57 protein-coding genes, 1 pseudogene, 1 CRISPR repeat array and 1 riboswitch (2 of these 60 only partly in view) are annotated in these 56,945 nt (G+C 50.0%); of the genes and pseudogenes, 51 read left to right on the forward strand and 7 right to left on the reverse strand.

Annotated elements, in window-relative coordinates:
- From NE473_RS04955 to NE473_RS05035, 17 genes and pseudogenes are all read left to right on the forward strand, one after another.
- Window positions 1-554, forward strand: the 3' portion of a protein-coding gene (locus tag NE473_RS04955) for an ABC transporter permease (protein WP_006773504.1). 319 nt of this gene lie to the left of the window's left edge; the window shows 554 of its 873 coding nt (coding positions 320-873); its start codon lies beyond the left edge, outside the window; its stop codon occupies window positions 552-554.
- Window positions 554-1,560: pseudogene (locus tag NE473_RS04960) on the forward strand (ABC transporter ATP-binding protein). The gene NE473_RS04955 and the pseudogene NE473_RS04960 overlap by 1 nt, the downstream one beginning before the upstream one ends.
- A complete protein-coding gene (locus NE473_RS04965; RefSeq protein WP_006773506.1) occupies window positions 1,553-2,542 on the forward strand; it encodes an ABC transporter ATP-binding protein in 990 nt (329 codons plus the stop codon). The pseudogene NE473_RS04960 and the gene NE473_RS04965 overlap by 8 nt, the downstream one beginning before the upstream one ends.
- A 73-nt stretch (window positions 2,543-2,615) precedes the next feature.
- Complete coding sequence (locus NE473_RS04970; RefSeq protein WP_055649351.1) at window positions 2,616-3,794, forward strand: MFS transporter; 1,179 nt, start codon at window positions 2,616-2,618, stop codon at window positions 3,792-3,794.
- 46 nt (window positions 3,795-3,840) lie between these two features.
- Window positions 3,841-5,211, forward strand: coding sequence for an MATE family efflux transporter (locus tag NE473_RS04975; RefSeq protein WP_055649352.1), 1,371 nt, complete (start codon window positions 3,841-3,843; stop codon window positions 5,209-5,211).
- 259 nt (window positions 5,212-5,470) lie between these two features.
- Entirely contained in the window at window positions 5,471-6,319 is an 849-nt protein-coding gene (locus NE473_RS04980) for an EamA family transporter (protein ID WP_055649353.1), read from the forward strand.
- Between the two features lie 45 nt (window positions 6,320-6,364).
- Window positions 6,365-6,474, forward strand: a riboswitch (TPP riboswitch).
- Between the two features lie 138 nt (window positions 6,475-6,612).
- Window positions 6,613-7,434, forward strand: coding sequence for a hydroxyethylthiazole kinase (gene thiM / locus NE473_RS04985; RefSeq protein ID WP_055649354.1), 822 nt, complete (start codon window positions 6,613-6,615; stop codon window positions 7,432-7,434).
- Window positions 7,421-8,077: a thiamine phosphate synthase gene (thiE, locus tag NE473_RS04990; RefSeq protein ID WP_055649355.1), complete on the forward strand. Its 657-nt coding sequence runs from the start codon at window positions 7,421-7,423 to the stop codon at window positions 8,075-8,077. The genes thiM and thiE overlap by 14 nt, the downstream gene beginning before the upstream one ends.
- Before the next feature lie 62 nt (window positions 8,078-8,139).
- Window positions 8,140-8,805, forward strand: a complete 666-nt coding sequence (locus NE473_RS04995; RefSeq protein WP_055649356.1) for an HAD family hydrolase — start codon at window positions 8,140-8,142, stop codon at window positions 8,803-8,805.
- Window positions 8,806-8,979: 174 nt separating this feature from the next.
- A complete protein-coding gene (gene thiD / locus NE473_RS05000) occupies window positions 8,980-9,864 on the forward strand; it encodes a bifunctional hydroxymethylpyrimidine kinase/phosphomethylpyrimidine kinase (protein ID WP_022033574.1) in 885 nt (294 codons plus the stop codon).
- A complete protein-coding gene (cytX, locus tag NE473_RS05005; RefSeq protein ID WP_055649358.1) occupies window positions 9,854-11,158 on the forward strand; it encodes a putative hydroxymethylpyrimidine transporter CytX in 1,305 nt (434 codons plus the stop codon). The genes thiD and cytX overlap by 11 nt, the downstream gene beginning before the upstream one ends.
- A 226-nt stretch (window positions 11,159-11,384) precedes the next feature.
- Window positions 11,385-11,918, forward strand: coding sequence for an RNA polymerase sigma factor (locus NE473_RS05010; RefSeq protein ID WP_055649359.1), 534 nt, complete (start codon window positions 11,385-11,387; stop codon window positions 11,916-11,918).
- Window positions 11,915-12,694, forward strand: a complete 780-nt coding sequence (locus NE473_RS05015; RefSeq protein WP_055649360.1) for a hypothetical protein — start codon at window positions 11,915-11,917, stop codon at window positions 12,692-12,694. Before NE473_RS05010 ends, NE473_RS05015 begins: the two co-directional genes overlap by 4 nt.
- Entirely contained in the window at window positions 12,679-13,548 is an 870-nt protein-coding gene (locus NE473_RS05020) for an ABC transporter ATP-binding protein (protein ID WP_055649361.1), read from the forward strand. Before NE473_RS05015 ends, NE473_RS05020 begins: the two co-directional genes overlap by 16 nt.
- Window positions 13,548-14,627: an ABC transporter permease subunit gene (locus NE473_RS05025; RefSeq protein WP_055649362.1), complete on the forward strand. Its 1,080-nt coding sequence runs from the start codon at window positions 13,548-13,550 to the stop codon at window positions 14,625-14,627. The genes NE473_RS05020 and NE473_RS05025 overlap by 1 nt, the downstream gene beginning before the upstream one ends.
- A gap of 108 nt (window positions 14,628-14,735) precedes the next feature.
- Window positions 14,736-15,674 carry a M14 family metallopeptidase gene (locus tag NE473_RS05030; protein ID WP_055649363.1) on the forward strand — a complete coding sequence of 313 codons (939 nt, stop codon included), beginning with the start codon at window positions 14,736-14,738 and terminating at the stop codon, window positions 15,672-15,674.
- Window positions 15,671-16,606: a M14 family metallopeptidase gene (locus NE473_RS05035; protein WP_006773531.1), complete on the forward strand. Its 936-nt coding sequence runs from the start codon at window positions 15,671-15,673 to the stop codon at window positions 16,604-16,606. The genes NE473_RS05030 and NE473_RS05035 overlap by 4 nt, the downstream gene beginning before the upstream one ends.
- A 9-nt stretch (window positions 16,607-16,615) precedes the next feature.
- Here the strand turns inward: NE473_RS05035 and NE473_RS05040 are convergent, their stop codons facing one another.
- Window positions 16,616-16,993, reverse strand: coding sequence for an SdpI family protein (locus tag NE473_RS05040; protein ID WP_055649364.1), 378 nt, complete (start codon window positions 16,991-16,993; stop codon window positions 16,616-16,618).
- Window positions 16,994-17,282: 289 nt separating this feature from the next.
- Between NE473_RS05040 and NE473_RS05045 the strand changes: the two genes are divergently transcribed.
- The 5 genes from NE473_RS05045 to NE473_RS05065 all read left to right on the forward strand — a co-directional run bounded on the left by NE473_RS05045 (window position 17,283) and on the right by NE473_RS05065 (window position 21,127).
- The gene (locus NE473_RS05045) at window positions 17,283-18,278 is read left to right on the forward strand and encodes an ROK family transcriptional regulator (RefSeq protein ID WP_055649365.1); all 996 of its coding nucleotides are present in this window, start codon (window positions 17,283-17,285) and stop codon (window positions 18,276-18,278) included.
- A gap of 21 nt (window positions 18,279-18,299) precedes the next feature.
- Window positions 18,300-18,911, forward strand: coding sequence for a sugar O-acetyltransferase (locus tag NE473_RS05050; protein WP_022033565.1), 612 nt, complete (start codon window positions 18,300-18,302; stop codon window positions 18,909-18,911).
- 49 nt (window positions 18,912-18,960) lie between these two features.
- Window positions 18,961-19,281, forward strand: coding sequence for a hypothetical protein (locus NE473_RS05055; RefSeq protein WP_196411657.1), 321 nt, complete (start codon window positions 18,961-18,963; stop codon window positions 19,279-19,281).
- A 211-nt stretch (window positions 19,282-19,492) separates the two neighbouring features.
- Window positions 19,493-20,719: a phosphoenolpyruvate hydrolase family protein gene (locus NE473_RS05060; protein WP_256265170.1), complete on the forward strand. Its 1,227-nt coding sequence runs from the start codon at window positions 19,493-19,495 to the stop codon at window positions 20,717-20,719.
- Window positions 20,720-20,797: 78 nt separating this feature from the next.
- Complete coding sequence (locus NE473_RS05065; protein WP_055649367.1) at window positions 20,798-21,127, forward strand: YqfO family protein; 330 nt, start codon at window positions 20,798-20,800, stop codon at window positions 21,125-21,127.
- Window positions 21,128-21,253: 126 nt separating this feature from the next.
- Here the strand turns inward: NE473_RS05065 and NE473_RS05070 are convergent, their stop codons facing one another.
- Window positions 21,254-22,594 (reverse strand): MATE family efflux transporter, encoded by a 1,341-nt coding sequence (locus NE473_RS05070; RefSeq protein WP_039890933.1) that lies wholly within the window; start codon window positions 22,592-22,594, stop codon window positions 21,254-21,256.
- 376 nt (window positions 22,595-22,970) lie between these two features.
- Between NE473_RS05070 and NE473_RS05075 the strand changes: the two genes are divergently transcribed.
- From NE473_RS05075 to NE473_RS05100, 6 genes are all read left to right on the forward strand, one after another.
- On the forward strand, window positions 22,971-24,188 hold the full coding sequence (locus tag NE473_RS05075; protein ID WP_256265171.1) for a Tm-1-like ATP-binding domain-containing protein: 1,218 nt from the start codon (window positions 22,971-22,973) through the stop codon (window positions 24,186-24,188).
- 68 nt (window positions 24,189-24,256) lie between these two features.
- Window positions 24,257-25,087: a phosphoenolpyruvate hydrolase family protein gene (locus NE473_RS05080; RefSeq protein ID WP_022033559.1), complete on the forward strand. Its 831-nt coding sequence runs from the start codon at window positions 24,257-24,259 to the stop codon at window positions 25,085-25,087.
- A 69-nt stretch (window positions 25,088-25,156) separates the two neighbouring features.
- Window positions 25,157-26,569: an SLC13 family permease gene (locus NE473_RS05085; RefSeq protein ID WP_022033558.1), complete on the forward strand. Its 1,413-nt coding sequence runs from the start codon at window positions 25,157-25,159 to the stop codon at window positions 26,567-26,569.
- Window positions 26,570-26,578: 9 nt separating this feature from the next.
- A complete protein-coding gene (locus NE473_RS05090) occupies window positions 26,579-27,517 on the forward strand; it encodes an NAD(P)/FAD-dependent oxidoreductase (RefSeq protein WP_055649369.1) in 939 nt (312 codons plus the stop codon).
- Between the two features lie 21 nt (window positions 27,518-27,538).
- Entirely contained in the window at window positions 27,539-29,413 is a 1,875-nt protein-coding gene (locus NE473_RS05095) for an aryl-sulfate sulfotransferase (RefSeq protein WP_055649370.1), read from the forward strand.
- A gap of 362 nt (window positions 29,414-29,775) precedes the next feature.
- Window positions 29,776-30,282: a flavin reductase family protein gene (locus NE473_RS05100; RefSeq protein WP_055649371.1), complete on the forward strand. Its 507-nt coding sequence runs from the start codon at window positions 29,776-29,778 to the stop codon at window positions 30,280-30,282.
- A gap of 205 nt (window positions 30,283-30,487) precedes the next feature.
- Window positions 30,488-30,855: direct repeats of the CRISPR family, unit length 33 nt; unit sequence GAGTCATCTCCTGCGGGAGATGTGGATTGAAAT.
- A gap of 131 nt (window positions 30,856-30,986) precedes the next feature.
- Here NE473_RS05100 and NE473_RS05105 read toward each other — a convergent pair.
- The gene (locus tag NE473_RS05105; RefSeq protein ID WP_055649372.1) at window positions 30,987-32,492 is read right to left on the reverse strand and encodes a DUF4454 domain-containing protein; all 1,506 of its coding nucleotides are present in this window, start codon (window positions 32,490-32,492) and stop codon (window positions 30,987-30,989) included.
- Between the two features lie 172 nt (window positions 32,493-32,664).
- Here NE473_RS05105 and spoIIIAA point away from each other — a divergent pair, with 172 nt between their 5' ends.
- The 13 genes from spoIIIAA (at window position 32,665) to NE473_RS05170 (ending at window position 43,050) form a co-directional block, all read left to right on the forward strand.
- Window positions 32,665-33,669 (forward strand): stage III sporulation protein AA, encoded by a 1,005-nt coding sequence (gene spoIIIAA, locus NE473_RS05110; protein ID WP_155521563.1) that lies wholly within the window; start codon window positions 32,665-32,667, stop codon window positions 33,667-33,669.
- Window positions 33,662-34,192 (forward strand): stage III sporulation protein AB, encoded by a 531-nt coding sequence (locus tag NE473_RS05115; RefSeq protein WP_006771931.1) that lies wholly within the window; start codon window positions 33,662-33,664, stop codon window positions 34,190-34,192. The genes spoIIIAA and NE473_RS05115 overlap by 8 nt, the downstream gene beginning before the upstream one ends.
- 75 nt (window positions 34,193-34,267) lie before the next feature.
- Window positions 34,268-34,462, forward strand: coding sequence for a stage III sporulation protein AC (spoIIIAC, locus tag NE473_RS05120; protein WP_002601071.1), 195 nt, complete (start codon window positions 34,268-34,270; stop codon window positions 34,460-34,462).
- A gap of 13 nt (window positions 34,463-34,475) precedes the next feature.
- On the forward strand, window positions 34,476-34,862 hold the full coding sequence (locus tag NE473_RS05125) for a SpoIIIAC/SpoIIIAD family protein (RefSeq protein ID WP_006771933.1): 387 nt from the start codon (window positions 34,476-34,478) through the stop codon (window positions 34,860-34,862).
- Window positions 34,859-36,103, forward strand: coding sequence for a stage III sporulation protein AE (locus NE473_RS05130; protein WP_055649374.1), 1,245 nt, complete (start codon window positions 34,859-34,861; stop codon window positions 36,101-36,103). The genes NE473_RS05125 and NE473_RS05130 overlap by 4 nt, the downstream gene beginning before the upstream one ends.
- Before the next feature lie 5 nt (window positions 36,104-36,108).
- Entirely contained in the window at window positions 36,109-36,846 is a 738-nt protein-coding gene (locus NE473_RS05135; RefSeq protein WP_256265172.1) for a stage III sporulation protein AF, read from the forward strand.
- Entirely contained in the window at window positions 36,800-37,423 is a 624-nt protein-coding gene (locus NE473_RS05140) for a SpoIIIAG-related protein (protein ID WP_256265173.1), read from the forward strand. Before NE473_RS05135 ends, NE473_RS05140 begins: the two co-directional genes overlap by 47 nt.
- Before the next feature lie 16 nt (window positions 37,424-37,439).
- Window positions 37,440-38,306: a SpoIIIAH-like family protein gene (locus tag NE473_RS05145; protein WP_006771937.1), complete on the forward strand. Its 867-nt coding sequence runs from the start codon at window positions 37,440-37,442 to the stop codon at window positions 38,304-38,306.
- 361 nt (window positions 38,307-38,667) lie between these two features.
- The gene (locus NE473_RS05150; RefSeq protein WP_309296579.1) at window positions 38,668-39,663 is read left to right on the forward strand and encodes an ABC transporter permease; all 996 of its coding nucleotides are present in this window, start codon (window positions 38,668-38,670) and stop codon (window positions 39,661-39,663) included.
- Window positions 39,660-40,652: an iron chelate uptake ABC transporter family permease subunit gene (locus tag NE473_RS05155; protein WP_055649376.1), complete on the forward strand. Its 993-nt coding sequence runs from the start codon at window positions 39,660-39,662 to the stop codon at window positions 40,650-40,652. The genes NE473_RS05150 and NE473_RS05155 overlap by 4 nt, the downstream gene beginning before the upstream one ends.
- Before the next feature lie 32 nt (window positions 40,653-40,684).
- A complete protein-coding gene (locus NE473_RS05160) occupies window positions 40,685-41,437 on the forward strand; it encodes an iron ABC transporter ATP-binding protein (protein WP_022033547.1) in 753 nt (250 codons plus the stop codon).
- A gap of 86 nt (window positions 41,438-41,523) precedes the next feature.
- On the forward strand, window positions 41,524-42,576 hold the full coding sequence (locus NE473_RS05165; protein WP_055649377.1) for a siderophore ABC transporter substrate-binding protein: 1,053 nt from the start codon (window positions 41,524-41,526) through the stop codon (window positions 42,574-42,576).
- Window positions 42,577-42,663: 87 nt separating this feature from the next.
- Window positions 42,664-43,050 carry an Asp23/Gls24 family envelope stress response protein gene (locus tag NE473_RS05170; protein ID WP_002601061.1) on the forward strand — a complete coding sequence of 129 codons (387 nt, stop codon included), beginning with the start codon at window positions 42,664-42,666 and terminating at the stop codon, window positions 43,048-43,050.
- A gap of 69 nt (window positions 43,051-43,119) precedes the next feature.
- Here NE473_RS05170 and NE473_RS05175 read toward each other — a convergent pair whose 3' ends face one another.
- Window positions 43,120-43,989 (reverse strand): LysR family transcriptional regulator, encoded by an 870-nt coding sequence (locus NE473_RS05175; RefSeq protein ID WP_055649378.1) that lies wholly within the window; start codon window positions 43,987-43,989, stop codon window positions 43,120-43,122.
- A gap of 208 nt (window positions 43,990-44,197) precedes the next feature.
- On the opposite strand from NE473_RS05175, the gene NE473_RS05180 reads away from it, so the two are divergent.
- The 5 genes from NE473_RS05180 to NE473_RS05200 all read left to right on the forward strand — a co-directional run bounded on the left by NE473_RS05180 (window position 44,198) and on the right by NE473_RS05200 (window position 47,833).
- A complete protein-coding gene (locus NE473_RS05180; protein ID WP_055649379.1) occupies window positions 44,198-44,773 on the forward strand; it encodes a UbiX family flavin prenyltransferase in 576 nt (191 codons plus the stop codon).
- Complete coding sequence (lpdD, locus tag NE473_RS05185) at window positions 44,766-45,161, forward strand: prenylated flavin chaperone LpdD (protein WP_055649380.1); 396 nt, start codon at window positions 44,766-44,768, stop codon at window positions 45,159-45,161. The genes NE473_RS05180 and lpdD overlap by 8 nt, the downstream gene beginning before the upstream one ends.
- Entirely contained in the window at window positions 45,154-46,623 is a 1,470-nt protein-coding gene (locus NE473_RS05190; RefSeq protein WP_006771947.1) for a UbiD family decarboxylase, read from the forward strand. The genes lpdD and NE473_RS05190 overlap by 8 nt, the downstream gene beginning before the upstream one ends.
- A 114-nt stretch (window positions 46,624-46,737) precedes the next feature.
- Window positions 46,738-46,911: a hypothetical protein gene (locus NE473_RS05195; RefSeq protein ID WP_155560749.1), complete on the forward strand. Its 174-nt coding sequence runs from the start codon at window positions 46,738-46,740 to the stop codon at window positions 46,909-46,911.
- A gap of 82 nt (window positions 46,912-46,993) precedes the next feature.
- A complete protein-coding gene (locus tag NE473_RS05200) occupies window positions 46,994-47,833 on the forward strand; it encodes a hypothetical protein (protein WP_055651629.1) in 840 nt (279 codons plus the stop codon).
- A gap of 95 nt (window positions 47,834-47,928) precedes the next feature.
- Here NE473_RS05200 and NE473_RS05205 read toward each other — a convergent pair whose 3' ends face one another.
- A complete protein-coding gene (locus tag NE473_RS05205) occupies window positions 47,929-48,432 on the reverse strand; it encodes a GNAT family N-acetyltransferase (protein ID WP_006771950.1) in 504 nt (167 codons plus the stop codon).
- 10 nt (window positions 48,433-48,442) lie between these two features.
- Window positions 48,443-49,012 (reverse strand): hypothetical protein, encoded by a 570-nt coding sequence (locus NE473_RS05210; protein ID WP_055651630.1) that lies wholly within the window; start codon window positions 49,010-49,012, stop codon window positions 48,443-48,445.
- A 203-nt stretch (window positions 49,013-49,215) separates the two neighbouring features.
- Here NE473_RS05210 and NE473_RS05215 point away from each other — a divergent pair, with 203 nt between their 5' ends.
- The 4 genes from NE473_RS05215 to NE473_RS05230 are packed head-to-tail and all read left to right on the forward strand — an operon-like array spanning window position 49,216 to window position 54,798.
- Window positions 49,216-50,106: an FAD binding domain-containing protein gene (locus NE473_RS05215; RefSeq protein WP_055651631.1), complete on the forward strand. Its 891-nt coding sequence runs from the start codon at window positions 49,216-49,218 to the stop codon at window positions 50,104-50,106.
- Window positions 50,103-50,600 (forward strand): (2Fe-2S)-binding protein, encoded by a 498-nt coding sequence (locus NE473_RS05220; RefSeq protein ID WP_022033538.1) that lies wholly within the window; start codon window positions 50,103-50,105, stop codon window positions 50,598-50,600. Before NE473_RS05215 ends, NE473_RS05220 begins: the two co-directional genes overlap by 4 nt.
- Complete coding sequence (locus NE473_RS05225; protein WP_055651632.1) at window positions 50,584-52,851, forward strand: xanthine dehydrogenase family protein molybdopterin-binding subunit; 2,268 nt, start codon at window positions 50,584-50,586, stop codon at window positions 52,849-52,851. Before NE473_RS05220 ends, NE473_RS05225 begins: the two co-directional genes overlap by 17 nt.
- A 6-nt stretch (window positions 52,852-52,857) precedes the next feature.
- Window positions 52,858-54,798: an FAD-dependent oxidoreductase gene (locus NE473_RS05230; protein ID WP_022033536.1), complete on the forward strand. Its 1,941-nt coding sequence runs from the start codon at window positions 52,858-52,860 to the stop codon at window positions 54,796-54,798.
- 86 nt (window positions 54,799-54,884) lie between these two features.
- Here the strand turns inward: NE473_RS05230 and NE473_RS05235 are convergent, their stop codons facing one another.
- Window positions 54,885-55,811: a hypothetical protein gene (locus tag NE473_RS05235; protein WP_055651633.1), complete on the reverse strand. Its 927-nt coding sequence runs from the start codon at window positions 55,809-55,811 to the stop codon at window positions 54,885-54,887.
- A gap of 386 nt (window positions 55,812-56,197) precedes the next feature.
- On the opposite strand from NE473_RS05235, the gene NE473_RS05240 reads away from it, so the two are divergent.
- Window positions 56,198-56,945: the 5' portion of a PucR family transcriptional regulator gene (locus NE473_RS05240; protein ID WP_022033534.1), read on the forward strand. The gene runs 401 nt beyond the window's last position; 748 of the gene's 1,149 nt are visible here — the first part of the coding sequence; its start codon is at window positions 56,198-56,200; the stop codon falls past the right edge of the window.

A 56,945-nucleotide genomic window follows, 5' to 3' on the forward strand; every position in this document is an offset into this window, starting at 1 on the left:
TCGGTCTGATTGCCGGTTACGTAGGCGGATGGCTCAATACACTTGTGATGCGGATTACGGATGCAATGATTGCCATACCCCCTATTATATTTACGATGGTACTTTCAGCCATGGTAACAGGAAACCTGATAGGTATCAGCGTTGTCATTGGAGTTTCGATCATTCCCAGTTACATCCGTATGGTAAATGGTCTGGTAATCAGCCTGAGGGAAAATGATTACGTTACAGCTTCCAATCTGATCGGACAGAAGCCGCTTGTAATTATGTTCCGTCATCTGTTACCCAATTGTCTGGCTTCCCTGATTGTTACCTTTACCATGAACGTAGGAACGGCCATCATGCTGGAATCTACTCTCAGTTACTTAGGCGTGGGAATTATTCCTCCTACACCTGCCTGGGGGGTTATGGTTTCGGAAGGTTATAAGTATCTGTTTAATCAGCCGCTGGTAGCGATTCTTCCCGGTATCTGTATTATGCTGGTGGTGATTGCCTTTAACGTCGTAGGTGATGCACTCCGTGATGCCCTGGATCCAAGACTGAGGGGGAAAATATAATGGAAGAGAAAAAAGTATTATTAGATGTGAAAAATCTTCGTACCTCCTTTTTTACGGAGGCAGGGGAGGTAAAATCAGTTAATGATGTAAGCTTTCATGTAAATGAAAGAGAAGTTGTCGCGGTGGTTGGTGAGTCTGGAAGTGGAAAGTCTGTAACTCAGCTGTCTGTTCTGCAGCTTATACAGTCTCCTCCGGGAAAAATTCTTGGAGGCGAGGTCTGGTTTGAAGGTGAGAATCTGTTAACCTATTCCAAAAAGCAGATGTGCAATATCCGCGGAAATGGTATTTCCATGATATTTCAGGAGCCTATGACCAGCTTAAATCCGGTTTATACGATTGGAAACCAGCTGACAGAGGTCCTTCGGGCGCATCATAAGAATATGAGTAAACAGGAGGCATGGAAGAGAGGCGTTGAAGCTCTGGCTGCAGTAGGCATTCCAGACCCGGAAGCACGCATGAAAAACTATCCGTTTGAAATGAGTGGAGGGATGCGCCAGAGGGCCATGATTGCCATCTCTGTGGCATGTAATTCCAAGCTGATTATAGCGGATGAGCCGACCACAGCTTTGGATGTAACAACGCAGGCTCAGGTTATGGAGCTTCTCCTCTCTCTTGTGGAAGAGAAGGGGACTTCCATCATAGTAGTCACGCATAATCTGGGGCTGGTAACCCGTTACGCGGATCGTATTTATGTCATGTATGCCGGGCGCATTGTGGAGTCAGGTACTACAGAAGCTCTTTTGACCAATCCGAGACATCCCTATACTCTTGGACTCCTGGCTTCCGTACCCAAACTGGTTGACAATCGGAATGAGAAGTTAATTCCAATTGAGGGTGCTCCGCCTAACCTGGCAAACATCCGGAATACTGTTCCTTCTACCCAAGATGTCCATATGCGTGCGATAAGTGCAGAAATGCAGCAGCACCTGAACTTCGGCCCATTGACGGGAACGGCCATTTTATGGCCTGCCATCTGGATGTGAGAGGGGGGAAAACAAGTGCCTGAAAAAGAAACACTGTTAAAAGTAGAAAATTTAAAAATGTATTTCCCCGCTGCCAAATCTGTCTTTGGAAAGACAACTTCCTGCGTGAAGGCAGTAGATGATGTTTCTTTTGAAGTGGAAAAAGGGAAAACCTTCGGTCTGGTAGGGGAATCAGGATGTGGAAAGACAACTACAGGAAAATGTATTTTGAGGATCAATACACCGACAGAGGGTCATATTTACTATAAGGGAATGGATCTCAGCAGAGCATCAAAAGATGAGATTAAATCGATTCGCAGGGAGATTCAGCTGATTTTCCAGGATCCCTATGGTTCTCTGGATCCCCGTCAGTCTGCATACTCGATTATTAAAGAGGCCGTGGTTACCGGCAGGGAAAAATATACGGAGGCCGCCGTGGCCGCCAGAGTGAAGGAACTGTTGGAGACCGTGGAATTATTACCGGAAATGGGAGACCGGTATCCACATGAAATGAGCGGTGGTCAAAGGCAGCGACTTGGGATTGCAAGAGCTCTGGCCTGTAATCCGGAACTGATTGTTTGCGACGAACCGGTCTCTGCCCTGGATGTATCCATACAGGCCCAGGTCATCAATTTGTTTCAATCGCTTCAGGAGCGTCTTGGGCTTACCTATGTATTTATTGCTCACGATCTGGCAGTGGTGCGTCATATTGCCGATGTAATCGGAGTCATGTATCTGGGACATATTGTTGAGATTATGGATGCAGCGGAAATCTATACCAATCCGATCCATCCCTATACGAAGGCACTGCTTTCCGCGGTTCCAATAACGGATTATTATGAGGAGAAGAAAAGAAACCGCATTCTTCTGGAGGGAGAGGTTCCGAGCCCGATTCATGCACCTTCTGGCTGTCCGTTCCATCCCCGGTGTGCTTATGCAACGGATGCCTGCAGGACAGAGGTTCCTTCCCTTAAGGATGCAGGGGGAGGCCATCTCGTAGCATGCCATCTTTCTAAAAAGAACTGATAGTAGGGCCCGAATGCTGCATGTTCAGCGTTTCGGGCCATTTTTAAGGACTGGAATATACAGAGGAGATTCTATGATACAAAATAAAAAAGCAACGTCCTATACCCTTGTGGCACTCTCCTTTTTGACGCTGGCTTCCAGTGCGGTAAGTCCGGTACTGGCCAGTGTGGGAGAAGCTTATCCGGATATCCCTTCCACCATGATTTCACTTCTTACCACCATCCCCTCACTTTTGGCGATTCCCATGACTCTGTTCTGCGGGCAGATAGCCGGAAAAAAAGTGTCTTACCGTGTGTTGACAGTCTGTGGTCTGACTTGTAATCTGATCAGTGGCGTTGCTCCGTTTTTTACTCATAATTTTTATCTGATTCTTTTGTGGAGAGCTCTGTTTGGCTGTGGAACGGGTATTCTGACTCCATTAATCATGCCTGTCATGATGTCTGTTTTCCGCGGGGCTGAGGTGCATCAGCAAGCCAGCTTAAATGCTGTTTCTACTAATATTGGAGCTGTAATGTTCCAGATGATGGGCGGTGTAGCGTGTGCCAGATGGGGCTGGCAGGCAACCTTTTTGATCTATGTTGTGGTACTTCCTGCATTGTTGATAGTTATAAGATTCATGCCGGAGCCTCCTGCCCTTACCGATGAGGAAAAAAATAAAAAAATTCCGCTTTCCATGTTTCGCCCTATATTGAAATGGTGTAATCTTTACTTTGTTCATATGATATTGTTCTATGTCTGCGTTACAGAAACTTCTGATGTAGTGATGAAGAGTGGATTTGGAAGTTCCATGACAGCTGCAGTAATTTTATCTCTGGTTACCCTGTCAGGAGTAGCCGGCGGCTGGCTTTATAAATTTATTAACAAATGGGAGATACGTGCTTTGGGAGGGGCATACCTATTCCTGTCGGTCGGTTATCTGCTGATGGCTTTGAGCTCTAATGCTGTTATTATGGGGGTGGGAGCAATGCTGGTTGGAATTGGGTTTGGCGTGAATATGCCTGCTCTTCAGGTATTTGTCGGACTGGAGATACCAGGTTATGCCCGAAGCAATGCAGCCTCTTTTCTGAATGTTTTCGGAAGCCTGGGCAGCTTTCTTTCCAAGTTTATTATGACTGCCATTGCAGGTATGTTTGGCTATGAGAACGGCCGCTTTAATTTTGTTGTCTGCGTTAACGCATATCTCGTTATGGCACTGTTCTGTTTTTTGACGGGACAAAAAAAGAGGCACTCTGACGTTGTTTTATGTAAATAAGATCGAAACGATTACAGGCTGCCTGATATGGGAATGAGGGGATTTTATGAAACCAGCTTCTGGAAACAAAGAAAATAAAATGGGAACTATGAAAATACCATATTTGCTGTTCAATATGGCGTGTCCGCTTACCGTCTCATTAATGGTACAGGCTATGTACAATATTATTGACAGCCTTTTTATATCACGCTTGGGTGAAAATGCTCTGGCCGCTATTTCTCTGGCAGTTACCGCACAAAACCTGATGAGTTCTACTGCAGCGGGCCTGGGAGTAGGAATTAATGCGCTGGTAACTTCCTGTCTTGGAAAAAAGGACCGGGATCAGGCTTCTGCAGCAGCTTTAAACGGGATTTTGATTGAATTTTTCTGTATGCTTATTTTTCTGATTTTTGGCTTATTTTTTACCGAAGCGTATTTTCTGCTGCAGACGGATAATAGGGAAATCATTTTTTATGGAGTGCAGTATTTGCAGCTTTGTATGATAGGTTCCTTCGGAATCTTCGGGGAAGTTACGTTTGAATGTCTGTTACAGGCTACGGGTAAGAATACATGTACGATGGTAACTCAGGGAACTGGGGCTGCAATTAATATACTTCTGGATGCAGTGTTTATTTTCGGCATGTTTGGATTTCCTGCTATGGGGATCCGGGGGGCCGCGCTGGCTACGGTATGCGGCCAGTGGATTGCCATGGGTCTGGCTGTCTGGTTAAACTTAAGAAAAAATACAGAACTGTCCTTTTCTCTGAAACGGTTTCGTCCGGATCGCCATATGATGGCTGCTGTTTTTCGCGTAGGAATTCCTACGACAGTCATGGCCTCTGTCACTTCTCTTATGTCGTTCCTGATGAACCGTCTTGTGGCAGCGTATTCTACGACGGCGGTGGCGGTATTTGGGATTTACAACCGCCTTCAGCATTTTGTCCAGACCCCAATGATCGGTATAAACAGCAGTATGGTTTCTATTGCAGCCTATAATTATGGAGCAAAAAATAAAAAGAGGATAATGGCTTCTGTGAAATGGGGACTGATCTATGGCTGTTTTATTATGGCCTTGGCTTCATCCTGTTTTGTTTTCTTTCCGGAAGCCTTGATGTCACCTTTTCAGCCTACGCGGGAGATGCTGCGGGTAGGTATTCCGATTTTTCGCATTGTTGGATTTACTTTTCTGCTTTCCCCGGTTTCTGTGATTTGCAGTTCGTTGTTTCAGGGGCTTGGCAATGGCCATTACAGCCTGATCGTAACTACGTCCAGGCAGTTGGTGATCAGGATTCCGCTGGCTTATTTTCTGGCTCAGTTTGGAGATATGGCTCTTATCTGGTTTTGCTGGCCGATTTCGGAAGTATGCTCTATTCTAATCAGCATATTCCTTTTTTTAAGGATATATAAAAGAAGAATCCTATTGCTGGAAACTGATTAGCACTGGCAGAATAGTCAGGACTGCACGGATTAGAGTGTATGATCCCTTCTTTAACATGATATGGGGATATGTTTGAACCGGCTATAATTAGGAAACCAGCTTGACTTCACGATATAATTTAGTATGATAGAAGATATGTGACAGGATTTTGTTGAAATAACATAGATTTATGATTGTTTTATGGCCATGAAGTCGGTAAATTTAAAGCCGCTCAATTGCTGCATTTACAAAAGATCATACGAAAAGGGAGAACAGTAAAATGATAGAACTGATACTCGCCCTGCTCTGCAGTGCTTCCATGGCGATTGCGCTGCGTCTGTCGGGGCGGCCAAACAGCAGCCGATACGGGCTTCTTGTGGGAAATTATTTAACCTGTGTGCTGATGGCCTGGCTTTCCCTGTCAGAAAAAACGGTATTACCCGTAAGCGGAGCCATGTGGACAGCTATGGCTGCCGGGGTATTCAACGGATTTATTTTTCTGGCGGATTTGCTGTTGTTTCAGTTGAATATCCGGAAAAATGGCGCAGTGCTGGCAACCACATTTTCAAAACTGGGGCTTTTGATTCCTGTAGGAGCTTCGATTCTTTTTCTGGGAGAGCGGCCGACGGCGCTTCAGATGGTGGGGATGCTTTTAGTACTGGCTGCGATTTTACTGATCCACTTTGAGAAAGGAGAGGCAAAAGCCTCATTTAAAACAGGGCTTCTTTTGCTGCTCCTTTTTTACGGGATTGGAGATGGTATGGCAAAGGTATTTGAACATATTGGAGAACGGCGTTATGACGGCCTTTTTCTGTTTTATACGTTTATAACCGCTCTGTTCTTAAGTTCATCCCTTTTCGCCGCAGAACTTAAACGGGAAAAGAAGAAACTGCAGGCGGCGGAGCTTCTTAGCGGAATTACGGTGGGGGTGCCGAACTATCTTTCCAGCCTTCTGCTGTTAAAGGCAGTGACGAAGCTGCCTGCCTATGTGGTATATCCGTGCTACAGCGTTGGCGCCGTGCTGGTGGTCTGTGTTGTAAGCATACTGTTTTTAAAGGACCGGATGACGAAGCACCAGGCGTTTGGGTGCGGTGTGATTCTGGCTGCGCTTGTATTGCTGAATGTATGAAATAGATACTTGAATTTTTTCTCATCCGTAGTATAATAAATTTTGTAATCGAAAACGGGGTGCTCGTGCAAAGCGGGCTGAGAGTAGGCTGTACTGCCTTAACCCATTAACCTGATTTGGATAATGCCAACGTAGGGAACATAGAAAAGCATGTGTTTTTATGCTGCAATGATACCTGTGGGGCCTCATTGCAGCTTTTTTTGTTTCTTAAAATGCAAGTTTTGCGGAACAAAATTTATCCGGCCTGCCGGATTCTTATGCTTTTAAATCCTTACCACAAAAAGGAGGATATCATGTTAAAGGAATGTCTGGAAAATGTCAGAAAGAAAGCGCCGCTGGTACACAACATCACGAATTACGTCACGGTTAACGACGTGGCCAACATTCTGCTGGCCTGCGGAGCCAGCCCGATTATGGCCGATGACAGAAATGATGTGGAGGACATCACCACAATCTGCAGCGGTTTAAACATTAATATCGGAACACTGAATCAAAACACCGTTCCGTCCATGCTTCTGGCGGGGAAAAGAGCCAACGAGCTGGGACATCAAGTACTGCTTGATCCAGTCGGTGCCGGTGCGGGTACCTTTCGTACTGAGACTGCACTAAACCTGATGAAAGAAGTTCGGTTCGATGTAATTCGCGGAAATATTTCCGAAATTAAGACGCTGGCCCGGGGTTTTGGCAGAACAAAGGGCGTCGATGCCGATGCGGCTGACGCTGTCACGGAGGAAACGCTTTCCTCTGCCATTACGTTTGTGAAGGAGATGGCTGCGGGCCTTGGCTGCATCATTGCCGTTACCGGTGCGATTGACCTGGTATCGGATGGAAGCAGGACCTTTGTGATTCGCAACGGACGGCCGGAAATGGGGCAGATCACCGGAACCGGCTGTCAGCTGTCCGGGCTTATGACCGCTTATCTGGCAGCGAATCCGGACAACCTGCTGGAGGCCGCAGCCGCATCTGTCTGCGCCATGGGACTGGCGGGTGAGATTGGCTGGAGCCATTTGGAAAGCTTCGAGGGCAATGCTACGTACAGGAACCGTATCATCGACGCAGTTTGCCAAATGGATGGTGATACTCTGGAGAAGGGGGCACGCTATGAAATTAGATAAAAAAAGCCTGCTGTTATATGCAGTGACAGACAGGAGCTGGCTTGGGGAAGAGACTCTGTACAGCCAGGTGGAGCGGGCGCTGAAGGGAGGCGCCACGATGATTCAGCTGAGAGAGAAAGAAATGACGGAGGAGTCTTTTATCGCCGAGGCACAGTCCATAAAAGAATTGTGCGGGCGATACGGTGTGCCTTTTATCATCAACGACAGCACCGCGGTCGCGGCGGCCGTGGATGCGGATGGTGTCCATGTGGGCCAGAGTGACATGGAAGCAGGTGATGTCCGCAGGAGGCTTGGAAAAAACAAGATTATCGGCGTATCTGCGCAGACGGTGGAGCAGGCGCTTCTGGCAGAAAAGCAGGGAGCCGACTATCTGGGAGTAGGAGCCGTGTTTCACACAGGAACGAAAAAGGATGCCAGCGACGTGAGCCTCCAGACACTGAAAGCCATCTGTGGGGCGGTACAGATTCCGGTTGTGGCAATCGGAGGAATTACAGCAGATAATATGAAACAACTCGCCGGAAGCGGCATCTGCGGTGTGGCAGTCGTGAGCGCCATTTTTGCAGAGGCAGATATCGAGGCAGCAGCCAGAAAATTAAAACGCGCCGCTGCCGAAACAGCCGATGCGGGAAATGAAGCGGACTGAGAAGAGAAGCAGAATACGAAGAAAAGCAGGCTGATAAAAGTGCCGTCAGAAAGGAAAAAAACGTGGAAGGAGCCATCTTTGATATAGACGGAACGCTCCTGGATTCCATGTCTATGTGGGATCATGCGGGAGAGTGGTATCTGGAACACTCAGGCAGAAAAGCCGAACCGGGACTGGGGAGAATTTTACTGCCCATGAGTATGGAGCAGGCCGCAAATTACATGAGAGAACAGTATGGTCTGGATCAGACCGAAGCGGAGATTGTAAAGGGCGTGGAGGAAACCGTAAGCCGTTATTACCGGGAGGAGGTTCTTCCAAAACCGGGAGTAAAGGAGTTTCTAACCCGGTTGGAAACCCACGGCTTTCAGATGGCGGCCGCGACCTCCAGCAGCCGGACGGAGGTGGAGGCGGCGCTTTCCCGATGCGGTCTTAAACCGTTTTTTAAGCAGATATTTACCTGTACGGAGACCGGGGCGGGCAAGGACCGGCCGGATATCTATTACGCGGCGCTGTCCTGTCTCGGTACGGAGAAAATTCGTACATGGGTGTTTGAGGATGCCCTGTATGCGGCGGAAACCGCGAAAACGGCAGGTTTTCCGGTCGCAGGCGTCTATGATGAAGCCAGTGAAAGAGACCAGGAAGAGCTAAAACGGATTTCAGATTATTATTTAAAGGATTTCAATGATTTTCCCGCCTTTTTCCGGATTGCTTCCGGAGGCGGCAAATGAAAATGAAATAGAGCAAGGCGGCGGCCGCTGTTAACAGATCGGGACAGCACCGCCTGCAGACCAGCGGCAGATTGGGGGCACCACCTTCTGTCGCTTAACAAAAGTGTAACGATCCAGCTGTGCATGCTCTTGGTTATCGTTACAGAAAAATTAATGCGAACAGGAGAAAGAAAGATGAAAACAGCATTAACAATCGCCGGGACAGATCCCAGCGGAGGCGCCGGAATTCAGGCAGATTTAAAGACAATGACTGCCCACAGAGTCTACGGGATGAGCGCAATCACGGCCGTCGTAGCCCAGAATACTACCGGCGTAACAGGTATCATGGAGGTAACTCCGGAATTTTTGGCGGAGCAGCTTGACGATGTATTTACGGATATTTTCCCGGATGCGGTGAAGATCGGTATGGTGTCGTCCAGTGCTCTGATCAGGGTGATAGCAGAAAAACTGAAGCAGTACCATGCGAAAAACATTGTTCTCGACCCCGTCATGGTAGCGACGGCCGGCTCGAAGCTGATCAGCGATGAAGCCATATCTACACTGAAAGAGATGTTGATTCCGCTGGCAGATGTCATCACACCCAATATTCCGGAGATGGAAGTGTTATCCGGTATGGCGATTCAGTCGGCACAGGATATGGAACGGGCCGCGAAGGAAACAGGAGATGCGTATCACTGTGCCGTTCTCTGTAAAGGCGGCCATCAGTTGAACGATGCCAATGATCTTTTATACGCGGATGGTGAATATCTCTGGTTCTACGGGAAACGGATTGCAACGGCCAATACCCACGGCACCGGCTGTACGCTGTCCAGCGCTATTGCTTCAAATCTGGCAAAGGGGCGCAGTCTTGCGGAGTCGGTGGGCAGGGCGAAAGCGTATTTATCCGGCGCGCTCGGTGATATGCTGGATCTGGGTAAGGGAAGCGGACCCATGAATCATGCGTTCGCCATTGCAGGAGAGTACGGAGAGAGCGAAGAAATGTCAGGATGGGAATGTGCCGGAAAGTCAGGCGTAAATGACGTGAGAACAGCCTGTGGAGGTACCGGTGATGAAAAATAAAGGAACGAGTACCTTAAGCAACGGTCTGATCTGGTTTGGAGCCGGTGTTTCGATCGCAGAGATCCTGACCGGAACGTACCTGGCACCGCTGGGATTTGAAAAGGGGCTGGCGGCCATTTTACTGGGACACTTTATTGGCTGCGCCATGCTGTTTTTTGCAGGCCTTATCGGAGGAATGAAACGGCTGAGCGCGATGGAGACGGTAAAACTCAGCTTCGGCGGCAAGGGCTGTCTCCTGTTTGCCGTGTTAAATGTCCTGCAGCTTGTGGGCTGGACCGCAATCATGATCTATGACGGTGCACTGGCGGCGAACAGCATATACAATACCGGCGCCTGGGTGTGGTGTCTTGTGATTGGAGCACTGATTATCGTCTGGATTCTCATTGGACTTAAAAATCTGGGCAGACTCAACACGGTGGCGATGGCGCTTTTGTTTCTTCTGACTCTGATACTTGGCAGGGTAATATTCTCCAGCCACGGCGGAAGCAGCTTTGTATCTGATGAGAGTATGAGCTTTGGCGCCGCGGTGGAGCTGTCTGTGGCCATGCCGCTGTCCTGGCTTCCATTAATCAGCGACTATACGCGGGAGGCGGAAAAACCGTTCCAGGCAACGCTGGCGAGTACTCTGGTCTACGGTGTGGTCAGCTGCTTTATGTATGTGATCGGCATGGGAGCGGCACTGTTTACAGGGACATACGATATCGCGGTCATTATGGTTAAGGCGGGACTGGGAATCGCCGGTCTGTTTATCATTGTCCTATCCACCGTTACGACTACATTTCTGGACGCGTTTTCCGCCGGTGTATCCAGCACGGTCATTTCCCATACAGTGAAGGAGAAATGGGCGGCCATCGCGGTTACGGTGATTGGTACGATCGCAGCCGTTGTCTATCCCATGGACAACATTACCGGTTTCCTTTATCTTATCGGTTCTGTGTTTGCACCGATGATTGCGATTCAGATTGCTGATACGTTTATATTTGCGGACAGCGGGGCAGACGGATACGCTGGGACGTTCGCCTGGAGGTTGCCGCGAAAGTCAAAAATAACGCCGCCAGCAAAAGGCGGTTTGACTTTAAATAATGATTTCAAAGCCGTGCAGTTTCATGTCCCGAATCTTTTGATCTGGGCATGCGGCTTTGTCCTCTACCGCATTCTGATGCGTGTGGATACTCCGGTGGGAAATACACTGCCGGATATGGCCGCTACGATTGGAATCTGTATCGTGTATCGTATGGTCAGCGGTGCTGTGGACAGTAAAAAAGAGAACAGGATTGAGCCGGAGAACGTGTAAGGAGTTTCTTTGGGGCAGATAAAGTGCAGGATGCCTGGCGGCCTGCTTAAAACCAGGCGGTGTTTCATTGCTGATAAAAAGTTTAAGGTGAAAATGTTATGGCGTTTTCACCTTAAACTTTTTATTTTTATAAATCTTTTCTTAAGTTTTCCCCGTTATATTATATGTAATTAAAACACTGCCGGAAGCGGCCGGACAGAGAACAGAAGGAAGGCGGTGACAGGGAGTGAATGAAAAAGAGATGGTCAGGAGGATTAAGCAGGGAGAAAAGGAACTGTTTGAACCACTGGCGAAGAAGTACTATCAGGAGATTTACCATTTCTGCTTTTATAAAACAGGAGATGCGGAGAGCGCCTTTGACTGCACCCAGGATACATTCCTCCATGTGATCCGGTTTCTGGACGGTTATGCGGAACGCGATCACTTTCGTGCCTGGATATTTGGAATTGCACGAAATGTGTGCAATGACTACTTTCGCAGCAGGAAGCACGTAACCATGGAAACGGGAGCTCTGGAAGGGGAACAGAGGGAAGAGGAAGGATACCGCCGTGCGGAGATGAAAAACAGTATACAGGCCGCTTTAGACCGGCTGCCCGAGATGCAGAAGGATGTGATCATCCTGAGATTCTACTACGACATGAAGTTTAAAGAGATCGCTGCAGTCGTAGGAGCGGGGATCCCCACAGTGAAATCCCGATTAAGGCAGGGAATGGAAAAGATGAAGCAGTTCCTGGGAAAGGAAGGTGATCTGCGGATATGAAAGAGAAATTTGAAGCTTCCGAAGAGGAGAAACGGTTGAGAAGTATGATGAAACAGTATGAAGCGCCGGATATGACGGCACTCCAGGAACAGAAGCTGTGGGTTCTCTTAAGGGAAGAGGCGGATAAAAAACGTTTGGCGCCGGATCGGAGCATGTGGCGCCATATGTGGCGGCTGGCGCAGTTTATCGCGCCGTCGGTATGGATGTTACAGGCGGTTTTTCTGCTTCTGGCTATTGGAATCTCGAACGGGCAGAACGAGGAGTGGTATCTCTGGAATGTATCGGCCATGATTCCATTTCTGGGAGTGATCTGTGTGCCGGAACTGACAAAGAGCTTCAGCCTTGGAATGTGGGAGCTGGAACAGAGCTGCTGCTTTCATTTAAGAAAGCTGATGGCTGCAAAAATGGCGGTCATGGGAATCGTGGACGGAGTGTTTCTGATTTTTCTGATGGCGGCTGTGGGGAACAGGGGAAGCGGCCTTTCGGGGGCTGTTCTGGCTGTTCTGGCGCCGTTCTTACTTTCCAATGCGGTTTATCTGTGGCTGTTTCGCGTGCTGAAGCGTCACTGCAGCGGGTATGTTCTGACAGCGGCGGGGATCTGTATGGCGGGAGGAATGCTTATGCTTAAGCAGTATCTTCCGGATCTGCCGTCTGCAGTATCTTCGGGGGCGGCAGCGGCAATCGGAACCGCGGGATTCGTTCTTCTGCTGGTGAGCGGATACGGGGTTTTAAAACAGATGGACAGAGAGGAGACAGTCGTATGGAACTGCGTGTAGACAGACTGACAAAACAGTACGGATCAAAAATTGCAGTGGATCGTATGGATTTTACCATGAAAGCGGGGGTGTACGGGCTTCTGGGAGCCAACGGGGCGGGGAAGACCACGCTGATGCGCATGATCTGTGATATCTTAAGACCGACTTCCGGGGAAGTCTTCTATGACGGACGGCCAATCTCGGAACAGGGGGATGCCTACCGGATGGTGCTGGGGTATCTGCCGCAGCAGTTTGGCTATTATCCGGAATTTACGGCGGATAAATTTATGATGTATATGGCGGCTTTAAAGGGGCTGGGAAAGAGTGCTTCCGCGGCAAGGACGGGGGAACTTTTAGAACTGGTGGGTCTGTCTGAGGTGAAAAACAAGAAGATCAAGACTTTTTCCGGCGGTATGAAGCAGAGGCTGGGGATCGCACAGGCCATGTTAAACGATCCGGAGGTTCTGGTTCTCGATGAGCCGACCGCAGGGCTGGACCCCAAGGAGCGGGTGCGGTTCCGGAATCTGATCAGTTCGTTTTCCAAGGATAAGATTGTACTGCTGTCCACCCACATTGTATCTGATATCGAATACATTGCCAATGAGATTCTTGTCATGAAATCGGGAAAACTGATCCATCAGGGAAAACCGGAGGCGGTGACGAAGGAAATCACGGGATACGTCTGGGAGTGCAGGGTTCCGGCCGGTGAGGCGGAACACTGGAATGAGAAATACACCATTGGAAATCTGAGAAATGACGGTGAGTATTCGGTTCTGCGGGTCATCTCAGAGAAACGTCCGGCCGGAAATGCCGTTCCGGTGAAACCGGTTCTGGAGGACTTATACCTGTACTACTTTGAGGAGGAGAATGACTGATGAAACAATTAATAAAATTCGAATTTTCAAAATTAATTAAAAAGAAGCTCGTATTGATTGCAATAGGAATCTTTGCGATCCTGTATGCCACCATGCTCTGGTCCTGGATCTTCGGAAATGAGTGGGCGGTGACACAGGATGGGGAACAGCTTTTCGGCGCGGAGGCCGAAGCGTACAATACAGAGATTACAAACCGGTTTGCCGGGCCTCTGACCGATGAGAAGGTGCAGGAGATTCTGGCTGCATTTCCGAGGACAGACGGGATGACGACGGGGGACGTATCCAACAACACGTACTATCCGGTTGCGAATCTGTTTGCGGAGCGGGATGGAACGTGGAACGGCAAAACGGTTCAGGAGGTATTTCCGGAATTTGATGAACCGCCGGTGCTCGGCATGTCCAGCCGGTGGGAATCGTTTCTTTACAGTATGATGTATCTTGTCCTGATGTCCGGAATCCTGGTGGTAATTATCGTCTCGCCTGTATTTTCAGATGAATATACCAGCGGGATGGATGCGTTGATTCTGACCTCCCGGTATGGTAAAAGGCGGTGTGTGCTGGCAAAGGTTTTCTCCGCATTCTGTTTCAGTATCACGATGGAAGCTGTGATTCTGCTCATCGGATTTATGATGTTCTGTGCCGGGCGGGGGCTGGCGGGCTGGGATACGGATATTCAGCTGAGTGAGATGATGGTATTTTCAAGAATCCGGCAGCCGCTTAAATGCTGTGAGGCAGCGCTTATGACAGCGTTTCTGGCTATGATGTCGACCATTACAGTGACCGGGCTTACCCTGCTGTTCTCGGTTCTCTGCCCGACCTCCTTTGTATCCATTATCCTGGCGGCTGTCACCTATCTGGCGCCCATGTTTATGAGTCCCGGGAGCGAGGCGGCAAGGCGCATACTGATACTGTTCCCGGCCAACAGCATCAGTATTTCCGGGGTCATGACGGCGGGCGGCATTCCGGCGGCGGGGCTTATGATTCCTCTTACGGTCATGGTCGGAGTCATTGCGGCAGTGGCGGCTGCAGCGGGGATCTGGGGCTCTAAATCCATCTTTTCAAGGCATCAGGTCTGCTGAAGCCGGTTGCCGTTTCTCCTCCTTTTGCTTGACCTTTTTCGGGTACTGCGGTATTCTTAACAGGAATTCGAATGAGACAAGCGGCTTCCGAAAAGGGTGATAGGACAAATGATAGAGACTGTGGCATCCGTAGGGCTCGCCATTGATGAGCGGCTTACGATCTATAAAAACAGAATACAGCCGGAGCAGATGACAGGTAATGAAAAAAGAATCTGTATCGTGACCGGCATACACGGGGATGAACTGGAAGGGCAGTATGTCTGCTATGAGCTGAACCGGGTTCTTAAGGAGCAGAAGGAGCATGTGAAGGGAATCGTGGATATCTATCCGGCCATGAATCCGCTGGGGGTGGATTCCATCACCAGAGGCGTCCCCGGATTTGACATCGATATGAACCGGATCTTTCCGGGGAGTGACGAGGGCGCGGTGACGGAGCATATGGCCGGACAGATTATGGGGGATATTGCGGGGGCGGATTTCTGTGTGGACATTCATGCCAGCAACATCTTTCTTCGTGAAATCCTGCAGGTGCGCATGAGTGAGGGGACAGCGGAACACCTTCTTCCCTATGCAAAGCTGCTGAATACGGACTTTATCTGGGTTCACGGGGCGGCTACCGTACTGGAATCCACACTGGCTCACGGCTTAAATGCCGGCGGTGTGCCAACGGTGGTGGTGGAAATGGGCGTGGGAATGAGGATTACCAGAAGTTACGGACTTCGGCTGACAGAGGGAATCCTGTGCCTGATGAAACAGCTGGGAATCTGGGACGGCAGGACAATTGTACCGAAGGAACCGCTGACATCGGACCACAGGACAATCGGTCTTGTCCATGCCAACACACCGGGAATTTTCATTCCATCGGCAGAGCATCAGGGGACGGTGAGGGCAGGAGAACGGATCGGAGAGATTTTAAATCCTCTTGATGGAACGGTGCTTGAGACGGTAACGTCTCCGGTATCAGGTATGGTCTTTACGCTCCGGGAATACCCCGTGGTTTCCGGCGGCTCTCTGATCGCCCGTGTACTGGGAGGTGAGGAAGAATGAGAAAGGAAGTCATTTACACCCAGAAAAATTTATACCGGGCGGATATGAATATCTATGGATATCATTTCGGAAAAGGCGAACAATCGGCCTGTATCGTGGGCGCCTGCCGCGGCAATGAAATCCAGCAGCTCTACATCTGTTCCCAGCTTGTGAAAAAGTTAAAGGAACTGGAAGAGCGGGGCGCAATCGTAAAAAATAATGAGATTCTGGTGATTCCCTCCGTCAATCCCTCCTCCATGAATATCAGTAAACGGTTCTGGCCGACGGATGATACGGACATTAACCGGATGTATCCGGGAGATTCGGGCGGAGAGACGACGAAACGGATCGCGGCGGGGGTCTTTGATGTGGCGAGGCAGTATCACTATGGGATTCAGTTTACGAGTTTCTATATTCCCGGCGATTTTGTACCGCACGTGCGGATGATGGACACGGGCTACCAGAACCCAAGCCTTGCAAACCTGTTCGGTCTGCCTTATGTGGTGGTCAGGAAGGTGAGTCCGTTTGATACGACGACATTGAACTATAACTGGCAGATGAATCAGACCAATGCGTTTTCCGTGTATTCAAGCGCTACCGACAAGATTGATGAAGAATCAGCAAAACGGGCGGTGGCCGCGGTGCTGCGTTTTCTGACCAGGATGGGGATGGTGCGTTACCAGAGTCACAGCGGTTATATCGCTACTGTGATTGAAGAGGGGGATTTGGCCAGCGTCAGGACCGACCGGGCAGGAATCTATAAACCGTTTTTCCGGCCCGGCGAAGAGGCGGCGCGGGGAGATGTTCTGGCGGAGATCATCGATCCCTATGAAGGCGAAGTGATCAGCAGGATTCTCTCACCGGCTGACGGAATTGTGTTTTTTGCCCACTCCCAGCCGCTTGTGATGGAGGGAACGATTATATTTAAGATTATTAAACGGCTGCATGAATGACGACGGTGACTATTTCCTTGTCCCGTCCGGATGGAAGGTCCGCTTCAGTGCTCTTTCAACAGGGAGGATGGAACCGATCAGCACCGCGCACTGAAGGAGGCAAAGAATGAGCCCAACCGTGCCAATGGTGTCATCACTGCTGTGGAGAAACGGAAACTGAACAATGGCGGAGGGGAAGAGCGTAATCCAGCCAGTTTTCCGCCATAAGGTTCCGCAGGTTTTATGAGCAAATTTCCAGGTGTCCTCATTCAGCATGGACATCCGGGTGCGGTATCCGAAGCTGCTGTTGATATCTTTGGGCGGATGTTCCCGCATGATCCATCCGAATACAATCATTGTGCATGGGATAAGCAGATTGCAGCAAAACATAAATAACCAGAACCACATGGCAGTCACCTCCGGGTCCGATGAAACGGACTGAAATGATAAAGATTCATTTATTTAGAGTAATTTATATAGATTATACAACAAAGTTCTGCAGATTGACAGCCACAGACGGAAAAGAGGGGACCGGATTTTCGCACATCCGGTGAAGGGGAACGGTTAGACACAAAAAAGGAGTCTGAATGGACAGAATTTCATTGACAGATTCCTTTTTCTGTGATAACTTAATAAAGATAGTTTATAAAGTGTATTTATAAAGTGCTTTTTTGAACTATCCTGAGAGGAGACATGTATGGGAGCAGATGCAAAGCTGATGAAGGAACTGAATAAGCGGCAGCTTCGCCGTGTTCTGCGGCAGTGCGGGGAAGCGACCAAACCCGAGCTGGCGGACCGGACCGGGCTGAGCGTAGTGACTATTAACAGTCTGCTGGAAGATTTTTTAAAGACCGGCGAGGCAGTGCAGTCGGGAATGGCCCCTTCGGGGGGAGGACGCCCCAGCGCGCTGTATCAATACCGGCCGGATTACCGTTATGCGGTGCTGCTGTACGGCCATCAGAGTGAGGGCAGAAATCTGATGCACCTTGCTGTAGTCAATCTGACAGGCGAATGTGTATGGCGCAAAGAGGAGTATTTTGACGAAATACGGGTAGAAAGCTTTGAATCCGTTCTCGATGATGTGATCGGGCGTTTCCCGGAGACCGGCCTGCTGGCCTTTGGGCTTCCGGGGGAGGTCGTGAATGATGTGGTGACGATTCATGATTATGAGGCGCTCATCGGACCGGATTTTATGGCTCATTATAAGGAACGCTACCATCTTCCGGTCGTCTTTGAGAATGATATTAATGCCATGACATACGGGGCCTGCCGCGATGATGAGATGGAAAGAGCCACGGTAGCGGGAATCTACCTTCCGAGAATTTACCCGCCGGGAGCCGGACTTGTGATACAGGGAAAAATTTATTACGGGACCTCGCACTGTGCCGGAGAGCTTGCGGGCCTGCCGGTACCGGTTTCGTGGGACAGTCTCGATTATGGGAGTGCAGAGGAGGTTCTGGAGAATCTAAAGCTGCTGACAGCAGTCTACGGCTTTACGACGGCACCGGAAACGTTAATATATTATGGAGATTTTTTTACAGAGGAGCTGCAGGAACAGTTGAGGACTTACAGTGAGAGGCTTCTGGAGGGAAAATTTCATATGAATCTGGTTTTTGAAGAGAATCTGGAACACGATTATGAAGAGGGAATGAAGAGACTGGCGCTGGAAGCGCTGTGGGAAGAAATGGAATGAAAGATGAGGAGGAATAAAACCATGAATCAGAGAGAACGGATGCTGAGCGAGCTGCCATATAAGGCATGGATGGACGGACTTGAGGAAGAGCGTAAGGAGAGCAGAAAACGGGTTTACCGTTATAATAATCTCCCGCCAGAGGCGGACAAAGAGAAGGATGCTTTAATCCGTGAGATTTTTGGAAAAACAGGAGAAACAATCTTTGTGGAAACGCCGTTTCGCTGTGACTACGGAACCAATATCGAGGCCGGCAATAATTTCTATGCCAATTTTAACTGTGTGATCCTGGATGTGGCGAAGGTGGTAATCGGAGAAAATGTGATGTTTGCCCCGAATGTGGCGGTTTACACGGCAGGTCATCCGGTCCATCCCGATTCGAGAAACAGTGGATATGAGTATGGCATCGGAGTCACCATCGGGGATAATGTCTGGGTGGGAGGAAATACCGTCATTAATCCGGGTGTTCATATCGGCAATAACGTTGTGATTGGATCCGGCAGCGTTGTGACAAAGGATATCCCGGACAATGCGATCGCAGTGGGCAATCCTTGCCGTGTGATCCGCTACATCACGGAGGAAGACCGGAAGTATTATTTCAAAGACCGGGAGTTTGACGTGGACGATTATAAATAGAACAGGCTGCTGCCTGAGGACCGGGACGGAACGGGAAAGGCAGTACCGTGTGAAAAGCACAGAGTGTGAAACTTCTGTGATCTTTCCTGGTGATTTATTTACAGTGGCCGGTTGTGAGAGTTTTACATACGAGAATCTGAAAGAGACTGCATTTGAAAGTCTCAGGATTTCGGAAAAATTCACGCCGATCATCTATCATGAGGAGAATGGGGCCTTTGCAGGCAAAAGCGTCAGCATGTTTTCGCCAGTGCTGAAATTCACACTGGAAGAGCGGTTTGACAGCGAGGTGCTGGAGGTCTCGGAGACGTTTGAGGTAAATGGAAAGAGAACGTTTGGATATGATCTTCCGTTGGAATATAGAAGAGTGTAGGAGACAACTAAGATTAGAAGGATTGAGATTAATCCGGGGACGGAGGCCCCCGGATTTTTTGTAACCTGCGGGAGCTTACATGAGAAAACGCCGGTGATAGAATCGGAAAATGAAGAAAAAACGGTTGGCTGTTGATTTTACCGTGAGATACGGTACAATAAAGAGTATAAAATCCAGAGCGTTTTATAATAAGAGGCTCCCAGGAGGCAAAATGATTCCCAGAAATGAAATTCTTAAGCGCCTTCGTGCGCAGATCAATGTAAATAGCCATATTATAGGCACGGTAGCAGGTTCGGGTATGACGGCCAGATACTCGGCCATGGGAGGTGCGGATTTGCTTCTGGCGCTGAGCGCCGGCAAATTCAGAATTATGGGCAGAAGTTCATTTTCCAGCTATCTGTGTTACGGTGACAGCAACACGATTGTCATGGATATGGGGTGCAACGAATTGCTGCCGATTATCAGGGATACGCCGGTTCTGTTTGGCCTGTTTGCCAGTGATCCGATGATTCATCTCTATGATTATCTGCAAAAGATCCGTGAAAACGGTTTTTCCGGTGTTGTTAATTATCCGACCCTGTCTCTGATCGACGGAATCTTCGGCGAAGCGCTGAGCGAGGAGGGGAATACGTATGAGAAAGAAGTGGAGGCCATTAAGCTTGCTCATTTTCTCGATTTATTTACCATTGCATTTGTCGTCAATGCAGAGCAGGCCAGGGCGATGACGCTGGCCGGAGCCGATGTGATCTGTGCTCACTTAGGGCTGACAAAAGGGGGATTTCTGGGAGCGAAGAAATATATATCCATCAATGACGCCAGAAAGATATCGGACGAAATTTTTAATGCCAGTGACGAAATTCGCAGCGATGTAATCAAGATGATATATGCGGGGCCTGCCAATACGCCCATTGATATGCAGTATCTGTACCAGAATACGAAATGCCAGGGATACATAGGCGGCTCCACCTTTGACCGGATTCCCACGGAGCGGGCCATTCTTAATACAACGAAGGCGTTCAAAAGCTATGGAAGCTTTGATGAAAAGGATCCCATGTCCAAGCTTCTCAACGGAAACTGGAATCCGGGTGACTATGTGGAATTTGTGAAAAAATATATAGAAGAGCATTATATGAAGGAAATACAGCTGCGTGATTTGGCGGTGGTTGCTCACGTATCTGGTTCCTATCTGAGTGTTAAATTCAAAAAAGAAGTGGGATGCAGCTTTACGGAATATCTGGTGAGGTTCCGCATGAACAAGGCAAAGGAGCTGTTTGAACAGAAAAAAATGTCCTGCAAGGAGGTCGCTGCCATGGTGGGATATGAGGACTACGCCCAGTTTTCAAGAATGTTTAAGAAGTATACGGGGATTCCGCCGGTAGAATATGCAGGAAAGTGTTGGAATGATGGAAATACGGTGGAAGATAAAAGGGAAGTGTGAAAAATAAAAGAACCAGAAGGAAGCCGATACCATACAGCGTTCGGGAGCGACAGACATGACACGGTTGGGAGGAAAAACATGAATTTTGATATAAAAGAAGTAAAGATAGAAATCTATATACCGGAGGAATACATCGAGGAAATACGGAATGCGCTGACTCTTGCAGGCGCATGCCGGGCCGGTAATTATGATCACGTTCTTTCTTACCAGAGCACGAAAGGATTTTGGAGACCATTGGAGAACAGTCACCCGTTTCACGGAGAAAAAGGAATGATCTGCTGCGGTACTGAAGCCAGGGTGGAAGTACGCTGTCCCATTGAGTTTCTGGAGGAGGCTGTCAAAACAGTCAGGAGAATACACCCTTATGAAGAACCGGTTATTAATGTCATTCCTCTGCTGGATGTTTAATGGAGGATAAACAGGATGGCACATGGAATTGCAGAGAATAACATTTTTCTTCTTTCCAGAATAGAATAAGCCCGGCTGTGTCTGCAGCCGGGCTTATTCTATTCTGCTTTATGAAATTTTGCAGTATTACGTAGCTTTGCTATTCACAATTAAGGCTTTTGTGTATTTTCTCATGGCGCCTGCGGTGTAGAACATGACCAGCAGCTCAGTGATCGGCATGGCAAACCAGAGAAAATCGGCCCCTGCGATAACAGGCAGAACCATGATCATAATTCCGCTGATGAAGAAACCACGGGATACAGATACGATAAAGGCCGCCATTGGTTTTAAAATAGCCTGAAAATAATAGGTAGAGAAAATATTCAGCGGGAGCAGCAGAAAGGACAGGGCATAGCTGCGGATAATTCCCGGAGCCATTTCTAAAATTTCCGCAGTTGGATTCATAAAAATACGTATATACAGATTCGGGAAGGCAAAGCTTAATGCAGTCCAAAACACGCTGAAAAAGGCAGTTGTATAAAGTGCATACCGGAGTGTTTCCTTAATCCGCATACCCTGGCCCGCCCCGTAGTTTGTGGAGATAATCGGCTGCGCCGCCTGTCCGACACTGTAAGCGCAGCATTGCACAAACGTACTCACGTTGATGATCGGGCCGTAAATGGCCAGTGCATTTGTTCCGAGGTATTTCATGATCTGACGGTTAAAAAGGATCGTCAGGATTCCCATCGCAACATCAATAAAGAAGGTTGAAAAACCGGTGACTGAGATTTCCTTAAGCTTGTTCCATATATTTGAGGGACGCACCAGCAGCAGGGTGTTTTTTCTGCTGAAAAAATGAGTCATCATGACAAGAAAGGAAATCGCACATCCGACAGCGGTTGCCAGACCTGCGCCGAAAATCCCCATGTCAAAGGCAAATACAAACATATAGTCGCCTGCTATGTTGAAAATACCGCCGCTCAGCACCGCAATGGTTGCCAATCCCGGATTTTTGTCATTTCTCAGAAATGCGGCCAGCATCTGATTGAATAAGAACAGAGGGAACACGAATTTGATTGGCAGCATATAACTCTGCGCAAGAGGAAGCAGCGTGCTGTCTGCCCCGAAAAACAACAGAACAGGCTGATCCAGAAACAGAAGCCCCATCCACGCCAACAGGGATAGGGCAATGGAGCCAAGGACTGAGACGGTGAAATATTCGTTTTCATTCCCTGACCTGCCGTTATCAAGCCCTCGCTTTGTACTGAAAATGACAGAGCCCCCGATTCCCATGAGAAGCCCAAGACTGTAAATAATATTCCACAGGGGCGCAACGACCGCCAGAGCCGCGGTACCGCTGGGACCCTGATACTGTCCTACCATGGCCGTATCCACGATAGAGTAAATGGAAGTGATCATAGCACTGCCGAACGCTGCCGACAGATACTTTAAGTAGATTGATTTAATAGTTCCGTTCAGAAAATCCATGATACATTCCTCCTTCTCACAAAAAAAAGCCGGATAAAGTGCAGACATTTCAGTCTGTGCCTTATCCGGCCAATTGTCTTTCTGAACAATCTGCCCTCCGACTACGCGGCTTATCATAGCAGGTTTCGGGCGGAATGTCAATCCCAAAATGAATCCGTCTGAACTGTTACGCTTACATTCAAAATCTAATATAAACACAAGGTTTGTTAATAAAAACAATATGATATAAAAAATATAAACACAAAAGAAGCTAATTTGACAACATTTCATCATGTGAGAGGGTAGAGTACAATATATTTGTAGCAGGGAAGTAAAAAAGGGGATAGATATACAGTGGAATTACGGCCGGATTCTGCTGGGAGAAGGAGAGGTTTACATGAAAACAATTGCAATCGCAGGAACCTTTGATACGAAAGGAAAGGAATATCTCTATGTAAAGGGACTGATCGAGGAACTGGGGATGCACGCATTTACCATACATACCGGCGTGTTTGAACCTGAATTTCCACCGGACGTATCCAATGCGGAGGTGGCAGCTGCGGCGGGATACGATATTCACGCCATTGTGGAACGAAAAGACCGCGCTGTGGCGACAGAGGCGCTGTCGAAGGGGATGGAGATTCTGGTACCGCAGCTTTACAGGGAAGGCAGATTTGACGGTATTCTGTCATTTGGAGGCTCCGGGGGGACATCTATGGTGACTCCGGCCATGCGGGCTCTGCCCATCGGAGTTCCCAAGGTTATGGTATCAACCATGGCTTCCGGCAACGTGGAACAGTATGTGGGTACCAGTGATCTTGTGATGATGCCATCCATTGTCGATGTGGCAGGGCTGAATTCCATATCGAAGGTTATTTTTAGGAATGCGGTTCTTGCTGTCGGCGGAATGGTAGGACTGAAGGAAGCATTAAAGCCGGATACAGGGGATCATAAACCGCTGGTTGCGGCGACCATGTTTGGTGTTACGACGCCCTGTGTCGGATATGCCAAGGAGTATCTGGAGTCGCAGGGGTATGAAGTCCTTGTCTTTCATGCCACCGGAACCGGAGGCAGAACGATGGAGGCGCTGACGGAAGCCGGATTCTTTAAAGGCGTGCTCGATCTGACCACGACAGAGTGGTGTGACGAGGTGGTTGGCGGAGTTCTGGCGGCAGGTCAGAGGCGCTGTGAGGCAGCGGCCCGCAGCAAAATCCCTCAGGTGGTTTCGGTAGGGGCTATGGATATGGTGAATTTTGGCCCATTTGACACGGTTCCGAAAAAATTTGCGGGAAGAAACCTTTATAAACATAACCCGACGGTCACTCTGATGAGGACCACGGCCGACGAAAACAGGGAAGTCGGAGAGAAGCTGGCCGAAAAACTGAATATGGCCTCCGGAAAGACCGTGCTGCTGCTGCCGCTGAAAGGAGTATCGGCTATCGACGCAGAGGGCCAGCCGTTTTACGGTCCCGAGGAGGATCAGGTGCTGTTCCAGACTCTGCGTGACGAGGTAAACCGGGATTCGGTTGAGATTATGGAACTGGATTACAACATCAATGATCAGGCGTTTGCCTTATGCGCGGCTGAAAAACTAATGGAACTTATGGAAAGATAATCAAAATAACAGCCAGTACTGTATGGTGCAATGCAGTACCAGAGCAAATAAAACAGGAGGGTTTAAACATGAACAGAATGACAAGAAGCGAGATTATGGAAAAATTCCACAGAGAGGTGGAAGAGGGAAGAATCCTGGTAGGCGTTGGCGCAGGAACCGGAATTACGGCGAAATGCAGTGAAAAGGGCGGAGCCGATATGCTGATTATCTATAATTCCGGTCGTTTCCGGATGGCAGGCCGGGGTTCTCTGTCAGGGCTGCTGGCTTACGGCGATGCCAATAAGATCGTACAGGAAATGGGAGCGGAGGTGCTTCCGGTTGTCAAGAACACTCCGGTACTGGCCGGTGTCTGCGGTACGGACCCGTTCCGTGTGATGGATCTCTTCTTAAAACAGCTGAAAGACCAGGGCTTTAACGGTGTGCAGAATTTCCCCACAGTCGGATTAATCGACGGTAAATTCAGGGCAAATCTGGAGGAAACGGGCATGGGATATGGACTGGAGGTTGATATGATCCGCGAGGCTCATAAACTGGATATGCTCACCTGTCCATATGTCTTTGATCCGGAGCAGGCAAAAGCCATGGCAGAAGCAGGCGCTGATATTCTGGTTGCGCATATGGGACTGACCACCAAGGGAAGTATTGGCGCGGAGACTGCGCTGACGCTCGATGACTGCTGCGTAAAGATCAGGGAGATTATCCGGGCAGGAAGAGAAGTACGCCAGGATATCATGGTTATCTGCCATGGCGGTCCGATCGCAGATCCGGAGGATGCTGCCTACGTGATTAAGCATGTGCCGGAAATAGACGGATTCTTCGGTGCCTCTTCCATTGAGCGTCTCGCATCAGAACGTGGAATGACTGCACAGACAGAAGCATTTAAAGCCATTGAAAAATAAAGACTCCTGTGCCCTGGGGCTGTTCTGCCGCAGGGCACAAGCCGAATCGAAATGGGGAAGGGGAAAACTATGGACAATCAGGGGATTACAGCAGATAAGAAGACTGCGTTTGATTTGAAATTTTTTATAAAATGGGGGATAGCCGTCGGCGTTCCCTGCATCCTTTACTTTGCAGTTCCACAGTCGGAAGCGGTCTCGCCGGAAATGAGAAAATTTTTCGTGTGTACCTCATGGGCGATTCTGACCTGGGCGATGAATCTGCTTCCGGTTTATATTTCCGGTCTGCTTTTAACGGTGGGCGCGATTCTCTGGGGAGTGGCGCCGGCCAATGTAGTGTTATCACCGTGGACCGGTTCGGTTGTATGGCTGTCTCTGGGCGGCCTGACGCTGTCCGTAATCTTTGAGAAAAGCGGACTGATGCAGCGGATCGCATACTTTTTTATTGTCAAATCGGGTGGCTCCTATAAGGGTATTATAACGGGAATCACGCTGTCAGGTATCGTGGTGGGGCTTCTGGTCCCCAACATGACCGGCCGTGTCGCACTCTATTGTGCCCTGTGTTTTGGAATCTATAACGCGTTAAAAATACCGAAAAACAGCAATACCGGGGCCGGCATCATGTTTGCCGGTTTCGTGGCGGCAATTGCACCATCCTGGCTGTATTTATCTGCAAGTGAAAATCTTCAGCTGGTCAACTCCTATTTAAAGGAAACCGGAAACAGTGTGAGCTGGATTCAGTATTTCATCAGCAATTTTCCTGTCATGCTTGTGTGGCTGATCGTTCTTTTGTTCATGGTGCGGATTCTGTTTAAACAGGATGCTTCAATCGATGGAAAAGAGTATTTTAAAGAAAAATACGAATCTCTCGGCAAAATGTCGAAAAAGGAAATCAAATTTTTAGTAATCCTGATTCTTCTCGTTATCGCAATGGTATTTTCCGGGATTGACGCCGGGTGGCTTTTCATTCTGGCAGTGATTGCCTGCTTTCTTCCGGGCGTGGAGGTCGCAGATATCGAAGACATGAAACAGGTAAATTTTCCAATGGTATTCTTTGTGGCGGCAACCATGGCGATCGGAAGCATGTCCAACGCGGTCGGCGTGGCAGGGCTTGTAAGCGAGCTGATGATGCCGATCCTCCAGAATGTGGGAAATTTTGGACTGATCGTATTTGCCTGGCTGACCGGTGTGATTACGGATATGATGATGACTCCGCTGGCTGGTATGGCGGCATTTTCACCTCTCTTTATCGATATCGCGGCGAAGCTGGGACTTAGTGTGATTGGAACTACATTCAGCTTTGTATGGGGCGTAGAACAGCTGTTTTTCCCGTATGAATGGGCCCTGTTCCTGATTTTGTTCAGCTATGACGTCTTCGACATGAAGAAGGCTATGAAATTCTGTACGGTCCGTACGATACTCAGCATTATCTTTCTAATGGTTCTGATTTATCCATACTGGATGATGACTGGATTTTTGAGATAGGAGAAGAATATGAAAATTTATGATGTGATCATAGCAGGCAGCGGGCCTGCCGGAATGACGGCCGCAATTTATGCAAAGAGAGCGAATCTCGACGTCCTTTTGCTGGATAAACTGGCACCGGGAGGGCAGATCATCAACACATATGAAATCCAGAACTACCCGGGGTTTGCCTCGGTCAACGGGGCGGATTTGGCGATGCAGGTATTTGAGCATACCCAGGCTCTTGGAATCGAATTCGATTACGCTACTGTGGAAAAAATAGAGATAGAGGACTGCGAAGAAGGCGGCGGTACCGTAAAGACATTGATATGCGGGGAAGGAAAATCGTACCGGGCTTTGGCTGTAATTCTGGCTACAGGGACGAAACCGCGCATGCTTCATGTGCCGAACGAACTGGATTTTGCGGGGAAATCCATCAGCTGGTGCGCTATCTGTGATGGAGCCAAATACAGAGATAAGTCTGTCATTGTAATCGGTGGCGGCAATTCCGCGGTGGAGGAATCCATCTATCTGGCGGAAATGGCGGAAAGAGTAACGGTAGTGACCATGCTTGATCTTACGGCGGATCCCATAGCCTGCGATAAACTGAAGGCGCTGCCTAATGTGGAGGTATACGAGTGGTTTGACATCAAAGAATTTCTGCCTGGAGAGGTATTTACCGGCCTGCGCGCGGTTTCCAGCAAAACGGGGGAGGAAATCACAGTCCGCGGAGATGGCGCATTTGAGTATATTGGTCTTCAGCCGGTAACGGAATCATTTGCCGGTCTTGGTATTCTGGAATCACACGGTTATATTGAGACGAACGAGCGGATGGAGACGACCGTGCCTGGAATTTTCGGAGCAGGGGATGCCAACAGTAAACTGCTCCGCCAGATCGTGACAGCCTGCTCGGATGGCGCGGTGGCCGCACAGTCAGCGGCGGCGTATAAGAAGAAATGCATGGGATAACTGGGAAGGAAGGGATAGCAGATGATTCGATATGAGAAGAAGAAAAGCCTGATTACACAGCAGGCGGAAGCGGAACAGAAATTTCTGGATATATTTGAGGCGGGAGAGTATACGGCAGCCAGCCCTCTGGTAGTAGGGAACCCCTATTTGATCTCTCCGCTGACGGCGATGATACTTTTTAAGACATCCGTGAAGCAGGAAGTCACGCTGACGGTAAAGGGAAAGGAGCCGGAAGGCGACATCAGCCATACCTTTCCGGAGGATACCGTTCATATTCTGCCGGTGTATGGCCTGTACGCGGACTATGATAATACGGTAGAGCTCGTGCTGTCAGGCGGAGAAAGGGAGAAAGTCATCATTACGACCGAGCCTTTGCCCCCTGAAGTACCAGTCCCCACATTCTGTAAGGGCAGCCGGGAACACATGGGAGATAACGTAATCTTCCTGACACAGACCTCCAAGGCGGATGCTTTGGCCTGCGACTACCGCGGTGATGTCAGATGGTATTTAACGGTAAACGTCTGCTTTGATTTAAAACGGCTTGCAAACGGCCGCCTTCTGGTGGGGACAGACCGGCTGATTAAGCTGCCGTATTACGTGAGCGGTGTGTATGAAATGGGAGTTCACGGAAAAATATACAGGGAATACCGGCTGCCGGGCGGTTACCACCATGATACCTTTGAGATGGAAGATGGTAATATCCTGATGCTGTCCCAGATTCCGGACCGGGATACCGTGGAAGATGTTCTGGTTCTCGTCGACCGTCAGACAGGAGAAATTGTGAGAACCTGGGACTACAGGGAGATTCTCCCTTACAACTGTCCGACGACGTATTCTGGATCTGCATCGGCCCATGACTGGTTCCATAACAATGCAGTGTGGTACGATAAAAAGACGGATTCCATCACACTTTCCGGCCGGCATCAGGATGCGGTGATTAATATTGACTTTCAAACAGGAGCCCTCAACTGGATTCTGGGGGATCCGGAAGGCTGGCCGAAAGAATATGTGGAAAACTATTTTTTCCGGCCTGTGGGGGATCCGTTTGAATGGTCCTATGAGCAGCACGGCGTGGTGGTATGCCCGGATGGAGACATTATGATGTTTGATAACGGTCATTACCGCTCCAAAAGAAAGGACAGCTACAGCAGGGCGAAAGACAGCTATTCCAGAGGCGTGCGCTACCATATAGACAGAGAAGAAAGGACGATCCGGCAGGTGTGGCAGTATGGAAAGGAACGCGGCACGGATTTCTTTTCTCCATATATCTGTAATGTGGAATATTATGACGAAGGCCGCTATATGGTCCATTCCGGAGGGATTGCCTATAAAAACGGAGAACCGCTGGAGGGGCTTGGGAGCATGGATGGAACAGGGGAAGGGTGTGAACTTAATTCTATCACCTGCGAACTGGTCGGGGACGAGGTGGTTTATGAACTGCATGTGCCTTCCAACGTATTTCGTGCTGAGAAACTTCCAATGTATTATGCCAATGAAACTGCAGAACTGGGAGTAGGGGAAACACTTGGTTCCATGAACAGGACGGGAGAATTTGAGACGGAGATTCCAGCCGTTTCCACGGGTGAACTGATACCGGAGCATTACAATGCCTCCGTTACGGAAGAGGAGGATCGCATCCTGTTTAATGCTACGTTCGAAAAGGGGGAACTTGCCATGCTCCTGTTGGAAGAGGAGAACGGCGTGGTACACCGGTATTATATCAATACGTCGGCGGCAAAGAATTTTGAAGCTATGTGTGTCGGAACATTTCTGAAGAATGATCCCAGAAATGTGGATGTTTACGTCAATAAATCCGGGTTGAGCGGTGAGGTGACAGTCCGCGTGCTGCTGGAAAATAGTATTTATGAGACAGGTGTCAGGATTCGGATGGAATAAGAGATGACGGCAGCCGGGGCCGCTGTGTTCGGAGCATGGAAGATGTGATGAACGCAGCGGCTTTTTGACGCATTATATAGGGATACAGGGGATCGGAGATTCTGCTTTGATATTTTGGCACCGGAAAGAGCCGTTTTTTTGCAGAAGAGAAAATGGAGGTTGCTTTTGATGGGGAAAATAGTAAAATGGAAGTATGGGAAATGGAAAAGACCGCGGTTTAGAGTTGGCTGAAGACCGCTTTTCCGTTTTCGGAGAGAGGCGCGGCGGCGATTGCGGTACAGCAGGCGCCCTTAGACAATGACTGCTGCGCCGCTAAAGTAACTGTATCATGAGTGCAGGTGTGAGAAAAGGAGAATCATCATATGAGTTTTAAAGAAGTGAAAATGGAAGAACTGAATTTCAATCCTTTTACAAAGATTGGTACGGAGTGGATGCTGATTACGGCAGGTGACGAGAAGAAATTTAACACGATGACAGCCAGTTGGGGCGGAGTGGGTATTATGTGGAATAAAAATGTCGTTACGACCTATATCCGGCCGCAGCGCTATACGAAAGAATTTGTGGATGCAAACGAGTATTTTACAGTGTCTTTTTATGACAAGGAGTACAAAAAAGCACTGAACATCTGCGGAACACGGTCCGGGCGTGACTGCGATAAGGCGGCGGAAGCTGGGCTGACCCCTTATTTTATTGATGGTACTACGGCCTTTGAAGAAGCAAATATGATTTTTGTCTGCCGGAAGCTATACTGTGATCCAATGCCCGGTGATAATTTCCTGGATAAGGAAAATGATGGGAAATGGTATCCGGATAAAGATTATCATACAATGTACATTTCGGAGATTGTGAAAGTGCTTGTGAAAGACTGAGAAGAAAATTAGCTGTGAGGAGTGGCTGCACGGGGCGGTAGCTGGTGCGAACCTTAAGTGAACATAGAATTACTGGGAGGTTCGCACTGGAAATTGGGGGGGAATTGGGGGAATATGGAGTTGATGATTGATTTTTAAAGGGATTGTTGTACAATATAGTTAAGGCTGTGAGGGGAGTTGGGGAGGGAGATTGGGAAAAATTGCTGAGTCATCTCCTGCGGGAGATGTGGATTGAAATGGAACTGTTTTTAAGGCATCCGGTGACGAATCCGGAGTCATCTCCTGCGGGAGATGTGGATTGAAATAAGGCATATAAGAAGCCGGCAGTAGATTTTCAGAGAGTCATCTCCTGCGGGAGATGTGGATTGAAATCATTATGATAATATCCTTTAACGCTGGCGCGAATGAGTCATCTCCTGCGGGAGATGTGGATTGAAATTGCAAACTCATAAGAAGTTCAGGAGGCGGATGATGAGTCATCTCCTGCGGGAGATGTGGATTGAAATTTAGGTATCTGCATTGAATGTCGTACCTGGAAGCGAGTCATCTCCTGCGGGTGATGTTGATTGAAACCATATGGAAAATCATACTAATGTCAACCAATCTGTAAAAAAATGTCCCACAAACACTGTGATTTCCACAAAAAAGAACCTTCAGATCACCATATCCGAAGGTCCTTTTTTTATCCAATTTCCTTTTTCTACCTAATCACCAAGATAATAAAATGCTGTAAAATACCCTTTCTCATTATAGTAAAGATCATTACCGTATACGGTATATTCAGCCGAAGCCTCCTCTTTGCCTTCTTCAACCGGTTCTCCGGCATATAGTTCCTTTTGAGTTTTTGATGCTTCCGCAAGGTTGGTATAGGTGCCTGTGACGGCGCCTTTGAGGATATAAATATTGCCCTCATAGACCGTTTTCATAATCGTATCGTCACTGTCCTCCCACAGGGTATACGTTCCGTTCTCTAAATCCGCGGTGATCGCCGCCTCATTGCCGTAAGTGGAGGGATCCATACCTTTGTCATACGTCAAATAGCCGTTTGAACCGCTGGGCCCGGCGTTGGGATTCAGGGATAACATCCTGCTTTTGCCAGTCAGTGCATTTAAAACGAGTTCGACTTCCCTTCCGTTTTGGACCTGGGAAAATTGCTCCTGTGTGATGGAAGCGGGAATGGAGATGGAACCGGGGACGCAGTAATATACGCCCATATCCTCAGCCTTTGATAAGTCGGCAGACAGCCCGGTTTCATGGCCTGGATGCAAATAAGAAAGATACGGTGCCACCGGAAGCCGGTCCCACTCATCGCCATATTGAATGCCGTCTATCGTGTTCCTTTCATTGTAAGGAATCTCTTCCAATTCCCGGATCAGCGTAATATTCTTCTTTTCAATGTCAGAGAGCACGGCATCTGAAAATGCGTTCGGTTCCAGAAGTCCGCGATACCACGCTTGAGCGGAAAAATACTGATTGAGGCTCTCCGTATCAAATTTCCGTCCATGGGCCGCATAAATTTCATTTCTGAGCAGCTTAAGGTCTTCGGTTGGGTATAGATACAGATCAGCTTTTCCCAGATAGCGGGTGAATTCATCCGGACGGCTGAAGGAATCCTGAAATGAATAGTACTCTCCTTCCAGACGGGGATCCCCCTGAACTGCAATATAAGGCACTGTTTCGTCTAAATGAAAGGTGATTTCACATGTCCCGTTTTTCTGATTCGTTCCAAAGAATTCCGGTATGAGCTTGTACGTTATTGTCCCGCTCTCTGTATTAATTACCGCGTCGGCGGTTCCGTTCCAACTGCTTTCATATTGACTATCCTGAGTCTGGAAATGACAGGTCAGACTGTCAGACTCTTTCCAATCCTGTGCCAGTGAAAAGGATATGGCAGTCCTTATGTCGCCGGCCTTGACATACCGGTTGGAGATCAGGCTGGGGTCAGCGTTTAAATGATTCAATGCTTTAACAGAAAAAGTATGGAAAGCGGTTTCTGCGTCTTTCGTTTCCTCAGTCCCGATGGAAACATGATCTGCCGCATCAGAGCTCTGATCTTTTGCAGCGGGTTTTTCCTCAGCCGGAGACACGGTTTCCGCCTGGCTCTCCTTCTGAAAGGACTCAGCAGGGGCGTCAAAACCGCTGTCTGTATGGCATGCGGAGGTTAAAAGGCCCAGGGCGATTATAAGGACGGGCAGCAGCTTATTCTTCATATATGTTCCTTTCCGCTGTGCTGAACCGAATCACTTCGGCTCAGTGACATCGATGGTTCCTGTTTACGGTATTCCATACAGCTATCATACCATATACCTCTGAAAAATGAAAATAATTCTCCGTCATAATTTGTCCCCCTTCACATATATTGAGGTAAGAGGAGGGATGAAGGTGGAGAAAAAAGACGAGCTCATAAAGATCTTTTCGAAGAATATAAGAGAGATTCTGACCCGGGTTGCCGTAAGCTTTGACGAAGTGCAGGAGATCCGCCTGCGGGTTGCGGCACCGCTTTTAATGGTTTACAAGAACGAGGAATACTACATAAGCCGCTTGGGCCAGCTGAGCCGGGACTGCCGGGACGCCTACTTAGTGAGCCGGAACGAGTTAAAGGAAACCATGGAATACATGAGCAATTATTCCCTGTATGCGTTTGAGGAAGAGATGAAACAGGGATTTCTTACCATCCAGGGAGGCCACCGTATCGGCGTGGCAGGAAAAACGATTCTGGATGAGTCGGGAATTAAGACGATGAAGTTTATATCCTTTATTAATGTAAGATTGTCCCACCAGGTGAAGGGCTGTGCTTCCCCGGTGCTGCCGTATCTCTACGACAGTGAAGAGATTCTGCACACCCTGATTATTTCCCCGCCCCGGTGCGGCAAAACGACGCTGCTTCGCGATCTGATCCGGCAGATTTCCAATGGGACGGAGGCTCATCCGGGCATGACGGTGGGGGTGGTGGACGAACGGTCGGAAATCGGCGCCTGTTATCAGGGGATGCCTCAGAATGAGCTGGGGATCCGCACCGACATTCTCGACTGCTGTCCAAAGGCCCGGGGCATGATGATGCTGATCCGGACCATGTCCCCCCGGGTCATTGCCGTTGACGAAATAGGCAGCAGGGAAGATTTGGAGGCCGTGGAATACGTTATGAACTGCGGATGCAAGCTGATTGCCACGGTGCACGGAAGCTCCATCGATGATCTGAAACAGAAGCCGGTGCTCAGAAGGCTGGTGGATGAGCGGATTTTCGAGCGGTATATCGTGCTGAATAATAAAGGAAAGATCGGAAATATCGATCAGATCTACGATTCCCGCGGGACCCAGCTCTATAAGGCAGAGGTTCACCGCATGGGAAAGAGATGGAACAGCGAGGAGTGCATGGCATATGGTTAATACGGGAATCAGACTGCTGGGAGCCGTTCTTGTCGTGGTTTCCTGCTCCGGTATGGGATTCTTCCTGGCGGGGCAGTGGGGAGAACGGCTAAAAACCATGGAACACTTGAGAAAAATGATCTTCCTGCTGAAGGGAGAGATCGTATACGCCCGCTCTGCACTCCCCGAAAGCTTCGAGCGGACGGGGAAGAAGGGCGGAGGCGAGATCGGCGATCTGTTTGTCCGGGTGGCTGGGCGGATGGAGGGACAGCGGGGGGAACCATTTTACGATATCTGGCAGGAGGAGATCGAGAAGCTTCCAAAAGCCTTCTGCCTCTCCAAAGAGGACAGGCAGAGCTTAAAAGGACTGGGGGAGCACCTGGGTTACTTAGACTTGGAAATGCAGGAGCGGACGATTCTTCTCTATCTGGAACAGCTGGATTTAACCATCGGATATTTAAGGGAGCATAAGCAGGAGCGAAGCCGTCTCTATACCAGCCTCGGTATTATGGGCGGAATCTTCTTAACGATTATGATGTATTAATACGCCGGACGGCGGAAGCGTATGCGGGCCGGCAGTCCGGACGCGGACGAAACAAGTGTGTATAAGGAGGATAGCATGGGGGTCAATCTGATATTCAAAATAGCGGCGGTTGGAATCCTGGTTTCCGTCATCTGCCAGGTACTTAAGCACAGCGGGCGGGAAGAACAGGCATTTTTAACGAGTCTCGCGGGTTTAATCCTGGTGCTGTTCTGGCTGGTGCCTTACATTTATCAGCTGTTTGAAACCATTAAAAATCTGTTTGCATTGTAGGGGTAGTGAGAATATGACGGTAGTGACCATAGCCGTAGTCGGAATCACAGCAGTCCTTCTGGCTGTTGCACTGAAGGGAATGAAGGGAGAGTACGGTATCTATCTGGTGATGGCAGCCGGATTTTTCATCTTTTTTTACGGAGTCGGAAAGCTGACTACAATTCTGGATACCATCAAACAGGTTCAGTCTTATATTAAGATCAACAGTGTGTACTTATCCACCCTGATTAAAATGATCGGGATCACCTATGTGGCAGAATTTGCCGCCGGAATCTGCAAAGATGCCGGGTACGGCGCTGTGGGAACACAGATCGAAATCTTTGGTAAACTGTCGGTGCTTGCCGTCAGCATGCCGATTCTTCTGGCCCTCATCGAGACACTGCAGGTATTTCTGTCATGAAGGGGCGTCTGTTAAAAACAGCTGTTTTACTGGTACTGGCACTCCTTCTGGCAGGAACCGGGGGTGTGTTCTCCGAAGGCAGACTGTGCGCTGGCTTCTTAAGCTTTGCGGCAGAGCATGGTGGACAATCTCCGGTCGATTCCGGGAAGACGGTGGATGAAGCGGAGACAAAAGAGGTCTCCATGGATCTGGAACAGTATGATTTGTCGGAAATCCAGGATTATATCAATGCACAGGGAACGAGCGGCTGGAACCTGTCATTTAAACAGATGATGAAGGACATCATGGCGGGCAGACTGGGAGATGTGATGGGGCAGATCGGTACGAGCATTCGTGACGCACTGTTTTCGGAAGTCAGAAACAACAGCCATATGATGGGGCAGATTATTATTCTTGGAATTATCGGCGCCGTGTTTAGCAATTTTTCCAATGTTTTTACAGGAAGCCAGATATCGGAGACAGGCTTTTTCGTCACCTATCTGCTGCTGTTTACCTATTTGGCAGCCAGTTTTTTTACGAGTATTACCATCGCAGGCAGTGTGGTGAATCAGATTCTGGGATTTATGAAGGCGCTGATGCCGGCGTATTTTCTGGCGGCGGCGTTTGCGGGGGGAAGCGTATCGGCAGTCGCTTCCTATGAATTTACGCTGTTTGCCATCACGGTGGCTCAGACCATTACCGCCTCGGTCCTTCTGCCCATGGTGAAGGTCTACGCGCTTCTCGTCATGGCAGGCCACATTGCAAAGGAGGACATCCTGTCGAAGCTGACGGATCTCTTAAATGATGTGATCACCTGGAGCCTAAAGACAATGGTCGGTATTGTTCTGGGATTTCACCTCATTCAGGGGCTGGTGCTCCCCTACGTGGATTCCATGAAAACGGGAGCCGTTCAGAAACTGATCGGAATCATACCGGGGGTGGGGCAGGGGGCCAGCGCCGTGACGCAGATGGTGATTGGTTCAGGCGTCCTTGTAAAGAATACCATGGGTGCCGCCGGGGTGGTGGTTCTGGTGATCATCACGCTGATTCCCATGCTGAAGCTGGTGATTCTCATGATTCTGTATCAGTGCGTGGCAGCTGTCCTGCAGCCGGTATGCGATAAACGGATTGTATCCTGCATCTCGGACATGGCCCGAGGGCATAAAATTCTGCTGTCCATTGCGGCCTCCGCCATTGTGCTGTTCGTAGTGACAGTCGCAGTGGTATGCGCCTCCACAAATGTAACGTATTACGCAGGGTGATTGACATGGAAGGTATCTATGAGTGGATCAGAAATATCACGTATTATCTGATCTTTATGACAGTGGTAACCAATCTTCTTCCCGATAAGAAGTATGAAAAATATTTCCGGCTGTTTGCGGGCATGGTGCTCATTCTGCTGGTCTTAAAACCGTTTACGGGGGGACTCCGGCTGGATGACAAACTGGCCTATTACTTCGAAGCCATCAGCTTTCAGAAAGAGGCGTCGGAGCTTTCGGCCCAGATCTCAGATATGGAAAGCGTTCGTTTAAAGAGTATGGTGAGCCAGTACGAGGAGGCGGTGGAGCATGACCTGCGTACCATGGCAGAATCGTCGGGATTTGTCTGTGTGAAGGCGAAGGCTCTCATTGACGGGGATGAAAAGAATGCGAGGTTCGGTCACGTGGTATCCGTCAGCCTCCGCCTTGCTCCGGACAGCCCAGGACAGACGGATCAGGGGAACAATACCAAAATCAGGCCGGTTGAATCAGTGGAACGGATCCGCGTGGAACTCGGCGGCGGGAGCACAGAGGTGTCGGAGACAGCCGGAGAAAGAAATCCGGCCGCAGCCGGTACAGAAACCGGAACGTCCGCCGGAGAGATAACGAAACCGGCCGGCGCATCGGCGGGGCAGCCGGATCACCGGCAGGAAGAAAATTCTGCTCTGGCAGGTTTAAGACGGCGCATTTCAGAATATTATGATTTGGAGGAACAGGACATTGAAATTCAACAGGAAATTGGGTAAGGATAAATGGCTGATTCTGCTGGCGGCAGGACTTCTGCTCCTGGTCCTCACGATTCCATCCGGTCCGGAGACGGAAAAGAAGATGATGAAAGACGCCGCATCGGGAACGGAAGCTGTCTTACAGGAAGGTCTGGTGACAGAGGCGGGAGAACCGGTGGCCGCGGCCGCAAATGCGGACCGTACCTATGAACAGCAGCTGGAGCAGCGGGTGAAGCAGATTTTAAAGACGGTGGATGGCGTCGGGACTGTTGATGTGATGATCGTGCTCAAATCTTCTGAGGAGAAGGTGCTGCGTGTAGATAAAAATACCAGCAGCTCCAGCACGGAGGAACAGGACAGCGGCGGCGGAACGAGGAAGAGCAGCAGCGCAGAACAGCAGGAAAGTACAATTTTGACCGGATCCGGGGAAAACACGGCGCCGATCGTGGAGAAAGAAATTCGCCCTGAAATAGAAGGAATCATCATCAGCGCCCAGGGCGGAGGCAGTCCAACTGTAAAAGCTGAAATTTCAGGCGCGATGGAAGCATTATTTGACTTGCCGCCACATAAAATAAAAGTATTAAAGAGGGTGGAATAAAAAAGGAGTGTTAGGAATGAGAAGCTTAAAAGATATCAGAGAATCTAAAGTCCCGGGAACCCCAAAGAAAATGAATATGAAAAAACTGTTCAGAAGAAATCAGATTATCATCACAACGCTGGCGGTCATGATCGCGGCTGCCGGATATCTAAACTACGCAGGAAAACAGGAAATGGCGTCGGGAACCGACGTGTATGAGGCCGGTGTGACAGATATATCCGATGAGGACATTCTGGCCGAGAACCAGGCGCTGACAGGCGATCCCGGCAATTACCAGGAGATTGCAAGCCTTGACAATGATCCGAGTGATGAAAGCCTGGCCGCTCAGGATACAGACGGCTCCGGCAGCGCAGCGGCCAGTAATCAGGAAGGCGTGGCGGGAGATGCAGCCGCGGACACGGCCAATGCAGCCGACAATTCGGCGGCAGAAGGCGGACAGCTGGCAGCGAATGACGCAGCGTCCAGTGACACGGAAACCGGTCTGGAAAATCCGGGGGAAGCAGTCTTAACCAGTGGTATGAATGTGTCAGATTACATAGCGAACGTTCAGCTGAGCAGAGAGCAGGTCCGTGCCAAGAACAAAGAGACCCTGATGAATCTGATCAACAATGAGAACATCGAAGAGGCAGCCAAACAGGAAGCGATTCAGGAAATGATCGACATGACTGCAATTTCCGAAAAAGAGAACGCCGCGGAGACTCTTCTGATGGCCAAGGGCTTCTCCGATCCGGTTGTCAGCATTACCAGCGGAAAGGTCGATGTCGTTATCAACGCCTCCAGCATTACCGATCCTCAGCGTGCCCAGATTGAGGACATCGTAAAGCGCAAAACAGAAGTGGGGGCGGAGAACATCGTGATTACCCTGATGAAGCTGGAAGAATAGAAGGGAATAAACGGAATGAGCAGACAGGGATGCGAAAAGCTGCAAATGGCTTTTTCGCATCCCTGCTCTTTATTTCCGGCGATTTCCATTACCGGAAATCGCCGTTTTTTCCTTCTGTTATTGAGAAAAGTTTGTGCATTTTATGGAGTTGCCCATGACTAACTCTCTGTGTTATGATAATCAGGCAGCGCGCGGTGTAAGAATCATAGTAGTCCAGTATGCATGTGATGGGATATCCTGCGTGTTGTATTTTTTTACTGTTTAGTTAGCTAACACTAACTAAAGCCTGTACATAGCTTGAGAGGAGGAACCTAAAATAAAACCAAAGACTCTAACCATCCTTCTGGCCGTATTACTGGCCGTGCTGTCGGTGGTATCACTGTTTCTGGGCGTTATGGAACTCAGCCCGGAAGGTGTGCTGCGGGGGGATTTTGAGCAGATGGAAATTCTGTTTATATCCCGGCTGCCCCGTCTTCTGGCAATTCTCTGTACCGGAGTCGGTATGAGTATTTCCGGTCTGATCATGCAGCAGCTCTGCATGAATAAATTCGTCTCCCCAACCACGGGCGCGACGATTTCGTCGGCGCAGTTCGGTATTTTACTGGCGCTGCTGTTTATGCCGTCATCTTCCCTGTGGGGACGGGCCGTCTTCGCTTTTGCTGCGGCCATCGCGGGGACATGGATCTTCGTCTGTTTCATTCAGAGAATCCAGTTTAAGGACGTGGTCATGGTTCCGCTGGTGGGAATCATGTTCGGCAACGTGATCGGAGGCGTGACCAGCTATCTGGCCTACAAATACGACATGACCCAGGCTCTTTCGTCCTGGCTGGTGGGACATTTTTCCCTGGTGATCAGAGGGCGCTACGAACTGGTGTATTTAACGCTTCCGCTGGTGCTTCTGGCATTTTTGTTTGCCAATCATTTCAATATTGTGGGAATGGGGAAGAATTTCTCAAAAAATCTGGGTGTCAACTACAATGTCGTGCTTTTCCTGGGACTGAGCATCGCCGCCATGATTACGGCCAGCATCGTGGTCGTTGTCGGCAGCGTCTCTTACATCGGACTGATCGTTCCCAACCTGGTGGCCATGTTTAAAGGCGACCGGATACGGGGAACTCTGCTGGATACCGCCCTGTTTGGAGCGCTGTTTGTCCTGGTCTGCGACATGATCGGCCGGACCGTGATCGCGCCCTATGAGCTGCCCATTGAATTAATCATCGGCGTCATCGGAAGCGCAGTTTTTGTGGGTATGCTGATCTACCGCTTAAACCACGGACGGAAAAGCATTTCCCTTCCCTTCGGGAAAAAGAGAGCCGCGGCAGTACCCTCGCCGCAGACTGGAGGAACAGAAGCATGAAACAGGAGACAGGAAGCAGGAGGAAAAAGACAGGAAGCATTAACGGAAAGAAGCTGGTGATGCTTTCACTGCTGGCAGCAGCGGCCTCCGTACTCTATCTCTTTCTGAATGTGAATATGAAATATTTCAGCTACGCCATGAGCCTGCGGATTCCAAAGCTGGCGGTCATGCTGATTACGGCGTTCTGCATCGGAGGGGCTTCCGTCATCTTCCAGTCGGTGATCAACAATACCATTGTGACACCGTGCCTTCTGGGGATGAACTCCCTCTATACGCTGATTCATACGGCGGTGGTGTTTTTCTTCGGATCCACCAGTCTGCTGGCCCGCAATACCAATCTTTCGTTTGCGGTGGATCTGGTGCTTATGGCGATCATCGCCACCGTCATTTACAGTTACTTATTTAAGAAGACAAGCCATAACGTACTGTATGTTCTGCTGGCCGGAACGGTGTTGTCCACCTTTTTTACCAGTATGCAGACGACGCTGACGCGCATCATGGACCCCAACGAGTACGACAGCCTTCTGGCATCGCTGGTCGCCAGCTTCACCAATGTAAATACGGAAATCATTTTCTTTTCCCTGATTCTGATCGCAGTTCTGCTCCTTGCCCTCCGCCGGGAACTGGCGCTGTTGGATGTCATTACACTGGGAAAGGCGCAGGCGATTAATCTGGGGGTGGACTATGACCGCACCGTGCGCAGACTGCTTCTGGGGGTGACTCTGTTTATCGCCATAGCGACGGCCATGGTCGGGCCGATCTCATTCCTGGGCCTGATTATCGCCAATTTGTCAAGGCAGCTGTTTAAAACGTTCCGCCACAGCTATTTGATAGCCGGATCAGCGCTGATCGGAATGGTGATACTGGCAGGCGGCCAGCTGATTACAGAGCAGATATTTACTTACAGCGTTCCTGTCAGTGTGTTTATTACTGTGGGAGGCGGAATTTACTTTCTCTATCTGCTGCTGCGAACGAGCCGTTCTGCGTAGGCGTGGATAACCATCATAAGGAGGTGACAACGATGTTTGTCAAAGAACTTTTGAAAAAATACAATGGAAAAACCGTGGTGGATGGCGTTTCCTTCGAACTGCCGGCGGGAAAGGTGATCTCGCTGATCGGTCCCAACGGAGCCGGAAAATCAACGGTCATGGGAATGATCTCCAGACTGATCGCCCAGGATGACGGCTCGGTGGATTTCGAGGGAAAGGATATTTCCAGGTGGAAGAGCCGGGATCTGGCGAAGCGTCTGGCTATTCTGACCCAGAGCAGCCACGTCCAGATGAAGCTGACGGTCCGGGAGCTGGTGGCATTTGGCCGTTTTCCATACAGCGGCAGCCGGATTACGGCGGAGGATGAAGAAATCATCGATAAGGCCATTGCTTATATGGAACTGGAGGAATTTGAGGACCGGTTTATCGACGAACTGTCCGGCGGCCAGCGCCAGCGCGCTTACATTGCCATGGTCATTGCGCAGGACACGGAATACATCCTGCTTGACGAGCCGACTAACAACCTGGATATTTACCACGCCACCAATATGATGAAAATCGTCCGCAGACTGTGTGATGAGTTGGGAAAAACCGTGATTCTCGTCCTGCACGAGATCAATTACGCAGCATTTTACTCCGACTATATCTGCGCATTTGTGGATGGAAAAATCTCAAAATTCGGGACGGTGGAGGAAGTGATGACAAAGGAAAATCTTTCCGAAATATACCGCGTAGATTTTGAGATTCTGCAAATCGAAGGGAAACCGTTATCGATCTATTACTAGTGTACTGACACGAAACTGCGTCAGCAACGGATGCTGATTCACCATGATGATTATAAATAATTCAGATGAAAAAGGAGATACTGATTATGAAAAAAATGACTTTACTGACACTTGCAATGGCAGCAGCCCTTTCTATGACAGCCTGCGGGCAGGGGACCGGACAGTCAAAAACAACAGACGGACAGTCCGGCGAAGCGACAGTTTCCGCTGAAGCCGAATCTGCCCTGGCTGAGAGCCGGAATGAAAACGCTCAGGCTTCGGAAACACCGGAATCCGTCACCGTAACGACCCTGAATGGAAACGGAGAGAAGGTGGAACTGGAGGTTCCTTATAATCCGGAGCGCGTTGCCATTCTGGACATGGCGGTGCTTGACATGATGGACAACTGGGGACTGGGCAGTCAGATTGTGGGAATGCCGAAATCCTCCAAAATCGATTATCTGATGGAGTATAACAACAACGACGCCATTGTAAATCTCGGTACTTTAAAGGAAGTGGATATGGAGGCGCTCATGGCCAGTGAACCGGATGTGATCTTTATCGGCGGCCGCTTAAGCGCGCAGTATGACGAACTGTCTAAAATTGCTCCCGTCGTTTACACGGCTGTGGACTATGAGGAGGGCGTGATTCAGAGTGTGAAAAACAACGCGTCCATGATTGCGTCCATCTTCGGGGAGGAAGAAAAGGCGGCTGAGGAACTGGCCGGAATCGACGCCCGTGTGGAGACGCTTCGTCAGGCGGCAGAGGGAAAGACCGCAGTGATCGGAATGGTGACCAGCAGCAATTTCAACACGCTTGGTGACGGAAGCCGCTGCTCCCTGATCGGCAATGAAGTTGGATTCACCAATCTGGCCAATGATGTGGACTCCACACACGGCAATGAATCCTCCTTCGAACTTCTCGTTTCCTTAAACCCGGATTATATCTTTGTCCTGGACCGTGATTCCGCAATCAACACGGAAGGCGCGAAGCTGGCGGGAGAAGTGATGGATAACGAACTGGTAAAGAAAACAGATGCATACAAAAACGGCCGTATTGTCTACCTGACGCCAACCGTATGGTATCTGGCGGAAGGCGGCATCACCGCTGCCGATGTGATGTTAAGTGACTTAGAAGCGGGGATTCTGGGACAGGAATAGAAAAATGTTTTGCAAACTGTGGCTGTCTTTGCTATAATAGTCTATAATCCAGGTAGTGGAAAGAATTGAAAACAGGAGGGAATCATTGTGGCAGAGACAGAGAACAGAAATACTCATAAAGTATATGAAAAAGATAAAATCGGCGAAGTACAGATTGCAGATGAAGTGGTAGCCATCATTGCCGGCCTTGCGGCGACGGAAGTAGACGGTGTGGATTCGATGGCAGGCAACATTACCAACGAACTGGTTGGGAAGCTGGGGATGAAGAATTTATCCAAGGGCGTAAAGGTCGAAGTAACGGAAGAGCACGTATCTGTAGACTTATCTTTAAACATCAAGTACGGCTTCAGCATTCCGGAAGTCTGTGAAAAGGTACAGGACAAGGTAAAGAGTGCGATTGAGAACATGACGGGACTTACCGTGCTGGATGTGAACATCAAGATCGCCGGCGTGTCGATGGAAGAAAACCGGTAAGAACGTAATAAAGAGAGACGAAGCTGCGCAGAGAGAATTCTGCACAGCTTCTTTTTTCGTTAAAACGGTTTACGTGGATAAGTATTTCCAGAGAGTCCGGCTGCAGCGTGAGAGTTTTTTTGGAGACTGGCAGGCCAGGACGACATTGGCTGCGACGGGCTCCTGTAACGGTATCACTACGACATTTTCATGGCGGAATACATCTAAATTGCTGTAAGGAAGCAGGCTCACCGCCTCTCCGGCGGCGACGGCGCTGACAATGGATTCTATCTTGGCTGTCCGGGTGACAGCGGGCTGGAATCCTTTTTTTTGACATGCCGTGAGACACAGCCGGTGGATGCTGCTGTCGGGATGCATCAGAATAAACGATTCTCCGGACAGTTCTTCCAGAGGAACGGCTGCCCTGCCCGCCAGCGGATGGTCTGTGGGGGTCAGAAGCACCAGCCGGTCGTGAGCCAGCAGATGGCATGTGCTCTGAATGCCGGTAAGCAGCTCCGGACGGCCGATGACCAGATCGTAGCTGCCATGGCGGAAGCCCTGCCGCAGCGGTTCATCCTCCACTTCGTCAATCAAGAGGGAAATCTCCGGATGAGACTCGGTAAACTGCTTTAAAATGGGATTTAAGCGGTACTGATGCAGAATAGGAAGGACTCCTAAATGTATGATGGATTTCCGGCTGTCCTGATATGGAGCAAGATGCTGCTTCATTCCCTGAATACCCTTCAAAAGCTTAACCGCATCTGGATAGAGGGCGCGTCCGGCCTCCGTTAAAGATGCGTGGCGGCGGCTTCTGTCAAACAGCTGGACATCCAGCTCCAGTTCCAGATTCCGTATCTGTTTGGACAGGGTGGACTGAGCGATATGAAGGCTTTCCGCCGCGTCAAAAAAAGTGGAGCTTTCCACGACCGCCACAAAGTACTGCAGTTGATCAAATGTCATATTCCGCCTCCGTTCATTCATTCGGTTATGGAAACAATGATACCACAAAAGGAATTGATTGTACAGGCGGTTTCCGGTACAGTTGAGGGGAAACGAAGCGCCGTTCCGGCCAGCGGCGGCCGGAACGGAAGGCTGAACTGTTACGGAAAAGCCAAGAGGCTGGCGGGCTTCTATACGACAACAGGAACGGCAAAAAGGAGGAGTTTTCATGGATCTGATCATCGGTGTAACCGGGGCCAGCGGAACGATATACGCAGTAAAGCTTCTGGAGGCCTTAAAGGAGAGGAAAGAAGTTGTAACCCATGTAATATTCAGTGATTACGCCTGGATCAATCTGGAGATTGAAACAGAGTATACGAAAGAGGAGATTCTTTCTCTGGCGGACCACTGCTACGATAACCGCGACTTGGCGGCCTGTATCTCCAGCGGCTCCTATCCGGTGGATGGCGTGGTTGTCCTGCCGTGCAGCATGAAGACGCTGTCGGGAATTGCGAATGGATACGCGGACAATTTGATCACCCGTGTCTGTGATGTCGCCCTGAAGGAGCGGCGCCGTCTGGTGGTCTGTCCCCGGGAGACGCCGCTTAACACCATTCATTTAAAACATCTGTATGAACTTTCGCAGATGGGCGCTGTCATAGTGCCTCCCATGCCGGCATTTTACAACCACCCGGAGACCGTGGAGGACATTGTTAATCACCAGATTATGAAGATTCTGGACCAGTTCCGGATTCCATGGGAAGGTGCAAAACGATGGGGAGAGAAGGTGCGGGACCATGTTTGAGGAACTGATGGATTTTACCATGACAGGCCACGGTGTCTCTGTGCAGTTTCGGGTGCTCCGGATGGGAACCGACTGTCTGGTGCTGGCAGCAGGCGGAGATACGGGCCATATTGGAGCCATTGCCTTCGGTGACAGAGATGAATGCCTGTCAAATGCCAGAGAAGGCCACAGGGAAGGCGTGGTGACTGAACTCATTTACCGGGAACTGGAATCCGTGGTTCCCGGGGGGCTGGCCGTACTGGCCGGCATCCATGTGGACGGAATAACGAAGGAACAGATCATCGGCGTCATTGCGCTGTGCGAAGAAGGCGCTCACCGGATTGCCGCCGGTTTGAGGCAGGATCAGCAGGATCAGAAGGAAGAAAAAGGAGGAAATCAGAATGGTTGAAGATTTACGGAGTGCGGTGGAGGAACTGAAAAAGTATGAAAATCAGATCGCCTGTACAGATACAGAGGTAGATTCCTACGCAGAAGTTGCGGGAATTTACCGCTATGTCGGTGCGGGCGGTACGGTAAAGCGGCCGACGAAGGAGGGACCGGCGCTTCTTTTCCGCAATATCAAAGGATTTCCGGACAAACAGGTGCTGATCGGCCTGCTGGCTTCCAGGAAACGGGTGGGGTATCTGCTGGACTGCCCGCCGGATAAGCTGGGCTTTCTTTTAAAGGACGCGGCCGCGAACCCCGTCATGCCGGAATTTACGGAGAGCGGAGATGTGCCGTGCCAGGAGGAGATTCATTATGCGTCGGATGAGGGCTTCGATATCAGAAAGATTCTTCCGGCGCCTCAGAACACGGAGGAGGATGCAGGCCCATACATTACCATGGGCATGTGCTACGCCTCCGATCCCGTTACGGGAGATGGGGACGTGACGATTCACCGTCTCTGCCTGCAGTCGGCGGACGAGATGACTATGTTTTTCACTCCGGGAGTACGTCATCTGGACGCATTTCGGGAAAAGGCGGAGCGGGAAGGCGTGAATCTGCCCATCAGCATCAGCATTGGTGTGGATCCGGCCATCGAGATCGCCTCCTGCTTTGAACCACCCACTACTCCGCTGGGCTTCAATGAGTTATCCATCGCAGGCGCGCTCCGCAAAAAGCCGGTTCGTATGGCAAAATGCCGGACCATCGACGAATACGCCATCGCCAACGCAGAATTTGTCATTGAGGGGGAGCTGGTGGCCGGTAAGCGGATGCGGGAAGATATCAATACTAATACGGGAAAGGCCATGCCGGAGTTTCCGGGATATACCGGCCACGTGTCAGGGGAACTTCCGGTCATAAAGATCAAAGCGGTTACCCATCGGAAAAATCCAATGATCCAGACCTGTATCGGGCCCAGCGAGGAACACGTGAGCATGGCGGGAATCCCAACGGAGGCCAGTATCCTGACCATGGAAGAGAAAGCGCTTGCCGGGCGCGTGAAAAACGTTTATGCCCACCGCTCCGGAGGAGGCAAATACATGGCGGTCATACAGTTCGCCAAACAGGTTCCCAGTGATGAGGGAAGGCAGCGTCAGGCGGCGCTTATCGCCCTCACCGCATTTCCCGAGCTGAAGCATGTGATTGTGGTGGATGAGGATGTGGATATCTTCGATTCGGACGATGTTTTATGGGCGCTTAACACCCGATATCAGGGCGATGTGGATACTATTACCATTCCAGGAGTCCGCTGCCATCCGCTGGACCCAACAGAGGGACCGGAATATAATCCTATGCTGAAAGACCGGGGAATCAGCTGCAAGACCATTTTCGACTGCACTGTTCCATATGGCCTGAAGGACCGGTTCCAGAGATCGAAATTTAAAGAAGTGAATATGGAAGACTACGAGATCCGGCCATTGGTATAAAGGAGGTTCTTTCCCGGCTTTGGGTGTGGGGCCGCGCCGATGGGCTTGATATCCCGTGTCCGCCTGGCTTCCTACTCGCCACAAAAATGAACGTGACTGTCGGACACAAAGCCCATGTGTTCGCCAGTCACGTTCATTTTTGCGGTTCGTATCCAGATGGCGGCACACTGGGATATCAAGCCCATCGGCACGGCCCCACACCCAAAGCCGAGAAAGAACCTAAAGGATCCGGAAAAAGTAAATCCGTGCGGTCTGATGCAGCTGCCGGGTATCATACCGATTTCCTGAAACCTGCGGAAAAGCATGAAACGGTGGACAATTCCTGCTTTTAAGTATAACATGGTGTTAGAAACATAAAGGAGGATAACCCATGAAAGCGAGGCGAATTTACCCATCAGCACTGGTCCTGTCCCTTTTATTCCTGTCGGGCTGTTACAGAGGCCCTGTTCAGGAGGAGGAGACGCTGCATCTGATACAGGAAAATGCTGCCTCCCTTCCGGGAGGAGAGAGCGCGGACTTATGGCAGGACGAGCATAATACGTATGACAGCTACAGATTATCAGATGGAACAAGTCTTTTGACGGTCTATAAGACCGTTGGACCGGACAACTATTACGTAGCCGGGACCGTGAGTTTTAATGATTTAAATGAATCTGCCCGTAAGGCCATAGATGGTTATTACGAGGAACAGGGACTGCTCTACGACACGGAGACAGAGCTTCAGAAGGCCTATGAGGATTACCTGTCCTGCCGGCAGAACGGAACGGTGTATCAGGAACGCCGTGTCCGTCAGGAGATTACGCCTTCCGCAGCTAATGATACAATGGTATGCTTTATCACAATCGCTGCAATTCCGGTAAGCGGCCAGGAATCAGAGGAGATTCGGCTGGGGGCCGTGTTTAACAGGGAAACAGGGGCGGTATACAGCAACTGGGATTTGTTCAGCCTGCCGGAAGAAGAGGCAAGACAGTGGCTCTTAGATGCTTCGGACGCTGTCAGCCCGGAACTGCGCGGGGAGATGGAAGCAGCCCTGCGGCCGGAGTATATTCTCCTTTTTCCAACCCACTTAGAGATCACCTATCCCCGTGGAACTCTCCCCAGCCAGGAATACAGCACCGGTATTGGCTTGAATTATGATGACAGACTTCTTTCAGTACTGGAACCGTGGGCGGTTCCTGATGGAACTCAGAGTGCGCAGGCCGATCGTTGATTAATAAAATTGAATATATATAATAAGCATGGAAAGCCAACTGTTATTTCCTGATTACAGTTGGCTTTCCATGCTGTACGATCTCCTGCGGCTTCTCATGCCTGTCTGCCGCAATTCCCTGCTCTTTTAGTATGCCTGGCATAATAAACAAGATCCATCCCGTCCTTAATCTTTTCCATCCGCCCAGTCTTTGTATACCCCATTTTCTCATACAGGTGGCAGAGCTTTGCCTCCTGGCTGATTGTATCAAGCTCCCATCTTTGGATCTCCGGATACAGTGCCTCAGCCAGTAAAATAGCCTGCTGCGCATATCCGTGTCCCTGGAATTCAGGAAGAATGAATAACTGCTTGAGCCTGCATAAAGTTTCGAAGTGGCTGATGCGGACCGCACCGATATGCTTTCCGGATAAGCAGATAAAATAGTAATCCGTAAACGGGTCTTTCAGTCTCTGAAGCGTACGGTCCTTCGTCTCCGCGCCTGGATTGGAATCATAATCCTGGTATTTTTCCAGAAGCTGGTGGAAAGAAATGGTCTGTAATTGGTAAAGTTCCTCGCAGTTTGAGAGCCCGGCCTTTGCCAATGTGATCTCCTTACTCATATCTGTCTCCTTACATCATCATTCCATAATCATATATTTTGTAATTTTTATCCAGTGCTTTTCTGCCTACCAGGAAGTTCCGGCCGCATTCTCCGGAGCCCCACTGCGGTGCACGGGCCTCTGCCTTATCTGACCATTTCTGATAGAATTCCACAGGTACAACCACATAATCCTTCAGATTCTCCTGCCGGGCTTTGTGTTCCGCGCCGGGATAGGAAAATGCCCTGTTGTCTCCGATATACTGTTCACGATCCAGGGTGGTGATGGAACGGATGAGATACGTTTCCATGGATTCCCCCTTCAGGAATGCTTCTTTCTCATTTTTCAGCGTAATCCTGTCTGCTTCCGTATTGGGAAGAAGGTTTTTCATTTCATTAAAATCCCCCGTTATCTGGTTTAAGAAGTAACGGGCCACAATGATCTCGGCTGCCGTTTCAGGCCGGTCTTCATATCGGATGCTGCGGGTGCCGACGGTCGTATCTGCAGGTACCGGATAGCTGCGCGGTGCCAACAGGCAGAATGCCGCCAGAAAGGCCGCGGCTCCCAGTACGGATGCAGTCCAGACGGTTTTCTTTTTCATAGGCTCTCCTCCTTATTATGGATGATTCTACCATTGAAGCGGAAAAAAGACTTTAAGGATTTATGAAAATTCTGTTACGATTCCCATAGGAACTACAAAATTGACCATCCATTTTTTGGAGATGGCGCCTGATGGAAACTGTTATAATAAAACTGTGAAAATTGAACGAAAAAAGGCAAAACGAAAGGAGGACTGATTTCCTTATGGTACAGAATTACATAATGGCAAAGGAGGCAAAAGAGGTACCTGCACTGCTTGCCCAATATGAGGGACGCGGAAGGATTATAGCAGGCGGTACCGATCTGGTGCTGGATTTGCAGAGCGGAAAGTATCAGGCGGACTGTCTCGTGGATATCACGGGAATTCCAGAGCTGACCGGGATCAGGCGGGACGGCGGGATTCTGGAGATCGGTGCGGCAGTCACCCATAATCAGGCGGCAGCGAGTTCCATGATCAGGCAGTACGCATATGCGCTGGCAAAGGCGTCCCATTCCGTTGGCTCCAATCAGATTCGCAACTGCAGTACCATCGGCGGCAATCTTGTAAACGGCCAGCCGGCGGCGGACAGTGCGGTGGCACTGGCAGCACTGGGCGCATCGGTGGAGGTGGTAAATGGAACCGGAACAGAAGTGCTTTCCATGGATCGTCTTTACGCCGGATTTGGAAAGAGTACGGTTGACAGCACGAAGAGTCTGGTTACGAGGCTTCTGGTTCCGGCGGCAGGACCCGGTGAGGGAAGCGGTTACGCCAGACTGGAACAGAGAAAGGCTCTGGCGCTGCCCATGGTCTGTGTGGCGGCATTTCTGGCAGTCAGGGATGGCGTGGTGGAACGGTGCCGTATTGCCATGGCTCCGGTAGGTGTGGGACCGGTGCGCGCAGAGGCGGCGGAGACGTTTCTGACCGGAAGAACAGCTTCGAAGGAGCTGTTTCAGGAGGCGGGAAGACTGGCGTTAGAAAATGCGAATCCCAGGGACAGCCTGATCCGCGGTTCGAAGCATTACAGGGAGGAAGTCCTTCCGGTGATGGTGGAACGGGCGCTGCTGGAAGCATTTTCCGATGCCGGAAACGGGAAAAAGGAGGTGGAGCAGGAATGAAGCTGTCCTTTATATTAAATGATGTACCGACCCGGGTGGAGATCGAGCCGTTTGACTTACTGGCGGATGTTCTGCGGGACCGGCTGGGGCTCACCGGAACGAAGAAAGGCTGCGGACAGGGGGAATGCGGTGCGTGTACCGTGATTGTGGACGGAAAAGCGGTCAATTCCTGTATGGTTCCGGCGGCGCGTGTGGAAGGCTGCCGCGTTGTCACCATAGAGGGCTTAAAGACAGCAGGAAAACCCCATCCCATCCAGCAGGCGTTTATCGACGCAGGGGCTGTTCAATGCGGCTTCTGTACGCCGGGAATGATTCTGTCGGCCAAGGCGCTCCTCGATGAGAAGCCCCATCCGACGAGAGAGGAGATCCGAACCGCGCTGGCAGGTAATCTGTGCCGCTGTACCGGATACGTGAAAATAGAACAGGCCGTGGAGCTTGCAGCCCGCGCGCTGGCCCTTATGGAAGGAGGCGAAACGGATGAAGGCGGAAGGTGAAGTAGGAAAACCATTGCCAAGAATTGACGCTCTGGAAAAGGCGACCGGACTGGCAGCGTTTACCACGGATTTAAAGCTTCCCGGGATGCTGCATGCAAAAGTACTGCGAAGCCCGTATCCACATGCCAGAATCGTGTATATCGATACGGCGGAGGCGGAAAAACTGCCCGGAGTACGTGCCGTAGCTACCTATAAAAATACAACGGAATGCCATTTTAACAGCTCCTGCAGCGAGGCGAACCCGCCTGCGGTTCCTGTGGAGGATGAGCAGGTCTTTAATCAGGAACTGCGTTATGTGGGCGATGAGGTGGCAGCGGTCGCCGCGGATACGGAGGAGACGGCAAAGCAGGCTCTTAAGCTGATTCGGGTGGAATACGAGGAGCTGCCTGCGGTCTTTGATCCTCTGGAGGCCATGAAACCAGATGCGCCGCCCGTTCATCCATGTTTTATCGGAAATAACATTGCCGGCATGGCAAAACTTCCCATGGGAGATCTGGAGAAGGGGTTTGGGGAGAGCGATCTTATCCTGGAAGAACGGTTTAAACTTCCCGTGGTAAAGCACTGCCAGCTGGAGACGCAGGCCGCGGTGGCGGATTACTCTGCATCGGGTCATTTGACGGTGTGGTCCACGACCCAGAGTCCCCATCCCTTAAAGAATCTTCTGGCGAAGCTGTTCGGGATGCCGGCCAGCCGGGTCCGTGTACTGAATCCCCCCTATATCGGAGGCGCGTTTGGTTCCCATGTGGGAATGAGCGGAAAAGCGGAACCCATAGCTGCTGCACTGGCGATCCTTGCGGGAAAGCCGGTACGGTTTGTCTATGACAGAAAAGAAGATTTTATCGCTTCGACCACCAGGCACTCCGGTTACATAACGGTGAAGCTTGGAGCGAAGCGGGACGGAAGCTTCCAGGCCCTGTATCTGAACGCCGTTTTAAACACAGGAGGTTACGCTAATGCGGGACCCGACGTGACAGCGGTTCTGGGCGTGACAAATATAAGCATTTATCAGATTCCCAACGTATTGTACGACGGTCTCTGCATCTATACAAACACAACTACAGCAGGTGCCATGAGAGGCTTTGGCAATCCGCAGGGAAACTTTGCGGTGGAGTCCACGGTCGATATGATGGCCGAACGGCTCGGCATGGATCCGATGGAGCTTCGTCTGAAAAATGTTATGACTCCATACGCCCCCTGGCTTCCACCGTATCCCTGCGCTACATGCGGCCTTGCGGAGTGTATGGAAAAGGGAGCGGAGAAGATCGGCTGGACTGACAGAGACAGGCTCAAAAAGACCACGGACAGCAAAAAAGTGCGGGGCATCGGAATGGCGGCTGGAACTCATTTAAGCAACTCCTGGCCTTTTGCGGTGGAGTTTGACAACGCCTATCTGACCGTTATGGAGGACGGTTCCGCCAATTTAGCGGTGGGTGTTCCTGATATGGGACAGGGAATCGCCACCACGCTGTCGCAGGTAGCGGCCTCCTCCCTGGGAATTCCCATGGATCAGGTGAGCATCGTCTTTGGAGACACGGCCAGCACCCCTTACGACATCGGAAGCCATGCCAGCAGAACGCTTTATTCGGCGGGAACTGCGGTAGAGGCGGCGGGACGGGATGCAAAACAGAAGATCCTGGAGTTTACCGCAGAGCAGCTGAAGGCGGATCTGAAAACTCTGACGCTGGAGAATGGGATGATTTCCGTAAATGGAGAACCTTGCATGACCATCGGGGAAGCGGCCCATCTGATTCACAGGTCCAACCGGCAGATCATCGGAATCGGCCAGACCGTACCGTTTAATGCGCCTCCGTGGCACGCTCATTTTGCAGAGGTTGAAGTGGATCTGGAGACGGGGCAGACTGAGGTCCTTCGTCTTGCGGCGGCTCACGATGTGGGCCGGGCCATCAATCCGGATATTGTGGAAGGACAGATTCACGGTTCTGTGCTGCAGGGAATCGGCTATGCCTTAAGCGAACAGATTGTCTATGACAAAAAGGGAAGGCAGGCCCAGGACAGCTTCCATAAATATTACCTTCCAACGATTCTGGAGACACCGGATATCGATGTAATTCTGGTGGAAACCAACGAGCCGAGCGGTCCCTTCGGAGCGAAGGGCGTCGGAGAATGCGGCCTGGTGCCGACTGCTGCAGCCATCGCCAATGCAGTTTACCATGCGACGGGAATCCGGTTCCATGAGATTCCCATAACAGAAGAAAAGATGTTAGAAGCAATAAAAAAGGAAAAGGAGTGATTTATCATGAAGAAAATGTTTCCAAAGCTGTTTGAACCGGGGCAGATCGGTACCCTGAGAGTAAAGAACCGTCTGGTAAAGGCGCCTCAGACGACGGGACTCAGCAACAAGGATGGCACCGTGACTCAGAGACTGGTCGATCACTACACCCATCTGGCCGACGGCGGAGCCGGTCTGGTAATTGTGGAATACGCCTATATTGACGACATTGCCAGCAAGTCCTGCCACTGCCAGGTTGGCATCAGCAGCCATGAGCACATTGCGGGGCTGGGCTGGCTGGCGGACAGCATCAAGAACCATGGAGCAAAAGCCGGAATTCAGATCGAACACTGCGGCCGCCAGAGATTCCTGGGACCGCCTATGAAATCAGCTTCCGCGATTCCGTGGCCCATGCTTTACGACCAGTTTCACGCGATCCCGGAGGAATTGACCATCGACGAAATCCAGGTTCTCATCGAGGCCTTTGGAGATGCGGCGAAACGTGCCGTGGATGCCGGCTTTGATCTGGTGGAAATCCACGCGGCTCACGGCTATTTAATCACGAACTTTCTTTCTCCTTTTACGAATAAGAGAGGCGACTGGTACGGCGGATCGAGAGAGAACCGCTTCCGTTTCCTGGGACAGGTGGTGGAAAACTGCCGCAGGAAGGTGGGACCTGATTTCCCGTTAACCGTCCGCTTATCCGGAACGGATTATGAACCGGATGGAATGACCATCGAAGATACCATTTACTATGCGAAAGAGCTGGAGAAACTGGGAATCGATGCCTTCCACATTTCGGGCGGAGATCACCACACCATGATTCACCAGGTAAGCCCCATGGCAATGCCGGTCTGTTACAATGTATGGGCGGCGGAGGCCGTGAAAAAAGAGGTGCACGTTCCTGTTATGGCCTCCGGTTCCATTACGCTTCCTCAGTACGCGGAAGATATTCTGGAGCAGGGAAAGGCAGATTTCATCACGCTGGGACGTCCGATGTGGGCGGACAACGAGTGGGTGAAGAAGGCGATGGAAGACCGTCCGGAGGACATCCGCCCGTGTATCCGCTGCAACGAAGGCTGTCTGCAGAGAAGCTCCTTCCTGGGGCGTACTGTCATGTGTGCAGTGAATCCGGTGCTGGGCTTCGAAGAGGATCTGGCTGTTAAACCGGCGGAAACGAAGAAAAAAGTTGTCATTGCCGGCGGCGGTCCGGCAGGGATGGAAGCTGCCCGCGTTTTAAAGCTGAAAGGCCATGATGTCACCATCTACGAGATGAGAAAACTGGGCGGCTATCTCCACGAGGCGTCGGCCCCTGAATTTAAGGAAGATATCCGGCATCTGATCGATTATCAGATTCACCAGATTGAAAAGCTGGAGATTCCGGTTGTCAGCGAAGAACTGACTCCGGAGATGGTGAAGGCCGGGGGATACGATGTGGTGATATCTGCGGTTGGAGCGGAACCTGTGATTCCGGCGGTTCCGGGTATCGATGGGAAGAATGTGATCAACGCGCTTGCCATTCTGGACCGTCATCCGGAGATCGGTAAAAAGGTGGTGGTCGTTGGAGGAGGAATGATCGGTACGGAGACGGCCATCGATCTCGCTGAAAAAGGCCACGAAGTAACGATTGTGGAGATGAAGGATGCCATTATGGCAGACTGTGCCGTGACGGATGTTATTGCCTATTATGAGAAGATTGGAAGAAACCGCATCGCGGTCATTCCGGGGCTGCGGGTGACGGAGGTGACAGAACAGGGCGTGCGCGGAGTAAATGACCGGACCGGACGCAGAACAGAGCTTCCGGCGGACAGTGTCGTTATCGCGGTAGGATTAAAGCCGCGTCATGCGTTCTACGACACGCTGGCGGGAGAACCAGATCTGGAGGTCTATGAAATCGGCGACTGCGTGAAGGCAGGCAAGATTCTGGATGCGTTCCATACCGCATATAAAACGGCAGTGCGCATTTAATTAATAAGATAAACCTATGAGGCCCTGCAGAAGAGACTGTCTCTTCTGCAGGGCCTCATAAGTATATACTGGCTGCGTATGAGGAATCATACAGGAATCCGGATCCAGAATTTCTCCATATACCTGGCGGCGGTTGGGGAATCCAGTTCCAGCTTTTCCATCAGTTTTTTGAGGGTATCATCATATGAAAGACCGGTTTCCTGATAAGAGGAAATCAGGGCACGGGCCCCTTTTTCAATCCCCTTCTCGATTCCCTTCTCGATCCCCTTCTCGATTCCTTTCTCAACTCCTTTTTCAAACCCATCATTCACCAGCATCTGACCTAATGGTGTCATGAACAGCACCTCCTTTATTTGAGTTAACTCCTGGTTTGACAAAAATTTGTTAGCAAGTGTATACAGGACAGCCTGCATCTTTACGATTTCTCCCTGTGACAGGGCGCCGGATTCCGTAATCAGGCGGTTTGCCAGAATAATGCGGTCTTTTTGATCCGTGGTACCTGACATCAGTGTGGTGAGCAGCAGAGGCACAAGATCTGCCCGGTTCAGCACTTCACCGTTTTTCTGCTTTTCAAACAGTTCATCCGCGTTATTGTTCTTCAGCCGGACAGGGATGATTCTGTAGGTATTATGACCTGTTTTTAATTCATTACGGATTTCCTTTACTGTTGATGAGCAGATCACATAAGTGGTAATATCGACGCGGCAGATATAGGAGGTGACCGCTTCGTAACTGCGAAAACGGCGGAGATCCTCCTCCTTAATACTGTCGCTTTCAAATTCCAGATGAATCCAGCTCCGGTCCGGCTTGATGAAGTTAAAATCTTCATATAACTGCTTTGCCGTCAAATAGACAAATTCTGTCGGACCAACAGTTACGGGTTCCGCCGTAATTCCAAGGTACGACAGAAGTTCATCCCCGAAAAACTGCATGGAACTTTTTAGAACCAGGTCTTCCGCCGGAAAATTGTCAGGAATGTCTTTTGCGGCGTCTGCATCGTTTGTATTGCTCATATAGCCTCCGTTCCAGCTATATAAGAACCTATCTCCATTATAATAGTTTTCAGTAAAACAGACAATAGCCCTGCTTGTTTTATTCGTTTTTGTGGTAATCATGAAATTAATTCCGGTAAGGTGGATTTCTTAAGTCCGAACGGACAGAGAATGCCAGACAGAACAGGCAGATGGAATGCCGGCAGAAGCCGGTTTCCGGCGGCGATAGCTTCTTATAAAGGCTGTCGTCTGTTTTGTATATAGAAGTATAGCATAAGCTGCCTGTTTCAGGCAACCTCATTTATGAAGTTTCCTGCAGTAACGGAGGTGCAGCGAGCTGTCTTTTCCGACGGATTTATGGTAAGATAACAGTAATAAACCAGACTTTTGAAAAGGAGTACCTGCCAATGGAAAAAGAGTCAATTACCTGTTTTCAGTACAAACTGCGTAACCTGGCGTGTGATGGGGAAATTCTTAAGCTGTTAAAGGCGCTTCATGAGCGCTGCGGAGGCCAGTGGGTCTACAGCGTTCATCAGAATTACGAAGTTTACCCGGATACTCCGGAACTCAGTGAAGCGTTTTTCTATCCGGAGTGGTGGAAACGCAGAGTGGTAAGGCCTGCCTTTCCAGGCATTCAGGAGTTTGGCTGGGAGGAAGGGCGGTCATTTCATTTTATTCACAGTTCCCAGACCGTGAACGGGGAGGTGCGCCATCTGCTGCAGATTCGCGGTGAGGAAGAATTTACGGAGGAGGATCATGTGCTGTTGGATTATGCCTGTATTCTGACCGGATATATGAAGGCGCTTCCTGCGGCATCGGAGGGGATCAGTACTCTTATGGGAAATGCGTACAGGGGAATTCGTCCGGAGACAATTCCCGAAGGGGTATTCCCGGAGAATGGGTATGGTATTGTTGTGCTGGAGCGGGGAGACAAAGGTATTTTAAAGCAGCAGGGATACTTGGGATACAGACTCCACCGCAGCTTCCGGAAATGCCTGCGGTATTGTTTCCTGGACGAGACGCATTTGCTGCTGTTTGTCTCTGCTGACAATGTTATGAAGGTGACAGAGCAGCTGGAAGAGATCATTGGATTTGGCGATGATGATATGATTATGGGGATCAGCGGACTTTACAGTGCAGCGGAAATGGACCAGG

Origin of the sequence: Hungatella sp. SL.1.14 (genome assembly GCF_024460495.1) — a bacterium.
Classification (GTDB): Bacteria; Bacillota; Clostridia; order Lachnospirales; family Lachnospiraceae; genus Hungatella; species Hungatella hathewayi.

What these genes read in the sequence shown, in the direction of transcription:
- NE473_RS04970 (WP_055649351.1), top strand. Translation starts at nt 2,616, where the DNA reads ATGATACAAAATAAAAAAGCAACGTCCTATACCCTTGTGGCACTCTCC.
- NE473_RS04975 (WP_055649352.1), top strand. Translation starts at nt 3,841, where the DNA reads ATGAAACCAGCTTCTGGAAACAAAGAAAATAAAATGGGAACTATGAAA.
- NE473_RS04980 (WP_055649353.1), top strand. Translation starts at nt 5,471, where the DNA reads ATGATAGAACTGATACTCGCCCTGCTCTGCAGTGCTTCCATGGCGATT.
- thiM (WP_055649354.1), top strand. Translation starts at nt 6,613, where the DNA reads ATGTTAAAGGAATGTCTGGAAAATGTCAGAAAGAAAGCGCCGCTGGTA.
- thiE (WP_055649355.1), top strand. Translation starts at nt 7,421, where the DNA reads ATGAAATTAGATAAAAAAAGCCTGCTGTTATATGCAGTGACAGACAGG.
- thiD (WP_022033574.1), top strand. Translation starts at nt 8,980, where the DNA reads ATGAAAACAGCATTAACAATCGCCGGGACAGATCCCAGCGGAGGCGCC.
- cytX (WP_055649358.1), top strand. Translation starts at nt 9,854, where the DNA reads ATGAAAAATAAAGGAACGAGTACCTTAAGCAACGGTCTGATCTGGTTT.
- NE473_RS05015 (WP_055649360.1), top strand. Translation starts at nt 11,915, where the DNA reads ATGAAAGAGAAATTTGAAGCTTCCGAAGAGGAGAAACGGTTGAGAAGT.
- NE473_RS05020 (WP_055649361.1), top strand. Translation starts at nt 12,679, where the DNA reads ATGGAACTGCGTGTAGACAGACTGACAAAACAGTACGGATCAAAAATT.
- NE473_RS05025 (WP_055649362.1), top strand. Translation starts at nt 13,548, where the DNA reads ATGAAACAATTAATAAAATTCGAATTTTCAAAATTAATTAAAAAGAAG.
- NE473_RS05030 (WP_055649363.1), top strand. Translation starts at nt 14,736, where the DNA reads ATGATAGAGACTGTGGCATCCGTAGGGCTCGCCATTGATGAGCGGCTT.
- NE473_RS05035 (WP_006773531.1), top strand. Translation starts at nt 15,671, where the DNA reads ATGAGAAAGGAAGTCATTTACACCCAGAAAAATTTATACCGGGCGGAT.
- NE473_RS05040 (WP_055649364.1), bottom strand. Translation starts at nt 16,993, where the DNA reads ATGTGGTTCTGGTTATTTATGTTTTGCTGCAATCTGCTTATCCCATGC.
- NE473_RS05045 (WP_055649365.1), top strand. Translation starts at nt 17,283, where the DNA reads ATGGGAGCAGATGCAAAGCTGATGAAGGAACTGAATAAGCGGCAGCTT.
- NE473_RS05050 (WP_022033565.1), top strand. Translation starts at nt 18,300, where the DNA reads ATGAATCAGAGAGAACGGATGCTGAGCGAGCTGCCATATAAGGCATGG.
- NE473_RS05060 (WP_256265170.1), top strand. Translation starts at nt 19,493, where the DNA reads ATGATTCCCAGAAATGAAATTCTTAAGCGCCTTCGTGCGCAGATCAAT.
- NE473_RS05065 (WP_055649367.1), top strand. Translation starts at nt 20,798, where the DNA reads ATGAATTTTGATATAAAAGAAGTAAAGATAGAAATCTATATACCGGAG.
- NE473_RS05070 (WP_039890933.1), bottom strand. Translation starts at nt 22,594, where the DNA reads ATGGATTTTCTGAACGGAACTATTAAATCAATCTACTTAAAGTATCTG.
- NE473_RS05075 (WP_256265171.1), top strand. Translation starts at nt 22,971, where the DNA reads ATGAAAACAATTGCAATCGCAGGAACCTTTGATACGAAAGGAAAGGAA.
- NE473_RS05080 (WP_022033559.1), top strand. Translation starts at nt 24,257, where the DNA reads ATGAACAGAATGACAAGAAGCGAGATTATGGAAAAATTCCACAGAGAG.
- NE473_RS05085 (WP_022033558.1), top strand. Translation starts at nt 25,157, where the DNA reads ATGGACAATCAGGGGATTACAGCAGATAAGAAGACTGCGTTTGATTTG.
- NE473_RS05090 (WP_055649369.1), top strand. Translation starts at nt 26,579, where the DNA reads ATGAAAATTTATGATGTGATCATAGCAGGCAGCGGGCCTGCCGGAATG.
- NE473_RS05095 (WP_055649370.1), top strand. Translation starts at nt 27,539, where the DNA reads ATGATTCGATATGAGAAGAAGAAAAGCCTGATTACACAGCAGGCGGAA.
- NE473_RS05100 (WP_055649371.1), top strand. Translation starts at nt 29,776, where the DNA reads ATGAGTTTTAAAGAAGTGAAAATGGAAGAACTGAATTTCAATCCTTTT.
- NE473_RS05105 (WP_055649372.1), bottom strand. Translation starts at nt 32,492, where the DNA reads ATGAAGAATAAGCTGCTGCCCGTCCTTATAATCGCCCTGGGCCTTTTA.
- NE473_RS05115 (WP_006771931.1), top strand. Translation starts at nt 33,662, where the DNA reads ATGGTTAATACGGGAATCAGACTGCTGGGAGCCGTTCTTGTCGTGGTT.
- spoIIIAC (WP_002601071.1), top strand. Translation starts at nt 34,268, where the DNA reads ATGGGGGTCAATCTGATATTCAAAATAGCGGCGGTTGGAATCCTGGTT.
- NE473_RS05125 (WP_006771933.1), top strand. Translation starts at nt 34,476, where the DNA reads ATGACGGTAGTGACCATAGCCGTAGTCGGAATCACAGCAGTCCTTCTG.
- NE473_RS05130 (WP_055649374.1), top strand. Translation starts at nt 34,859, where the DNA reads ATGAAGGGGCGTCTGTTAAAAACAGCTGTTTTACTGGTACTGGCACTC.
- NE473_RS05135 (WP_256265172.1), top strand. Translation starts at nt 36,109, where the DNA reads ATGGAAGGTATCTATGAGTGGATCAGAAATATCACGTATTATCTGATC.
- NE473_RS05140 (WP_256265173.1), top strand. Translation starts at nt 36,800, where the DNA reads ATGATTTGGAGGAACAGGACATTGAAATTCAACAGGAAATTGGGTAAG.
- NE473_RS05145 (WP_006771937.1), top strand. Translation starts at nt 37,440, where the DNA reads ATGAGAAGCTTAAAAGATATCAGAGAATCTAAAGTCCCGGGAACCCCA.
- NE473_RS05155 (WP_055649376.1), top strand. Translation starts at nt 39,660, where the DNA reads ATGAAACAGGAGACAGGAAGCAGGAGGAAAAAGACAGGAAGCATTAAC.
- NE473_RS05160 (WP_022033547.1), top strand. Translation starts at nt 40,685, where the DNA reads ATGTTTGTCAAAGAACTTTTGAAAAAATACAATGGAAAAACCGTGGTG.
- NE473_RS05165 (WP_055649377.1), top strand. Translation starts at nt 41,524, where the DNA reads ATGAAAAAAATGACTTTACTGACACTTGCAATGGCAGCAGCCCTTTCT.
- NE473_RS05175 (WP_055649378.1), bottom strand. Translation starts at nt 43,989, where the DNA reads ATGACATTTGATCAACTGCAGTACTTTGTGGCGGTCGTGGAAAGCTCC.
- NE473_RS05180 (WP_055649379.1), top strand. Translation starts at nt 44,198, where the DNA reads ATGGATCTGATCATCGGTGTAACCGGGGCCAGCGGAACGATATACGCA.
- lpdD (WP_055649380.1), top strand. Translation starts at nt 44,766, where the DNA reads ATGTTTGAGGAACTGATGGATTTTACCATGACAGGCCACGGTGTCTCT.
- NE473_RS05190 (WP_006771947.1), top strand. Translation starts at nt 45,154, where the DNA reads ATGGTTGAAGATTTACGGAGTGCGGTGGAGGAACTGAAAAAGTATGAA.
- NE473_RS05195 (WP_155560749.1), top strand. Translation starts at nt 46,738, where the DNA reads ATGTGTTCGCCAGTCACGTTCATTTTTGCGGTTCGTATCCAGATGGCG.
- NE473_RS05200 (WP_055651629.1), top strand. Translation starts at nt 46,994, where the DNA reads ATGAAAGCGAGGCGAATTTACCCATCAGCACTGGTCCTGTCCCTTTTA.
- NE473_RS05205 (WP_006771950.1), bottom strand. Translation starts at nt 48,432, where the DNA reads ATGAGTAAGGAGATCACATTGGCAAAGGCCGGGCTCTCAAACTGCGAG.
- NE473_RS05210 (WP_055651630.1), bottom strand. Translation starts at nt 49,012, where the DNA reads ATGAAAAAGAAAACCGTCTGGACTGCATCCGTACTGGGAGCCGCGGCC.
- NE473_RS05215 (WP_055651631.1), top strand. Translation starts at nt 49,216, where the DNA reads ATGGTACAGAATTACATAATGGCAAAGGAGGCAAAAGAGGTACCTGCA.
- NE473_RS05220 (WP_022033538.1), top strand. Translation starts at nt 50,103, where the DNA reads ATGAAGCTGTCCTTTATATTAAATGATGTACCGACCCGGGTGGAGATC.
- NE473_RS05225 (WP_055651632.1), top strand. Translation starts at nt 50,584, where the DNA reads ATGAAGGCGGAAGGTGAAGTAGGAAAACCATTGCCAAGAATTGACGCT.
- NE473_RS05230 (WP_022033536.1), top strand. Translation starts at nt 52,858, where the DNA reads ATGAAGAAAATGTTTCCAAAGCTGTTTGAACCGGGGCAGATCGGTACC.
- NE473_RS05235 (WP_055651633.1), bottom strand. Translation starts at nt 55,811, where the DNA reads ATGAGCAATACAAACGATGCAGACGCCGCAAAAGACATTCCTGACAAT.